This is a genomic window from Mucilaginibacter sp. OK268, from assembly GCF_900103125.1.
GTDB lineage: Bacteria > Bacteroidota > Bacteroidia > Sphingobacteriales > Sphingobacteriaceae > Mucilaginibacter.
The window spans coordinates 403,701-461,371 of the sequence record NZ_FNJV01000004.1; the positions used below are offsets into that span (position 1 = coordinate 403,701).

Consider the following 57,671-nt stretch of genomic DNA (forward strand, 5'->3'; position numbering starts at 1 on the left):
CTTACATCGGCCCATTTAACCGCTAAAGAGTGTGCCTTGCTGGGATTGAGCACCGCTGTTAATAATAATAATACCCCGCTTACCGTGTTCTTCACTAAATATGCGCAGGAACAAGGCGCTGATGCTGCTGAAATAGCCGAAGCTGTTGGTTGCGCCTCTTTACTGGCCTCGAACAACGTATTCTACAGATTCAGGCATTTTACCCAGAAGGAGAAATATACCCAGATCCCGGCCCGTATCCGTATGCAGCTGATGATGAAACCGGTAACAGGTAAGGAGTTTTTTGAATTAATGAGCCTGGCCATATCCGCGGTTAATGGTTGCGAGATGTGTGTGAATGCCCATGAGGATTCATTGATAAAATTAGCCACTACCGAGGAGCGTATTTTTGACGCTGTACGTATTGCATCGCTAATAACATCAACCGGGAAGCTAATTTTTTAAGTTTCCGGATAGAATTTTCACAAAAAAAAGACATGAGATTTACAAATTTCATGTCTTTTTCATAAATTATGCGTAATTGCTTAATTTAATTTGCGTTTGTTAATTAAAAACTTCTAAATTTATACCTAAGATTAAACGCCCCCTTGATCTGCAAAATCTTTTCATAAAGCAAAGTGTTGACAGGGGGTAGTACTTAAATTTTAATTGTTAATTTTTTTTGGGGAAAGCCGTTCCTGGTAATAGAGGAACGGCTTTTATCGTTTTTATTAATGCGCGTCTACCGGCATTTTAACAGCCTTTTTAAACGGCTGTAGGTACAGTAACGGTATCGAGAATAACATCACTAAGCCTGAGATCCAGTAGGCATCATCATAAGTTAGCAGCAATACCTGTTTGGTAACGGCGCCTTCTACCGCTCCATAAGCCATACGGGTAGCATCTATCAATGAATGTCCCTTAGCCATAAAACCATGCAGATATGTATTAAACCGGTCGGTAAACGCCGGGTTGGTAGCCGTAACGTTGGTTAAAAGGTTATTACGGTGTACACCCTGCCTGATATGGATAATAGTCGTAAGGGTAGCAATACCAAATGAACCGCCTAACTGGCGCATCATATTGTTTAAGCCGGTTCCCTGACCAACTTCCGGACCTTTCAGATCGGCAATGGCCAATGTGGTTAACGGTACGAATAATAAAGCCATACCTACACCGCGTATTACCAGCGGGATAAAAAAGTTTCCTGTACCCATGGCCAATGTAGAGTTACTGAGCATGGTGGTAAATACAAAGAACAGGAACATGCCCGCGGTTGCCATAAACTGGGCAGGGATACCTTTATTAAGCATCTTACCTATAAATGGCATCATGATAATGGTACATAAACCACCCGGAAACAGGATCTCGCCTGTTTGCTGTGCCGTAAAGCCAAGCAAATTCTGACAAAATACCGGGAATACGAATACCGATCCATATAATCCGAAACCGAGTATAAAGGAGGTAAACATCCCTACCGCGAAACTTCGGTGCCTTAATATGGAAAAGTTCACTATCGGGTAATCTATGCTCATTTCGCGCCATATAAAAAGGATCAATCCTAATACGGCTGAAATAGTAAGCACCGTTATATAAGGTGTGGCAAACCAATCTTCCGATTCGCCTTTTTCTAATATAGTTTGTAAACTACCTACTGCAACTGCAAGCAGGCCAATGCCCCACCAGTCAACAGGTTTCCCTTTCTCGTCCTTAGGCGTTTCGCGTACAAAGGTGTAGGCGAAGAATGCGGCCAGGGCACCCACCGGTATGTTTACATAAAATATCCAGCGCCATGAGGAGTGGTCGGTGATGTAACCACCAATAGTAGGCCCTACAGTAGGCCCTACCACCGCACCTAAACCAAATAATGCGGTAGCTGTACCAATTTGTTCGCGCGGCCAGGTCTCGATCAGGATAGCCTGTGAGGTTGATATTAAGCCCCCACCTGCTATACCCTGCAATATCCTGAACAATACCAGCTCATTTAAGTTGGTTGCGTTACCGCATAAAAACGAAGCAATGGTGAAAACGATAATTGATGTTATAAAGTAGTTTTTACGCCCGAAACGGCTTCCCAGCCAACCTGACATAGGAAGCACAATTACGTTTGCTACAGCGTAACCGGTAACTACCCAGGCAATATCCTCCAGTGTAGCGCCAAGGTTACCCTGTATATCGGGCAGCGATACGTTCACGATCGTGGTATCAATAAGCTCCAGTAACGAAGCTATGATAACCGTGATGGTGATGATCCATTTTTTAAAGCCTGTTTCAGCCATAGTGTATTAAATTCTAAATCCTAATATTAAACTCTAAGTGTTAAATTCTAAAACTTGTCTGAATCAGAATTAACAGAATAATAAATCCGAAATCGAGCATCCGAATTCCGAAATCAGAGTTATCCTTTAATTACAGACACCTTTACGCTCATTCCTGGACGTAATTTTTCAAGGGTCGCTTTATCAGCGTTTATTTTTATTTTAACAGGAACGCGTTGTACAACTTTTACAAAGTTACCGGTAGCGTTATCCGGGGGCAGTAAAGAGAACTTGGCACCTGTAGCTGGCGAAAAGTTATATACGGTACCTTCCAGTTTCAGATCAGGGAAAGCATCAACGTCGATATCAACTTTCTGACCGCTTGCCATGCCATTCAACTGTGTTTCTTTAAAGTTTGCAGTGATGTACAAGCTGTTATCATTAATGATCGAGAACAGTGTTTGGCCGGCCTGTACTAACTGACCCAATTGGATGCTTTTTTTAGATACCAGGCCACCAGCTGGTGCTTTAATGGTGGTATAAGTTAATTGCAGTTTTGCAAAATCAATGTCAACCTGCTTTTGAGTTACACCGGTGTTGGTTACCTTTAACTGGCTGCGTGTAGTGCCAATTTGTTCCTGAGCTGATTTGTATTGATCTTGTGAAGCGCGTAGGTTAGCTTTAGCTACATCCAGATCAGATTTAGCCTGATCAAATTGTTGCTGGGTTACAGAACCATCTTTTACCAGGTTGGCATAACGGTTGTAATCCTTTTGTACTTTATCTAAACGGGCAACATTTGATGCAACCTGTGCCCTTGCGCTTGATGAATTGGCCTCGGTAGCATAGATCTGTGATTGATTTACGTTAATGCCGGCGCTTGCACCTACCTGGGCAGCTTGTGCTTGCTCCACTTTAACTTTATAGTCGCGGTCATCTATCTTAACCAGTACCTGGTTAACGTTCACGTGGGTGTTCTCTTCAAAATAGATCGAATCAACATAGCCACCTACGCGGGCAACAACCGGGCTGATATCGCCATCGATCTGCGCGTCATCGGTATCAATGTGTTTACCGAAATATATATATTCTTTGATCCCGAAAATGATACCGCCAATAAGTAATACGCCTAATATGATAGGGATAACTTTATTCGGTTTCTTTTTAGGTGTTTGTTCCTGTGTTTCGTGTTCCTTTGCCATTGTATATAGTATTGATTGGTTTAGTATTATTGTTTGTTAATTTTTCCAGTTGATTTTAATAGGGTATAGTAAGCCAAACCTGCATCGGCTTTAGCCAGTTCCAGGTTGATCTGGGCCTGATAAAGTAATGTTTCGGCATCGGCACGATCTGTGGCAGATGATATATTGCTCTTATATTTCGATTCCAATATTTTATTATTTTCACCGGCCTGCTCAATGGCTGTTTGCAAAAGCTTGATCTTATCCAAAGCCATGGTGTAGTTTTGGTAATCCTGGTTCACTTCGTTTTTGATCCGGTCAACCGAGATGCTTTTGTTAATAACAGTTTGCTCGCGCTCTATCTTAGCTTCAGTAACCTTGTTTTTGTTAGTCCATAATGAGCTAAAGCTCCATGACAGGGTTAAGCCACCTGTTAACGGTGTAATATAGCTACCGCTTTTAGGGATAGGGTTGATATTGGCATCTACATAATATCCTGCAACTGATGCTGCCAATGTAGGTAATGTATTAGCCCTGATGCTTTTAATGTTCGTTTCAGATACTTTAGTACGCAGGTCAAACTGCTGTAGCTCTGGCCTGTTGGTCATGGCTGTATCTAAGTAGTTACCTAATGGTGCAATCTGCCTGTCGGCCTCGGTGATCTGGGCAATATTGAGTTGGGTACCTTCGGGTAATCCTAACAACACATTCAAACTGTAGTTAACAATACGGCGATTAGTTTCCAGATCGATGCCGTTAAGCTCAATGTTTGACCTTTGCAGCTGGAAACGCAGCACATCATTTTTAGTAACCAGTCCCTGGTCAAAAAACCTTTGTGCCTGTTTTATCTGTGCATCAACAGTGGTTAAGTTTTGAGCAACTACTTTTTTGCTTTGTAATACTTTGTACAAGCTATAGTATGCACTGATGATATCATAGGTGATCTGGTCTTTATCGTTCACCACATCTAAACGGGCAACCTGGGTTAACAGGTCTGTTGATTGGCGGGCGTACTTGAGCTTGTTACCTTCAAAAATAGTTTGATTCAAGGTAAGTATACCCAGGTAAGCGTCGGCTCTGTTGGGTAAGCTGAAACTTTCGGCACCTAAGGCCAGCCTGTTAGCCGGAATCTCTGCATGGGTATAACCATAGCTTATTTTACCGGTTGGCAACGATTGGTCTTTGGCCTGGTTGTATTCAGAAACAGCCTGGTCAATTTTTGATTGCGAAAGCTTTAAAGTCTTGCTGTTGTCCAGACCAAGTTTTATAGCCTCATCCAGGGTGATGGTTCTGTCCTGCGCATTTGCGGTTCCCACAAATAGCGAAGCTGTTATTACAAACGTAATAGCATACAGGCAGAAGGGGTGCACTGCATTAAACAGTGATAGGTGGTTGGGGTTTTTATTTAGAGTTGTCATTTTCATTAACTAAATACGCTTTTAAAAGGTTCTTTAAATATTTTTTGATACGAGGCTTAAATTGTTCTTCCAACACTTTTTCGTCCTGTATATCGTACCCCAGCATAGTTGATGACATGAGCGGGGTATTCAGAATGAAATTTTTGGTTCCGTAAAGGGTGGATACTACCATCTGCATGTCGGTATCTTTACGAAATTCTCCATTATCTATTCCTTCCTGCATTATTCTGAACAGTTCCGATACGCTTTTCATCAGTATGTTACGTATCTTTTCGGCTAGCTCAGTGCGGCGGTTCATGGTCAATTCCTGGTATAGCAATTTCTGAAAACAATTATTGTTCACTACCCGGTCGCCATAGATCTCAATATATGATTCTATTTTCCCCCAGGAGCTGATGCTTTCGTCGTTACCTAAAATTTGCAGTATATTTTGAAAATAGGTGATCTTACGTTCAATAACTGCAAGGAATAAACCTTCTTTTGAACCAAAATAATAATTGAGCATGGCCATGTTCACACTGGCTTCACCCGAGATCATCCGGGTAGAGGCGCCGTCAAAACCCATCTCTGAAAACACGCGCTCGGCGACGTCCAGGATGTGGTCTTTTTTATCTATCTTATCTTTGTCCATTTTCTTTTAACGGCACAAAATTAATCAAACGATTGATTAATGCATAGCGATTGGGGGCGAAAAGCTAATCAACTGATTAAGATTACTCATGAATGACAGATTTGTTTTACTAATCAGCCGAAATTTTAGGTTATTGCAGCAATTATGGTTTGCCTGTTATCCTTTTGAAATATAGCGCATTCCATATTTATGCAATGTTATATTATTGATATAAAGATAATAAATTTCCATCTTTCAAATATATTTGCCAGCATGAAGCGGATAAACCTCATTACCATCTTTTTATACCTTTCCACCATCGTATCAGCGCAAACTTCGCCACCGGCCGACCTGGGTGCTATACAGCAAAATTTTAAAAAGCTCAATACACTGGGCAGCGTGCTGTATATAGCCGCTCACCCCGATGACGAGAATACCCGTTTGCTGGCTTACCTGGCCCAGGAAAAGCATTATCGCACGGGGTATCTTTCCTGCACAAGAGGCGATGGAGGTCAAAATTTGATTGGAAATGAACAAAGTGAACTTTTGGGGCTGATACGCACACAGGAGCTGCTGGCTGCCCGCCGCATTGATGGTGCCGAACAGTTTTTTACCCGCGCCAATGATTTTGGCTTTTCAAAAGGTCCCGAAGAAACCCTGAAAATATGGGATAAAGAGAAAGTATTGGGTGATATGGTTTGGGTGATCCGCAAATTCAGGCCCGATGTGATGATCTGCCGTTTCCCTACTACCGGCGAAGGTGGCCATGGCCATCATACCTCATCAGCCATACTGGCGCAGGAGGCATTTACAGCCGCGGCCGATCCTAAACGCTATCCCGAACAATTAAAATATGTACAGCCATGGCAGGCCAAACGCCTGTTATGGAACACCTTTAGTTTTGGCAGTGTGAATACTACAGCGGCAGATCAATTCAAGATTAATGTAGGTGTTTACAACTCCATTTTAGGCAAGGGTTATGGCGAAATTGCTGCCGATAGCCGCAGTAACCATAAAACACAGGGTTTTGGTTCGGCCAAACAGCGTGGTGAGTTTTATGAATATTTTAAGACCATTTTGGGCGATGCTCCGCAAAACGACCTGATGGACGGCGTTAATACTACCTGGAAACGGGTAAAAGACGGCGAATCTATTGGCGCCGCCATTGGCATCATCAACAGGGATTTTAATGCCGAAGCTCCGGAAAGATCGGTACCGGCATTAGTGCAATTATTAAACCGTGTTGAAAAAGTATCGGATATGTACTGGCGCGTACAAAAAACCAAAGAGTTGAGCGAACTGATTGCCGCTTGCTCGGGCTTATGGTTTGAGGCTTATGCCACTGAGCCAACTTATGCCCTTGGTGATAAGATCCAGGTACGCGCCCAGGTGGTCGACAGGTATAGCAACAGGGTAAAGATCAACAGTATCGCTTTTCAAAACAATGTTTCCAACCTGAACAGCCAGGTGATCCCGGCCAATCAGCAGCAAACATTTGAGCAAAGCGGTATTGCCGATAAACTGACCCAACCTTACTGGCTGGAAACCCCGCATAGTATTGGAGCCTATAATTTACCTGATGAAACCCTGGCCGGTAACCCCGAGAACCCCGACCTGCCCAAGGTTGATTTTGAATTTATTATTGAAGGCAAGCCGGTACATTTTGAACGCAGACTGCTATATAAATATGTAGACCCAGTGAGGGGAGAGGTTTATCAACCGCTGGAAATTACACCGCCGGTTACCGCCAATATCGAAAACCAGGATTATATTTTTAATTCGCAGCAGGAACAGTTGGTTCAAATAAAATTAAAAAGCTTCACGGCGGCTACCGGCGACATTAGTTTAAAACCTATTGCTGGCTGGAAGATCGATCCTAAGAAAATTGAGTTTACCGGGAAAAATAAAAATGACGAGTGGACAGTGGCTTTTACCATTGCGCCAACAGATAATAAACCCCGCACCAATAATTTGCAGGCCGTGGTAACGGTGAACGGGAAAACCTTTTCCCTGGCATTGCGTCGCATCAGGTATGATCACGTACCGGCCATTACGCTGTTCCCACCCGCCGAAACGAGGCTGGTAAATCTCGACCTGAAAATAGCGGGTAAAAAATTAGCCTATATTACCGGAGCTGGCGATCTGATGCCCGAAGCGCTGCGCCAGGTAGGTTATGATGTACACTTGCTTTCGGAGAGCGAGATCATGAATGCTGATCTTTCTGTATACGATGCCATCATTACCGGGGTACGCGCCTATAACGTGAATGAACGGCTAGCCTATGAACAAAACCGCCTGATGGACTATGTTAAAAATGGCGGTAATTTATTAGTACAGTATAATAATAACGCGGGGTTGGTGGTAAAGCAGATAGGCCCATATCCTTTCCGCGTAGTGAACCAAAGGGTTACCGATGAAGACGCCGAAGTAACCATACTGGATAAGCAAAGCCCGGTGCTAAACTATCCCAATAAAATTACTCAGGACGATTTTAAAGGCTGGATACAAGAGCGGGGCCTATATTTTGTAAGTGACATCGACCCGCAATACAAGGCCGTTTTACAGATGAATGATAAGGGCGAGCAACCCAATAATGGATCATTAATAGTAGGCGATTATGGCAAAGGGCGTTTTGTATATACTTCACTGGCTTTTTTCAGGGAATTGCCTGCCGGTGTACCGGGAGCATATCGCTTGTTTATCAATTTATTAAGTAAACCAAAAGGACAATCGCTATAAAATAAAAGGGCCTGTCACCCTGAGCTTGTCGAAGGGTAAAATAAAGAATGTCATTTCGATAGAGCATGGGCCGGCATGAGCGTTGCGCGAAAGAGAAATCTTCTGCAACATGCCATGGTGCTTTGTCTGCAGCAGGAGATTTCTCCTCGTACCTCGTTCGAAATGACAACCCTGCTTAATTTTTTAGGAACCAAAAGTTTAAAATAGGATAAGCCTTTTATACTGAAATAATTTATTGGTAAAAATCAATTAATCATCTATTTTTGCAAACGTTATAATTAACAGTAATATGAAACAACACGAAGAAGAAGAAAAAAGCCTTGATTTTGTATTTTACCTTGTAGGCTTAGTTTCTGGGCTTTTTATAGGAGCAATAATTGATAAAGGATTTACCTGGATAGCCGTTGGTGGTGTTTTAGGCTTATTAACCGCCGGTTTCTTTATAGCTGTATTGGTTAAAGGCCGTGGTGAAAAGGCCTGATCCTGATCTGCCTTCATTTATAAAAAATTGGAACCAGTTTTACGGCATTGTAGTCGCATGGCTGGTTTTTTTAATTTTAGTATTTTGGCTCATTACAAAAGTTTTTGAATGAGTTTACCCGATTGGATAGTTTTAGGCTTAACACTTTTTGCCATAGTGCTTTATGGCGTGTGGAAAAGCGGCAGCAATAAAAATATCGATCAGTTTTTAATGGGCAACCGCTCGTTACCCTGGTATCATGTCGGGTTTTCGGTTATGGCTACCCAAGCCAGTGCCATTACTTTTCTTTCGGCTCCCGGACAGGCTTATTCCGATGGGATGCGCTTTGTACAATTTTACTTCGGGTTGCCACTGGCCATGATCGTGCTTTGCGTAACTTTTGTGCCGATATTTCATCGCCTTAAAGTTTATACAGCCTATGAGTTTCTGGAGCAACGCTTCGATCTAAAAACCCGTGCGCTTACATCGTTCCTTTTTTTGGTATTACGCAGCCTTTCGACTGGGGTCGCCATTTATGCGCCGGCCATTATTTTATCAACCATTTTAAATATCAATACGGTTTATACTACGCTGTTTATTGGCGGCCTGGTTATATTTTACACCGTTTATGGTGGCAGTAAAGCGGTATCATACACCCAGTTGCTGCAAATGAGTATCATATTTGCCGGTATGTTCCTGGCCGGTATACTGGTGGTTAATCTATTGCCAACAGGCGTAGGTTTTACGCGTGCCCTGAAAATGGCCGGTAAGCTTGGCCACATGAATGTGATAGACTGGAAATTTGACTGGGATAACCGGTACACCGTGTGGAGCGGCCTGATAGGAGGCTTCTTTTTGCAATTATCCTACTTTGGTACAGACCAAAGCCAGGTTGGCCGTTATTTAACAGGGAGCTCGGTGGGACAAAGCCGATTAGGCCTCATTATGAATGGGCTCATTAAAATCCCTATGCAATTCCTCATCCTGCTGATTGGCGTACTCGTTTTTGCCTTTTACCAGTTTAACAGACCGCCCATGTTCTTTAATAATTATGAGGTGGCCAGGGTAAAGCAAAGCAACTATGCAACTCAATATAATTATCTCGATCAACAATATACCAAGGCCTTTGAACAGCGAAAAGCAAAAGCTGACGATCTGATAAAAGCCCTTGACAGCAAAAATGAGGATCAAATAGATCATGCAAAGGATGCCTTAAAAGTGGCAGATGCCCAATCGCACGTCATCAGGCAGGATGCTATTACACTGATGAAAAAGAACAATGCCAGCGCTGATGATAACGATACTAATTACGTGTTTCTGACCTTTGTTAAGCAATACTTACCCCGGGGATTGGTAGGCCTTTTGATAGCCATTATATTTCTGGCTTCTATGGGTTCAACAGCAAGCGCCCTTAATTCACTGGCCTCAACCACCGTGATAGATATTTACAAACGCACCATCAATAAGGATGCATCAGATAAAAACTACCTGCTGGTATCTCGTATAGCAACCGTATTTTGGGGAGTAGTATGTGTAATTATGGCTTTGTATGCCGGTAAATTGGGCAATTTACTGGAGGCCGTAAACCAATTGGGGTCCTATATATACGGAACCGTATTAGGCGTTTTTATAGTTGCTTTTTATATGAAACGGATAACCGGAACCCCGGTGTTTATTGCCGCTATTATTAGTGAAGGGATCATATTATATTTAGGATTGAGTAAAACGGTTGCCTATTTATGGCTTAACCCTATCGGTTGCTTTTTAGTGATGATTGTGGCTTACGTGATCAATAAATTCATGTCACAAAAAAGCCCGGATCAAATAGAACCGGGCGTGTAGTGTTTTATTGCCTCACCTTTAATCTTTAGCATGATTAAGCGCTTCCAGGTTCAGCCGCAGATATTCATCATCATTACTTTCTTTTGAAAGCTCAATACCGGCTTCGGCAGCGGCTATTGCACCGGCTTTATCACCTTTTCTCAATAACAAGCGCGATTCCCATAGTTTAAACCAGGGAACTTTAGGCTCTTCTTTTTCGGCCTCAGCTACCCAGCCTAAAGCTTTGTCCACATCTTTGTTATTTTCATAATACCACTGGATAGCATTAAAATAATAAGGTTTGCGGTCGCCTTTCATCAATTCGTCAATATTTGCCATGATCTTGGCATCATCATCGGTCTCCATGTGGATAAGAGCCGCTGTATGGTCCCAAACCAGGTACAGATCTGTTGCCCGGGTAGTGGAGTTGGCAAATGCCATGGTAAAAGTTTCCCGTTTTTCGTTTACACGGATGGATTTTACATCAAAACGTAAAAGGTCGTCGGCTTGCTTATAGTTGTAAGCGCCCCATTGTTTAACGGTTTTGTTCAGGATGATGGTCCACTCATTTCTTTGAGGGATACTGAATAAGGAATAGGTACCAGGAGGTACAGCATGCCCTTCAATGATTACTTTTTCGGTAAAGGTAATAGTAGTAGCGGCATTGGCTCCGGTCCGCCAAACTTCACCATAAGGATTTATACCACCAAATATTTTACGGTCCTTAACATTGGGCCGGGAGTAAGTAATAGTAACCTTTCCCAGTCCAAAATCCTGGATAATGGTTTGTGTAGAACTGGCCTCAGGGATACGGGGTACTGCCTGAGCATCGCTTTTATAGCTTACACATGCCAATAGCATGGTCACTAAAAATAAGTAAGTCTTTCTCATGTTATGTTTTCGATACTAAGATACCAAATGTTTTTAATCGGTAAATATTGTATTGGAGTAATAAAATTTATGAAAGTTTAATTAAGAAATCGGGTCAAAGGCATAAGTAACAAGCTTTTTGCATTTGGCTTTCAGCCTTAAGCTTTTTATTACCTTTGCGGCTATGATTGATGTGTTACTAAATAAGGGTAAAGAGAAAGCTGTTTTGCAAAAACATCCCTGGGTATTTTCGGGCGCTGTTGAAAAAGTAAAGGGTAAACCAGCCAATGGCGATGTGGTTCGGCTGCTCAACGCAAAAGGCGATTTTATGGCCTATGGTTTTTATAACGATCAGTCGCGGGTTGCCCTGCGCCTTTTGGAGTGGGACGAAGCCGTTGAAATTAATGACGATTGGTTTCGCCGTAAACTGGCCACGGCCATTAAAAGCAGGGCTCATGTATTAGCAAACGGAACCAATACCTGTCGCCTGGTTTTTAGCGAGGCTGACTATTTACCGGGCTTAATTGTTGATAAATATGCGGGCCACCTGGCTGTTCAGGTGCTCACTTCGGGTATGGAGCGGTTGATGCCGGTAATTATTGATGAACTGCAAAAGTTGCTAAATCCCGAAAGTATATCCGACAAAAGTGATAACTCCTCACGGGCCCACGAAGGCCTGGCAGAAGCCGAAAATAAAGTGCTTTTTGGTAATCCTCCGCCAGAGATTGTAGAAGTGCTGGAGAATAATATCGTTTACGGCATCAATATCACCGAAGGCCAAAAATCAGGCTTTTATTGTGATCAGCGCGATAACCGCCATATAGTGGCCAATTATGCTACAGGAAAAAAAGTGTTGGATTGTTTTTGCTATACCGGTGGCTTTACGCTCAATAGCTTAAAAAATGGAGCTACAGCAGTAACCAGTGTGGATAGCTCTGCATTGGCGATTGAAACGTTGAAGGAGAACATCCTGTTAAACAAATTGGACGCTGATAAACATATGGCCATAAAATCTGACGTGAATGTGCAGCTGCGTAAGTTCAGGGATGATGGCGAAAAGTTTGATGTTATTGTGCTCGATCCACCAAAATACGCTCCATCGCGCTCTGCACTCACAAGAGCTTCCAGGGCTTACAAGGATCTGAACCGTTTGGGCATGCTGCTATTGAACGAAGGCGGCCTACTGGCTACCTATTCCTGCTCAGGCGCTATGGATATGGAAACCTTTAAACAGGTAATTGCCTGGGCCGCGCTTGATGCCGGTAAACAGGTGCAATTCATTTACCAATTCCACCAACCCGAAGACCATCCGGTAAGAGCCTCCTTCCCCGAAGGCGAATATTTGAAGGGCTTACTGTGCAGAGTGTTTTAGGGGGATTTTTGGAGCAAAGATTATTGGAGTAAGGATAAAAGATAAGGGGTCATGCCGAATTTATTTCGGCATCCCACATGCAAGTACATCCCGTATGGCTGCTCATCCTGTGAGATCCTGAAACAAGTTCAGGATGACGCGCGTTTTTTATTTTTATCTTGATTCCTGACTCTTATTTCTTGATTCCCGCCTTCTTCACAGCTTTTGTCTTCATTTTCAGGTTCAGCATCTCCACCAGTACCGAAAATGCCATGGCGAAATAGATATAACCTTTAGGGATATGCTGCTCAAAAGCCTCGGCTAAAAGCGAAACGCCTATCAGCAGCAGGAACGACAGCGCCAGCATTTTTACCGTAGGGTGTTTGTTCACAAAGCCGGCCACGCCATTTGAAGCCCACATCATAATACCTACAGCAATAACAACCGCCAGTATCATGATCTCTACATGGCTGGCCATACCTACGGCGGTAATCACAGAATCGAGCGAGAAAACAATATCCAGCAGCATAATCTGGATGATGGTACCCCAGAAGCTGTGTCGTTTTACTTTTTCAGCGTTTTCTTCTTCGCCTTCAATTTTATGGTGTATCTCGGCGGTGCTTTTATAGATCAGGAACAAACCGCCGATGATCAGGATCAGGTCGCGGCCAGATATGGCCAGTTTTTCTACCCAATCAGCATCGGTAACATTAAAAATATGTGCCAGGTTAAACAGGGGTGCCGTAAGTGTCATGACCCAGCTGATGGATAATAAAAGCAATACCCGGGTGATCAGGGCCATACCCAGGCCAATCCTGCGGCCTTTAGCCTGCTGATTTGCTGGGAGCTTATCAGATAAAATGGAGATGAATATCACATTGTCTATCCCCAGGACTATCTCTAATAACGTAAGGGTAACGAGCGATATCCAGGATTCGGCATTCGCAAATATTTCCATAGCAGGCTAAATTTGTTTGCCCCTAAAATAGCAAAACCCCTGCCGAAAATGGCAGGGGTTTGCAATCAATGTTAAAATATAAGGTGTTGTGCGAAGACATTAGAGTCAGGAACCAAGAATCAAGACTAAATAAGTGCGTCATCCTGAACTTGTTTCAGGATCCCACAAGATAAGCATCGTGCTTATCTGCCTATGGGATGCCGAAATAAATTCGGCATGACTAATAAAGGTCTTGATTCTTGACTCTCGTATCTTGATTCTCGTCTTAATCAAAGCTTACGCTGCCGTAGCTGGTGTTAATAGTTATGTTTCTATCGTTGGAGCCTTTACCTAAATGGCCTTTGTAATTTTTAGTGGGGCTATAGCCACGGTCGTTATCAGATGGGCTTTTACTGGTGATATTGATATCATGACCGCCATAGTTAAAGCTGCCGTAGCGTACGGTTACGTCAAAGTCGGCATTTTGCTCGTTACTGATACCCAGTTTTACGCTGGAGTAGGATGAGTTTACCGATAAATTCTTGATGTTTTTATCTACCTCATTAATATTCAGGTTACCGCTGAATTTTACGTTGATGTTGCCCGAAGTAGTGATGCGGCCAATTTTGGCCGAGCCGTAGCTGATGTCGGCATTTAGTTTATTGCACTCGCCCAGGCTCAGGCTGCCATAAGCTACATCCAGATCGCTACCGTTAAGTGAACCAATGGTGGCGCTGCCATATTTAACCGTGATCTGGTTACCCGGATTGCTCAGGTTTTTGGCTACCAGGCTGCCGTAAGAGTTATTGATGTTTAATTTTCCATCCAGATCAGGTAAGCTGGTTGCGCCATATTTATTACTTACGTTCAATGGATTTTTGGATGGCATATATACCGTATAATTCACCTCGATTTTGCGCACATTGTTGCGTTTGCCGCCAAATAACGACCATGAGCTGCCATTATCATCATTGTTGATGTTGGTTTTAAAATAAACCCCTGATCCATCTTTATTATCCCTGATGGTTACATTGTCCAGCAGTTTTTGAGCCAGGTCGTCATCATTGGCGCCAACTTTTATTTGTACATCAACCTTTACCTCACTTTTGCTCCAGGTATTCACGGTGATCCTACCAAAACGGTTATCCAGGTTGATCACATCGTTACCGTCTATTGAGTAGCTTTTGCTGTAATTTTTAACTTTTTCAACACCATCTTGTTTATCATTATCGGTGTTATAGCTAAAATTGGTGTCAAAATCTTTGAACCCTAAAGCTATCTGCGGCGCTATATTACTGAAATCATAGGCAAAGTTCATGGCGCTATCATTCAGCTTGAAGTTAAAGTTTTGGTCAAAGTGCTTAAACTGCTTGTCAAAACCCTTCAGCTTCAGATTCATTTGTTTAAGCTGCTGCAGTTTAATACGCCCCATCTGCTTTTGCAGGCCCTGCATTTTAAGGTGCAGATCTTTCATTTTTAGCTGAAAGTCCTTGCTGTCGGGTGGAGTTAATTTGTTTAAAGGTGCCATTGGAGGCATAGGCGGAAGCACCGGAACCGGAATCGGCGCAGGGGTTTGCTGTGCAAAACTGATCGTATTAATGGCTAACAGGGCCATTAAAGCAAACATCGACCGTTTAAATATTTTTGATTTCATCTTTTTGGTCTTTTTTCATTTGATTGAATTGTTCTATTACACTCAATTGCTGATTAAGCACCTCGGTTTGTACCTGCAAGTTCCGGATCATGGCACGTAAAACACGCTCCTGGTTAGGGCTGGTGGCTAAATCGGCATTAAGTCTTTTATAAGTAGAATCCATTTTGGCTATTTCGGCGCTAAACTCTTTATACAGTTGCGGATCGGCTTTGGAAACCGATTTCAGCTCTGTTAATTTAGTTTCAACAAGCGATGCGTAATGCAGCTGCTGTTTGGCATACTCAGGGTTTATGGCGGCCAGGTCCACGCCTTTTGCGGCTTTTTGGCTTTGGAGGTATATTCCGAAACCGATGCCCATGACAATGATTACCGATGCGGCGACCCGAAGTACGAAAGCAAGCGAAAAGGTTTTTGTTTCCAGCTTTTTTGGCAACTCCTCCGGCATGTTGAGGCTTTGCTCAATTTTGCTCCACAGATCGGTCGATGGCTCAATCTCGTCAAACTCTTCACGGTTATTTTTAATGAAATCTTCAAATCGCTTGCTCATAATTCTGTTCCTTTCCTTTTTAAAATTTCCATTAACTTTCTTTTAGCTCTCAAAAACTGTGTTCTTGAGGTGTTTTCTGATATATTCAATATTTGTCCTATTTCTTCGTGATCATAACCTTCCAGCAGGTAAAGCGATAGTACTACCCGGTAGCCATCGGGCAATTGTTTCATGCCTTCTTTTACCACAGCCACCTGGTATTGTACATCTTCATCATCTTCGGGCTCTTCGGCTGGTATATTTTCCAGATGGTCGCCCTCCAGTTCTATCAGCTCCAGCCTGCGCTTACGCAACAGGTTTATAGAGCGGTTTACCACTATTTGCTTTAGCCATAGGCCAAACGTGGTGTCCTGTCTGAAATCCTTTAGCTTGTTAAAAGCATCCAGAAAAGCTTCCTGCAAAACATCTTCAGCTTCGGCAATATTGCCCACGATCCTAAAGGCAACGTTCAACATCGCTTTAGAATACAACCGGTACAACTCGTAACTGGCCTTTTTGCTTCCCTGTTTGCATTCAACCACCAGGTTATAATGCTTATCTACATATATGGCTTCCAAATTTCTGATCAGGTTTCAGATTAAATGACGCATCATTTTTAGCAACGTTGCATCACGGTGAAAAATAATTTATATGAACAATAATTTTTTGTTTAGAGAAGCGTTTTGATGGGATTTTTGGATCAAGGAGAGAAGGAACAAAGATCAAGGACAGAGGATACAAGAAATCCTTGTTCCTTAATCCATAAATCCTTGTTCTAATAGAAAAGCATCAATAGCTTTCACCGCGTTTTCATACCGGTCGTTTCCTATGCCGGATATCACCACATAGCGGGCCTGCAGCGCGGCAAGTTCTTTGTGCCATATGGCCATAAAATGTTCGCGTAATTCGGGGAAATTACGCAGGGGATCGTCCTGCCAGGGCAAGTCGATATCTAACAGTAAATAAAAATCGTAGGGATGTTTGGGTAATTCGTCCAGTACCTCCTGCGGTGCCTGGCCAAACATGTGTTCGCTCCATATTTTTACCGTTAAAAAAGTGGTGTCGCATATCAGGATCTGATTGGCCTGGGGTAGTAAAGTGGCTTCCAGCGCCAGTTGCCCTTGAAACATATTGATCTCATCCTGCCAGGTACATGGCCCGGTAAGTGCGGCGCAATATTCCCGCGAATACTCGGGTACAGCGATGGTATGATAATACGCAGCCAGATAATCAGACATGGTTGACTTTCCCGTTGATTCAGGCCCTACTACCGCTATTTTGGGAATATGTTTCATGTGTTATCAAATGAAAATAGAGACGCATGTAATGCGTCTCTACAATGATTAAACGTAGAGACACATCACATGTGTCTCCTGCTGTCCTATTATCTTTCTAATTTCGGTACCCTTGTCGGCGTATCCTTGCCCGAAACGATGCTGCGTGAGCTGAGCGCTATGGCCCGGATAGTAGAGGTGATGTTGTTTACATCCAGCGAGCTAAACTCATCCTTTACGGTATGATACAGCTTATCAATATCTATCTGGTCGGTTGAGATAGTATGAGCTGGCACGCCTTTTTCTGCCAGCGACGCGTTATCGCTGCGGTAAAACAGGTCCTGATCTGGATAAGGATCCGGGTGAAACTCAAATTTGGTTCCCTTCAGGTTACTTTGCAGGATAGTGCCAAAGTTTGATCGGTCGAACCCGGTGATAAAGGCCGAGTTTTCACCAAATTTAGAAGCCTTACCTATCATCTCGATATTGAACATGGCCACCACTTTATCCGGATCAACCTGGGTAGCAAAATACTGCGAGCCGTATTCGCCAATTTCCTCGGCAGTGAAGGCCACAAAGATGAGCGTACGGGCATTGTTGTTTAGTTTTTTGTAATACTTGGCTAAGGATATCACCGCGGTAGTTCCGGATGCATCGTCATCAGCACCGTTGGCTATGCTGTCGCCCTCCATGGCTTTGAGGATACCCAGGTGGTCATAATGGCCCGAAAAAACCACAAATTCGTTTGGTTTGGTTTTACCTGGGATAATGCCGGCAACGTTAAACAAAGGCAGTTCTTCGCTTTTGTTCTCATAGCTGATATCAAACGAGGTGATGTTATCAAACTTGCCCAATACAAGTGCCATAGGTGATGCGGTTTTGCCCTTAAAGCTTACGCTACCCCGCGTGCTATAAGCATCATGGGCGCGCTTAAACAAGCTCTGAAATTTGGGATCAATGATCATCAGCGTTTTTTTGCCGCTTTTTTGCGCTTCCACGTATTCCTGTCTGAAATTTTTGTCGGCGGTTACGTTTACCACCTGTACATCCTTGTCGCTGGCCCAGGTAAAGGCTGCGCTGCCGATGGTGAAAACGCTATCGGGTACAATAGCTTTGCCATTTATGAACGCGGTTGTTTTTACGGGTGTTGAGCGTATCATGGTAAAATTCTGGCGGTAGCCGGTATTCCCGGCAAGGGGTTTTAGGCCTGCTTTTTTATATTCACCCTCAATAAATTGAGCTGCTTTTTCAATACCCGGTGTAAAAGTTGCCCGGCCCTGCATATCATCGGCACTCAGGGTTTTGATGATGCGTGTTACATCATCCTGATCAATAAGCTTGTTCACGTCTTGCCCAAAGCTGTAGGTTGATGCGACTAAAAGGGCGGTTATTATTGCGATTTTTTTCATGATTATTAGCTTTTTCCCTCATGTCATTTCGAACGAGGTACGAGGAGAAATCTTTTGCAAGCGATATACTAAACGTATAAGATTTCTCCCTCCGGTCGAAATGACAAGTGGGGTGTTAATTTGAGTCTGCAAATTTTATTTAACCTTTGATTGCAACCAATTATTACGAAAAGTTTCCTGTTCTTTCGAAAGCGTTTTGCCTGCTTTTTCGTAAGTAACTACTTCAAAATACGGACTTTCTTCCAATGCAATGGTAGTTTCATGGGCACCGGTGCGGTTTTTATAATTCACGGTTATTTTGTCGCCTGGTTTTTTGCCGGCCAGTACATCAGAAAACGATTTTGGATCGGTAATGGTTTGGCCATCGGCTTTCAGGATAATATCGCCTGCATCTAAGCCTGCTTTGTAAACCGGTGTACCTATAATGGTGCTCGACAGGATAGGCAATCCCTCGGCCCCGGCGGCACGCGGCTGACCTGAACGGCCACGGCCGGCGTTAGTAGACAATGAACCTGCCCATGCTTTACCTGGCTGCACTTTGCGCAATACCAGTCCGGCTTTGTTCAATAGTTCCTCATAATTGTTTTTATCGGTACCGTAAATGTAGCGTTTAAAGAAATCGGCGGCAAACTTAGGGTTGTTGGTCACCTTAGCCAGATCGGACTGCAGATCGGGTATGGTGTATGGTTTCATGACCTTGCCACGGCTTAACCAAACCTGGCGCATATAATCGTCAAGCGTAAGGTTAAATTCACCACGCAGGCGCATGTCCAGCGCCAGCGCTATGGCGCCGCCATAGGTATAATAGCTGGTAAAATCGTTGATATTGTTGTTCGGGTCGATAGACACACCGGCATCGGCAAATACCGAATAACGGCTCATTTGTGTAGCCGGATATTTAGCGGCGCCCGGTGTATTCAGGATCTGGTTAACCAGGCCTGCCAGTGTACGGGTATAATCATCAAGCGGGGTAAAACCGGCGCGGGTAAGCAGCAGATCGCCATAATACTGGGTAAAGCCTTCGGCAAACCAAAGCTCGCTGCTCATGTTGGCATGCTCAAAGTTAAAGGGCTCCAATGATTTTGGACGGATGCGTTTTACATTCCAGCTGTGGAAGTATTCATGCGAAAATATGCCCAGCAGGCCATCCTCATTACCGGCAACCTTATCAACCGGGTAAACAATACAGGTGGAGTTACGGTGCTCCATCCCATCGCCCGAGTTAGTTGGGTAAACATCAGTCACAAAAGTATATTCGCCATAATCATAGGTAGGCAGCTCGCCATAAACGGCTTTTTCCTCCAGCACCAGTTTTTGTACCATTTTGCCAAATTTATCCACCGCGGCCTGGTCGTCATCAGAGTGGATACTCACGTTTATTTTTTCTTTTTTGCCGTCGGTATTGGTCACGTCCCAGCTGGCTATTTTGTAATTGGCCAGCTCGGTGGGGCTATCCATCATATATTGCAGGCTAGGGGCACTGTATACATTGGCTCCTTCGGCTTTTAGTTGGGTGGATACTTTCCAGCCGTATTTTTCCAGGTCGTTAAATTCAAACTTTACAGGTCTTTTTTCCTGTCCCAATACCCAGGCAAAAGCCGCAGGCATATTCAGGTGGGCATGACTGGGATCAATACTGGCATAAGTACCGTCGGTCCAGTTGCCAAACAGGGTATAACTTATTTTGATATTATCCGGATGTTGGCCAACCTCATACAGGTCGCCCTCTATTTGTGTAAAAGGGATCTCGGTACCGTCGATACCGGTTACTTTAACATTATAGATGTTTTTACCAAACTCATGCGTAGCATAACGTCCTGCTGATGAGCGGCTCATCCGGAAACGTAAACTCATAGGGGCCTGGGGCAAGGTCATCACAACTTCTGCTTCATGGTGTGCAGCGTTGGGAAAGGATATGGAATAATAGATAGGCTTTTGTTTCTCCTGCGCTATGGCGGCAGTGCTTAACAAAGCGGCAATGGTAATTAGAAATGTTTTTTTCATGGAAACCTGGTTATACAGGGCTGAAATTACAAATTAATCGGAGAAAAGTGAGGCATCAATTTGTTAGTTGATAGGCCATTTACGAAGATAGGCTTGAATGATGGAATTACAGGTTGCAGATGACTTCACCCATCTGCGCTCCACGGGATCACCCTCTTCGCCTGCGGCGGAAAGAGGGTGGGAAAAACCTTTTCTCCACCCGTCATTGCGAGGTACGAAGCAATCTCTATGCTATACAGAGCAAATAGAAATGGTATAGCCGACCGTTCTACGTAGAGATTATTAATATTTTGATTATTTTTTATCGGTATTAATGAGCTCCCGCTGGTCGGTTATCTTCGTACCTCGCAATGACGGGTTTTTATTGTATGTAACTACCCCTTCCCCTCCTTCGGCGGAAAACGAACGACCCGGCGCAGCGATGGTCGGGTGAGTCGATTCGGCGTCAATTTGAACTATTATATGTATCTTTAAAGAAATTACTGAGCTCATGATCCTTTTTTCAAGAAGAAATTTACATTATACCGATTACAAATGGAGCGTATATAACCAAAACGATCCGCGGGTAAACGGTAAACCGGATACCACGCCGTTTACAAAGGATGAGGGCAATGAAGTAGTTTACCTGATCAACAAATTAATGATACTTTGGGATTACCGTTTTGCCAATACCGGTAATAAAATGGAAAAACTGATACATGATCAACTCCCCCCGACCATTACACTGCAGGAAGATGTACAGCAATGGCTTAAAGCTAATTTGAAGTTTTAACCATCTTACAAAAATTTTACCATCTTATTTAACGATTTAAACCTATCCCATATCCGGGAGTGGGGTACTTATGCCTGGTTAGTATTGGCTTCCGCGAAATTAGCGTAGCCTGAGGGTAGCTGAAGTATGCATACTACTGACTGGAAACCTGCGGCGCGCAGAAGACGACATTTTGATTTGAACCCTTAAGACTTAAAACTCCGGACTTAAATACGTATATTTGTATGTAACAAAACGGCCCGGTTCTCTGTAAAAAAGAGAACCGGGCCGTTTTGGTTAAGGATAAAAAGGGGCTAAAAATCGACCGTTTTATATGTTTTATTTGATAATCAATTATTTGATACTTTTTAAAGTTTTAAAAACTGCTCAAAATAGTGTTGAAATTTGTTAAAAAGTGTTAAAACGAGGTTTTTCAATGTTTTTTTAGCCTGTTTTAGCCAGTTTTTGGGTAGAAAAGTGTTAAAATTTAAGGTTTAAAAAGTTTTCGGAGGGGCATCATCCAAATTCTTTTACTCTTTTTTAAAGTCGTAAGCGCCGCGTTCCACAAAGTCGGCTACCTTAACTTTTACGCCGGTAACCCTGCCATTTTGTACATTGAACGGAAAAATAGCCTTCCCCATAACCGGGTCAGAAAAAGTGACAAAAAAGCGGTTTCCACCCAGTGGCTGCAATTTGGCAAACATGGTTGGGTGATGTTCAAAACGCATTTCCAGGTCGCTATTTTCGCCCTGGGTTACGGTCATGCTACCATAAAAGCTGTTGGTATATTTACCTAAGTAGGCATTTGGGGGTAACGCAGGTTTTAAAGCAAGCGCCACAGTATCACGTAGTTTCCGTTCGGTTTGTTGCTCGGCAGTGGTGTGTGCCTTATAATTTATCAGGTAAGCATCACTGTAATTATGATAGGGCCTGCCAAAAAAGGCATCCAGAATTTCCCAGCGCAGAGCCTCATAAAGCAGGTTTTGATCGGTATTGGTGAGTATCACAATACCCAGGTTATCCTGCGGTGAAAGGGTAACTGATGATAAATAGCCGTTTACGCCACCCTCGTGCATAATCAGGCGGTGGTTTAAATAGTCCTGTATAAACCAGCCCAGTCCGTATAGCTCAAAATTGTTTTCGCCATTCAGGTGGTATTCGCTGCCTACAATATCCTGTGGTTCGCGGGTGGCCATAATGGCCGCCTGAGGTATGATCTGGCGGTTACCTACCTTGCCGTTGTTCAGCAAAGCCGTTACCCATTTGCCCATGTCGCTGGCCGATGAGCTTATGGCGCCGGCAGGGGCAAGTCCGTCTATCTGGCAATAAGGTATGGGTGCAAGCCTGCCGTCGGTCAGGGTATGAGGTACGGTTCGGTTGAGTGATTTGGGCAGGTCCTTGGTCAGGGCCAGGGTGTTAGTCATGCCCAGTGGGGCAAAAATTGCCTCCTTAAGGTATACCTCCCAGGGTTTGGTCGTTACCCGCGGGATGATCTCGCCGGCAGTTAAAAAAGCGGCATTGGTATAACCCCATTTGGTGCGGAACGGGTAAGCGGCCTTAAGTTCGCCCAGTTTTTCGATCACCTGGGCACGGGTAAGGTTGGTGTTATAAAAAGTAAAATCGCCCTGAAAGGTTTGAAAACCAAGGCGGTGGCATAGCAGGTCGCGTACGGTAGCTTCCTGCCCGGCAAATTTATTCTCCAGTTTAAACTCGGGGATATATTTAGTTACTTTTTCATCAAGCGATAGTTTATTGTTGGCCTGCAACATGGCCAGGGCGGTTGCAGTAAAGGCTTTGGTATTGCTGCCTATCATAAACAAGGTGTTGATATCTACCGTATTGGGCAGCCCCAGTTCTTTAATGCCATAGCCTTTTACCAGTACTATTTTATTGTCTTTTACAATAAAAACGGCAATCCCGGGTACGCGCCAATTGGTTAAAGCCTTGCTGATGTACAGGTCCAAACTATCCCTGATAAACTTGGAACGGTCGGCCCGTTGGGCCTGGACACTTGCAAAAAGGGATGTACAGATAATAAAAGATAGCAATAGTTTTTTCATTACACTGGATAATTTACGTGCTTGATTTGTGCTAATTTAATGCAAAATTTACAGCGGCTTTACTTAATTATAAAATAACGCCGCAATCTTCATTAAAACACGCAGTATATGAAATTTTTTCGTTCGGGATCATTATTCCTTACCGCTGTATTGCTCATTTTGGGCGGGTTCACAGCAAAAGCACAACGGTTGCCAACCCATTGGACAAAGGATGGCTACCAGTATTACAAAATCAGCGGCGATGGTATCAGGATCCTGGACACCCGCGATACCAGCAAAAAAACCTTGTGGATAAGTAAAGATATGCTTACCCCGCAGGGACAGGCTCCGCTCAATGTAAAAAGATTTTCGGTATCGGCCGACGGACAAAAGTTGCTGATCAATACCAACACCAAAAAAGTGTGGCGTTATGATACCCGGGGTGATTACTGGGTATATGATACCAATACCAAAAAGCTGTGGCAGTTGGGTAAAAACCTGCCGGAATCGTCGCTGATGTTTGCCAAATTCTCCCCCGATGGCAATAAGGCAGCCTATGTGAGCGGGCATAATATTTACGTAGAAGATCTTGCTGATGCTTCGGTTAAGCAATTGACTACCGATGGCACTACCAGGCTGATCAATGGAACGTTCGATTGGGCTTATGAAGAAGAATTTGGTTGCCGCGATGGTTTCCGCTGGTCGCCCGATAGCAGGTCGATAGCCTATTGGCAGATAGATGCCACCAAAATAAAAAGCTACCTGATGCTGAATACTACAGACTCTATTTATCCCTACGTGGTGCCTGTTGAATATCCGGTTGCCGGGCAGGACCCAAGCTCATGCAAAGTGGGTGTTGTGGATATCAGCACCGGTAAAACCAACTGGATAAACGCGCCTGGTGATGCTGTACAGCATTATATACCGAGGATGGAATGGACATTGAACTCCAACGAAATTATCCTGGAGCAGTTGAACAGGGCACAAACCGAAAGCAGGGTGTTTATTGTCAATGTATCCAATGGTACTACGCACCTAATCCGTGAGGAAAAAAGCAATGCCTGGATTGATGGTAAAGAACGCTGGAACAACGGCGACCCGGCAGGCTGGGAATGGGTAAATAAAGGCAAAGAATTTTTATGGGTGAGCGAAAAAGATGGCTGGAAACACATTTACCGGGTAACCCGCGATGGTAAAGAAACCCTGGTGACCAAAGGCGATTATGATGTGATCAGCGTAAACCTGATTGACGAAACGTCTGGTTATATTTACTTTATGGCTTCGCCTGATAATGCTACCCAAAAGTATCTGTATCGTATAAAAATTGCCGGTGCTGCAAAGCCAGAACGTGTTTCGCCGGCTGATGAACCGGGTACGCATGGCTATGATATATCGCCGAACGGCAAGGTTGCCCTGCATAATTTCTCCAATAGCTACACTCCTCCGGTAAGTGAGGTGGTAAGCTTGCCCGGACATAAGTACATTGGCGGTAACCGGGTAACATTAGACAACGACGCCACAAATAAGACCGAGTTTTTTAAGGTTAAAACGGTTGACGGCATTGAAATGGATGGCTGGATGAAAAAGCCTACTAATTTTGATCCGCATAAAAAATACCCTGTGGTTTTTATGGTTTATGGCGAACCCGCATCGCAAACTGTTACCGATACCTGGGGAGCGGGCAGTAACAGGCTGTATGTAGGCAGTATGGCCAATGATGGCTATATCTACATGTCGGTTGAAGGTCGTGGCGCACCCGCACCAAAAGGTACAGCCTGGCGTAAGGCTATCTATAAAAATATAGGCATCGTGAACATCCGCGATCAGGCTATGGCGGCAAAAGAGATCTTAAAATGGCCATTTGTTGATTCAACCCGCATAGCTGTTCATGGCTGGAGCGGCGGTGGTTCATCAACCCTTAACCTGATGTTCCAGTATCCGGATATTTATAAAACTGGTATAGCTGTAGCCGCTGTTGGTGATCAGCTTACTTATGATAATATTTACCAGGAGCGTTATATGGGTGTACCTGTTGATGACGAAGGCCGTGCGGCATTTATCAAAGGATCGCCGATTACTTACGCCAAAAATTTGCGTGGCAACCTGCTATATATCCATGGCACAGGCGACGATAATGTGCATTATAAGAATGCCGAAGAGCTGATCAATGAGTTGGTAAAGTATAATCGTCAGTTTGAACTGATGTCATATCCTAACCGTACACACAGCATTTCCGAGGGCGAAGGTACAAGTCTGCATTTAAGAACCCTGTTCACTCATTATTTAAAAGAACATTGCCCGCCGGGTGGCAGATAATTAAACTACCGGTAAATTTTATATTGGCTCTCCGTGTGTGTATTGCACGGAGCGTTTTATGATGACTGTATCATTGTGGTTTAAAGGTGCGTAAAGACTGTTATACTTATCTAAAGCTTATTTATGAAAAGAGTAACTAACCTTAACGCGCCTTTTATCACTTTGATGTTTGTGCTGCTATCCACGCTCCCTGCCTGTAAAAAAGATGCTGTTAATAATGGCAATCTGGTAGGGAAATGGCAGGCAACCATTCCAAGTACAACGCAGAAATCTACCTATGAATTCAAAAGTGATCGTACCTACGAACACACGTTGTATGTTATCGATACTGTCACCAAAAAGGATCTGGGCATCATTGCCAGGGAAACGGGTAAATACAAAATCAGCAATGCTAAATTAGGGCTTTATGATATGTTGAGTTACCTGAATAAAGATAATAAACCAGGTACTATTGATGATCTTAAAGCCGTTGACGGTTTAAAAACGTATGATTACAATGTAGCTATTACCGATGGGAATAAGCTTACCTTAAATCATCAATGTGGTGCTAATGAGCTTTGTGAAGCTAATTATGTACCCTCTTTTTACTATGTTAGGCAATAGCCTGTTGTAGTATAAAAAGTGCCTGCCGGTATTTCAGCAGGCACTTTTATAGCAATAAGGTATAGGTTAATAAGCTTGACCATCATCTGCCGCCGAATTACCCTGGTAACTAAGTGGGGCTTCCTGCTTTAAAACCGATCTGCTGTCACCTTCAAAATCACTTTTGCGGCCAAGCATGGTGAAATTTTCAGCTACTACTTCGGTGGTGTATTTTTTAATGCCTTCTTTATCTTCAAATGAACGGGTACGTAGTTTACCTTCAATGTAAACCAGTTTGCCTTTTTGTAAAAATTTGGCTGCCATTTCGGCCAAACCACGCCACATTACAATGTTATGCCACTCGGTTTGTTCAACTTTACGGCCATCTTTATTAAAGGTTTCAGAAGTAGCTAAAGGGAAACTGGTTACTGATACTCCACCCTCTAAAATGCGCACCTCAGGATCTTTGCCCAAATGACCTACAAGTATTACTTTATTAATTCCAGACATGCCATAAAATAACGAAAAATTCTTTTATAAATTAAAAATATTTTTTATTAATATAACTATAGGTTTGGGAAGAGCCAGATTTGGCAGGTTTTCAACAGTGGTGAAAAACCAGTTGGATTCTAATTTAATGGGCTTAGATTGCGTTTTAATAAGCCGGATATACAAGCGCTGGTGGGTAAGTATATGTTTTTGTACGGGTAAATTATCCGCGGATAATTTGATGCTGTTGCCAAAAAAATCCTTTACCATCGGCTGATCCATCAATTCCTGGATTGGTAAAAGAGAGGCCGTTTCAACCATCGGAAAGTCGTATAAATTGGCCCAGATGTCCTTATCGCCCCTTTTATTCATCAATACGGAGTCACCATCAGTTACTAAAAAATAATTAAAAAAACGTTCGCGCACTTTTACCGTCTTTAATTTAACCGGGAGTGAAGCGGTAGCATTGTTCAAAAAAGCAACACAATTCAGGTGTACCGGGCAAATACCGCAAGCCGGATTTTTTGGCTTACACAGCATCGCGCCAAACTCCATTATAGCCTGATTATGTAAACCGGGAGTTTTCTTATTAATTAAATTATTGGCAAGCTCCTGGAATGTTTTTTTACCCCCGGTTGAATTGATCGGTTCATCAATACCAAAATAGCGGGCAAGTACCCGGTAAACATTGCCATCAACAACGGCTTTGGCTTCGTTTGCCGAAAATGAGGAAATAGCCGCGGCAGTATATTCGCCTATACCTTTTAATTTAATCAGATCATCATAACGCTGAGGGAATTTACCGTTGTACTGTTCCTGTACCAGCCTGGCTGTTTTAAGCATGTTACGGCCGCGTGAATAATAGCCCAGGCCCTGCCATAGTTTTAATACCTCATCCTCATGGGCTGCAGCAAAACTGCTTACGTTTGGATATTTTTCTACAAAACGATAAAAGTAAGGGAGGCCCTGTTCAACCCGGGTTTGTTGCAGGATGATCTCCGACAGCCAGATCACATAGGCGTCGGTGGTATTGCGCCAGGGGAGGTCGCGTTTATTTTGAAGATACCATTGCACCAGTTCGTCAGTAAAATTCATGGCTGTAAAAGTAAGCAGGTCAAAGCTAAAAGGCGAATGGCTAAACTGTTTTAAATATCGATCATCAAAAGCCTGCCGGATGTTAAAACGGGTTAACGAAATCAGCGTTATTGTTAATCACATAACGCTGTATTTAGCCTTTTGATCATTGCTCCTTTACCTTTCATTTTTAACGATTTAGCTTACAATTTGTAACAGAATTGTACGTTTTACCTACTTACGAAAAAAAAACTGTTAAATATTTCGCTCTTAAAATATAAAGCGATACTTTTGCAACCCCAAAACAGTTAAGTATTTATATATTAAATAAAAGTAAATCAGATATGACTAAGGCAGAAATTATAACTGAAATCTCATCTAAGACAGGTATAGAGAAAGTAGACGTGCAGGAAACAGTTGAGGCATTTTTTAAAGTAGTGAAAAGCTCAATGGTTGGCGGCGAGAACGTTTATGTAAGAGGCTTCGGAAGTTTTGTTGTAAAGAAAAGAGCGAAAAAAACAGCCCGCAATATTTCAAAAAATACTGCCATCATTATTCCAGAGCATTTTGTACCAAGCTTTAAACCAGCTAAAACTTTTGTTGAAAAAGTTAAAACAGGTAACAAAAACAGCAAATAATTTATAAGCATGAATAAGAAACAAATAGCCATTAGTGCAGCCGTAGTTGTGATTATGGGCTATTTGTACTATTTACCTGTTAAAGGTTTAATAAAAGCCAAAGAGACTAAACCAGATAAAACAAACGTGATGACAGGGAACCGCAAAGCGGCCACTGCTGTAACGGTTGATATGGTATCTACGACTGCTAAAACCGCAATTGGGGCGGCATTAACAGCAAAGATAAATGACCTTGAAGGGCAATTAAAAAACGCATCAGGCGCCGACGAACAAAAATTGCAGAAGCAATTGGCCAGTCAGTGGGATGATGTTAACCAGCCAGCTCCGGCAGCATTTTATTACCAGGCCTTGGCCCGTAAGGAAAACAAGCTGGAAGATTGGTTAAATGCAGGGAATCGTTTTAACGATGCTTACAAACTTACACAGGACACTTTAACACAACCAGCATTTGTAACCAATGCGGTTGAAGCTTTTCAAAGTGCCCTTAAATTAAAACCAGAAAGCCTTGTGGGTAAAACAGGATTAGGTGTTGCTTATGTAAATGGCGGCGCCAGCCCAATGCAAGGTATAGCTTTATTGCTTGAAGTAGTAAAAAAGGATCCGAACAACTGGAACGCAAACCTGAATTTAGGAATGTTTGCCATGAAATCGGGCCAGTACGAAAAAGCGGTAGGCAGGTTTAAAACATTAATTGCCCAGAAACAGGAGTTAGAGCCAACTTTTTATCTGGCCGAAAGCTACAAACAACTGGGCATGAAAAAGGAAGCTATTGATGCTTACCAAAAATGTAAAGAAATGATGCCCGATCCTGTATTCGGGCAACGGATTGATGAATACATCAAAGAGTTAAAGAATTAATCACACATTAAAAATTATTATTATGCCGAGCGGTAAAAAACGTAAAAGACACAAAATGGCTACCCACAAACGCAAAAAGCGTTTAAGAAAAAACAGACATAAAAAGAAATAAGCTGCTTTTTTTAAAGCAGCTTACCTGCTTTTTTAGGAAGCAGGTAACTTTAGTAGTGTTTTTTACCCACTTATTAACATGCGGTTTTTACCGTTTTAAGAAATGGAGTAGCAGTTGATAAAAGAATTAATTATCGATTCATCCCCAAACGGGGCTACCATTGCATTATTACAGGACAAACAACTCGTAGAACTTCATAAAGAGCAGGTCAGCAACAATTATACTGTTGGTGATATTTACCTGGGGCGCATCAAAAAGATCATGCCCAGTTTAAATGCAGCCTTTGTAGACGTTGGCTACGAGAAGGATGCCTTTTTGCATTATCTTGATCTTGGTCCGCAGGTACAAAGCCTGCTTAAACTGACCAAACAAGTACGTAGCGGGGGATACCAATCGAAGCTTTTGGACAGCTTTAAGCTGGAAAGTGATATCAATAAGGGAGGAAAGATCTCGGAGATATTATCAAAAAACCAACTTATACCGGTACAAATAGCTAAGGAACCTATATCAACCAAAGGACCACGTTTAAGTTCTGATCTTTCAATAGCCGGCCGGTATGTGGTATTGGTACCATTTTCGGAGGCTATCTCTATTTCCAAAAAAATAAAGAGCAATACAGAGCGAAATCGTTTACGGAAGGTTGTTGAAAGCATTAAGCCAAAGCATTTTGGCGTTATTATCCGTACAGTATCTGAAGGCAAAGGGGTTGATGAATTACAGAAAGACCTGCTTGATCTGATATCTAAATGGGAATCATTTATAACTAAGCTGCCGTCTGTTGAACCTTCTAAAAAGGTTTTAGGCGAAATTGGGCGTACATCAACTATCCTCAGGGATATATTGAACCCCGATTTTCAGCATATTTATGTGAATGATAATGGCATGTTCGAAGAAATTCGGTCATACATCCATGAAATATCGCCTGATATGGAAAGTATAGTCCGCATGCATAAGCATAAGGAGCCTATATTTGAGCATTTTGGTGTTGATAAACAGATCAAGGGCGCTTTTGGTAAAACAGTTAACCTTGCCGGTGGCGCTTACCTGGTAATTGAACATACAGAGGCATTGCACGTTATTGACGTTAACAGCGGTAACCGCACAGCCAGTAAAGAGAACCAGGAAGAGAATGCCTACCAGGTAAATAAAGAAGCGGCTAAGGAAATTGCACGCCAGTTACGTTTGCGTGATATGGGCGGTATTGTGGTGATCGATTTTATTGATATGCACAAGCCGCAGAACCGCAAGGAGCTGTTTGATTATTTGCGTACCGAAATGCAGTACGACAGGGCCAAGCATACCATTTTACCACCGAGTAAATTTGGTTTGGTGCAAATTACCCGCCAGCGCGTAAGGCCCGAAATGAATATTGTTACCAGCGAAGTGTGCCCAACCTGTAATGGTACTGGTACCATTAGGCCAACCATTTTGCTGATGGATGATATTGAGAATAACTTCAATTATATATTGGATGAGCAAAACGAAAAGGGTATTACCCTATGTGTACATCCATATATTGAAGCCTACATTAAAAAAGGCATTTACAACCGCCAAATGAAGTGGTTTGTTAAATACGGCCAGTGGATCAAGGTTAAAAGCAATCCTGCTTACCAGATCACAGAGTTCCGTTTCTTCTCGTCAAAAGACGAAGAAATAAAACTGTAAAGAGATTGATTTGCAGCTATGCAGATTTCAGGTATGCAGCTATTTTAAATAATAGCTGCATATTTTGTTTATAGGGGTTTGTGGAACTCGTTTATCCTAATTATTAATGGACCCTGAATAGCAAACCATAACCCACATAATCAGCTTCGGTGTTGTGAACATATCCTTTAGCCTGCAGTGCCAGGTAAGGAGTTATAAAGTATTTAAAACCGGCGGTCCAGTATGTTTTTGTTGGGTAGTAACTGTTGTAATGTAAATAATACCCATAGCCGGTCATTAAGGCCAGTTTACCCAGCCATAGATCGGGCCCGACGGCAATACCAACCCTCCAGCGATCATACGAGGTTCCGTAAGATTGAAAGGTATTCAGGAAGCTTTGTACTGTATTGGTTTTATTATAAACAGTGTTATAGTAAACCGCATCAGTGCCTAATTTAATGCTCAATACCGGACTAAATTTGTAATTATAGCCCATGTAAAACCCTGTTTTATAAAGTCCCTTGTTATCACTTATGGCCCCCCGGCTGCCAACATTAGCGCCAATTTCAAAAAAGTGCTTATTCTCGGGTTGTTGTTCGCGGTCATTTACGGGGCCGCTCTGATTAATTTTTTGTACAAGGCCCAGTGTGTAGGCAAACGCATTTATACCATTATTAGGCAGTTTGGTGGCGCCGTTAGAGTAATGAAAAACCTCAACCCCGGCCTGTATACCAGTTGTATGGGTTATGGGGGTAAATATCTTGAGGCCAGCCTGAGTAGCTAAATTGATATGGCTTCCTATAATAACGTTTTGACTGTTGGTTAAATGAGTTTCAGTAGCATACAAAAAACCAAAAGCTGGAGTAAATAATAATTCAGTACGATTTATTTTTAGTAAACCGATCTCTAACCGGCCCAGTACAGCATAGGTATCGCCAATAATGCCCTTGGTTGCCTGGTCATGGTTTAGTATTACACGGCTCATGTTGCGATAAGAAAATACCGCGTCAATACTCTTGATATTTAATATCCGGATGTAATCACTTTTATTATTTGCCATATCAAGGTGATAAGCCAGTTCTCCGCCAAATAAAGGACCGGTCAGATAGTTTTTCTCTGGCGAAAAAATTTTAATACCTGAGGTGCCGCTTATCTCAATACTATTTCCTGTATCCTGCGCTTTTGCTGAAAAATTGAATAGCATGAACCCAATAACAATGGATAAAAATTTATTCATAAAGGTCAATTACAATAGTTAAAGGTACAATTACCGATTATGTTTTAAACTTCGTGTACTTTTGTTAAGTGTTAAACACAGGCATGATACGGCTAAAGATAGTTTTATGTTTCCTGATAATTTGCTTTAGGTGTAATTAATTAAACTTTTGCAAAAATTGCATTTAAGGGATAATATGCAGTGTAATAAATGCTAATTTAATTAGTAATTATATCCTGAATTAGTATATAAATCTGCATATTTGTGCATCTGTAATATGCAGATTTAAGATATGGCTAAAACCAAGATCGCATACTTTTGTCAAAGCTGTGGCTTTGAATCGGCTAAGTGGCTGGGCAAATGCCCTTCATGTCAGCAATGGAATACTTTTGTTGAGGAGATCATTGACAAGGGTAATACGCCATCTGTACCTACCTGGAAAGTTACTTCTAATACTCAGCAACGTGCCAATAAGCCGGTGCAGGTGGCCGATATTACTTTCAGCGAAGAACACCGTATGCAAACTCCCGATAAGGAGTTTAACCGGGTTTTAGGTGGGGGTATAGTAGCAGGCTCGCTGGTACTTATAGGTGGTGAGCCAGGCATTGGTAAATCAACTCTGATGTTGCAACTGGCGCTCAATATGCCAAATCTGAAAGTGCTTTATGTATCGGGCGAAGAAAGTGAACGGCAGATAAAAATGCGGGCAGAAAGGTTAGCCCCAGAAGTTCTCAGTCAGCAGTCTTCGGTTGGCAGTCAAAAACTTAATATAGGGGCTCAATCCGAAATTAATAAGGGGTGTTTTATCCTAACGGAAACATCCACCCAAAACATCTTTAAACAGATAGAGGCCCTGGAGCCCGATCTGGTAGTGATCGACTCTATACAGACGCTTCATTCCTCACACATCGAATCGACCCCCGGCAGTGTATCACAGGTACGCGAGTGTACCGCCGAGATGCTGCGCTTTGCCAAGGAGACATCAACTCCCGTATTTCTGATAGGCCATATCACGAAAGATGGCATGATTGCAGGGCCAAAAATACTGGAACACATGGTTGATACCGTTTTGCAGTTTGAAGGCGACAGGCATCATGTTTACCGCATATTACGTACGGTAAAAAATCGTTTCGGCTCAGCCTCCGAGTTGGGTATTTATGAAATGCTGGGCGAGGGTTTAAGGGAAGTATCCAACCCCTCAGAAATACTATTGTCACAGCGAGATGAGCCATTAAGTGGCATCACCATATCAGCCACATTGGAGGGCCTGCGCCCTATGTTGATAGAAACACAGGCCTTAGTGAGTACATCGGCTTATGGTACACCACAACGTACAGCTACGGGTTTTGATACCAAACGGATGAGCATGCTATTGGCTGTATTGGAAAAGCGCTGTGGTTTTAGACTAGGCGCCAAAGATGTGTTTTTAAATATCACCGGCGGTATCAGGGTAGAGGATCCGGCTATTGACCTGGGTTTGGCAGCGGCCATTATATCGTCACATGAGGATATGCCTATACCCTTTAAAACTTGCTTTGCTGGTGAGCTCGGGTTATCAGGCGAGATAAGAGCAGTAAACCGGGTAGAGCAACGTATTGCCGAAGCTCAAAAGCTGGGCTTTAACCAGATTTTCATATCTAAATATAACCTTCCATCAGGTGGGCAGGATAAAAAGCGGATGGATCTGTCACGTTACGATATTGAAATAAAGATTGTGAGTAGTATTGAAGAGGTATTTGGCCAGCTTTTTGGATAGTTTTGGACTTTGAGACTAAAGGACTTTTGGACTATTGGACAAGGGGACTGAAAGACAAAAAATCCATTATCCTTACATACTAATTAAGGACGAAAGAACAAGGATGATATAAAATCCTTTGTCCTTTCGTCCTTTATCTTTCGTCCAAAAAGTCCAATAGTTTTAAATTCCCGACGGTGGAACCAACTTACGTATACGGTTATTGTTGCTGTCAGATATCCAGATATTGCCACTGGCATCGGCCACAAGCCCCTGTGGGGCATTAAATAGAGCGCTCGTACCTTGCCCATCGGCAAAACCCGCTGTTGCTGTTTTTCCGGCTAATGAGAGCAAAACCTTATTGGTTGTTAACTCCAATACACGGCCATTTTGATCGCTTATAAATAAATTTCCTTTAGCATCAAAAGTAAGAGCCCCAGGATTACTGATCAGCGCAGATAATTTAAGGCCGCCAACCACAGTGGTTACTACCCCGGCAGCTGTGATCTTGCGGATGGCATAATTTTGCAGATCTGCTACATAAATGTTGCCCTGGGCATCCAGTGCAATACCATTTGGCTGGTTGAATTGCGCGGTTGTTGCTGTCGCATTGTCAGCATAACCTGCTGTTGTTTTACCTGCAATGGTAGTTACCACTCCTGCTGCCGTAACTTTACGGATAAGATTATTGCCCTGGTCGGCTACGTATAAATTACCCTGGCCATCTAATGCCAAACCACGCGGGCTGTTGAAAGTAGCTTTGTTTCCTGTACCATCCACATAGCCGGCATCACCGCTTCCAGCAAGTGTACTTACAATGCCATCTGCCGATATTTTACGGATCATATTGTTACCAAAGTCGGCTACGTAAATATTCCCGGCAGCATCCGCCACCAGGCTTTGCGGCGCATAAAACTTAGCACTGGCAATTGGGCCGTCAATGTAACCGATGCTTCCGGTACCGGATAGGGTTGTTACCACCCCTGCTGTAGTAACTTTCCGAATGGCGCTGTTAAAGGAATCAGCCACGTAAATATTACCGGCAGCGTCAATGGTTAATCCCTGCGGACTGTCAAACACAGCACTTGATCCGGTTCCGTCCGCAAATCCGGTGGTTGCACTACCGGCAACCGTGCTTACTGTACCCCCTACAGCAGACAAATCTGCGCTGGTAGTAAACTGTATGGTATTGCCATAGGAGGTTCCGGATGCGCTAATGGCATATGCCCTTAAATAATACGTTGTTTTGGGCGTTAAACCGGTTACCTTACTGGCATAGCTCTCTACGGTAACTGTGTCCGAGGTTTTAGAGTCGGCAGTAGTTGGGTTTTGATTACTTGCACTCCAGCATACGCCAATGCTTGTTAGGGTTTCGGTTAAGGGGGTTGTAATTAATCCACCGCTATACGCGCCTGTTCCGGCAGCGGTAGTGGTTACATCCATTGTTACCATAGTTGGTGGGGTGCCGGTTGTACTTGTGCTTTTATTACATCCGGTAACTGTTAAAAAAATAGCTAACAAATATGTAGCAAAAAAAATTGATTTAGTTGAGGTTTTGTCCATGTGTGTTAATAGATTAAGTAATAAGTATGTTTATTAAAAACACTTTATTAACTCTATACACTGTTGCATATTATTTAGCTACATGGGTTTTAACATATCTTAACAAATGGCAACCGGAATCCTTTTTTGCAGTCTAAAAACAGCCTTTACAGCCTCCAAATGGGTGTTTTGTGCCTGGCGTAGCATGAAGAAGGGCAATATTGCCGGGCCTGATAACATTTTGCCTATATAATTGTTACAATTCAGTAAACAATAACCATGAGATCCCCCATATTTCTAATCGCTTTTTTACTTTCAACTGCCGCTTTTGCACAGCAGCACACCCCCCTACCTCATGGTATGGTTTATGGCGAAAAACCAAATACGCAGGCCATGATGAATGCAGCAAAACTGGAGGGTTTTATGGGAAAAAAGACCAGGATCAGTACCACTATTGAAGGCCGGGTGATCAGGGTGATCCACAAAAAAGGAGGTTGGTTTGAATTAGATGCAGGCGAGGGCAAAGTGATAACCGCGCATTTTAAAGACTACAATATAAACATTCCGGGCAATTTGACCGGGCGCATGGTGATCATTGAAGGCGTGGCTCAAAAGCAATTTATAGCCGACGATCTTCAGCACCTGGCTGGCGATACCGTTACCGGCAAAAAACAACACCAGGTGAAAACGAATACGAAAAGGAAACTAACCTTTGAGGTAAAAGGATTAATGGTAGATAAGTAGGCCCCTAATCCCCTGATGGGGGAACTAACTAAAGCTGTCATTCGAACGAGGTACGAGGAGAGATCTTCTTCGATTGCGCGTAAGATTTCTCCTCACTCCTCCACTATGCCCGTTGCTGTTCGTTGAAATGACATTGAGACTTTAGCCAAAATCATGGTTTACACTGTAAACCGTTTTTTTATGGAAAAATAAAATTAATTAATTGATTGTCAGCTAATTAAATAAATGTAAACCATAAAAAGTGTAAACCATGCAAACTCACTTTTTTAACAAAATTGGGTGCCTAAAAGGAGGTGTTTGAATAGCATCTTAAAATAAAAGGGTACCCATACATAATGGATCCCCTTTTATTTTAAGAGATTATTTTTAGTGGAGCTTAAAACTTAGCGTCGCGGGTTAATACCGATGGTTCCAGGTATAGGTCGGCTGTAAATAGCTCTTTTATTTTTTGCGATATCTCATTACGGTTAACGGTTGAGGCATCACGGCGGCATTTGATGTAATGTTCGCGTGCTACTTTCTCGGCCAGGTCGCCCAGGGTTTTTACTTTAAGCTCCTTGCCAAACTTGCCTGCCAGCATTAAGCCGGTTATGGCCACCAGCGCTCCAATAAAAGCCATTATAGGCTGATAAAAGAAGCCAACCGCAGATGCCAGCAATACAAAAGCAAAAGTGCCTACAATGCCCTGTTTAGGCTGCAAAAGATTGATCTTGAAACCCATTTCGCGTTCAATCTCAGCGATCACCTGTAAGCGGGTATCTCTCGGGAAGATATCAGCCAGTTTGGTTTGGGGTTTTATTAACTCCTTGGGCGGCGAAATGGTGGAGTTAATGGCATTGCGTATTTTATAAAATGCCTGTTGGGTGGTACAGCTGTCGTTATTGGTTTGTTTTACCTTCTCTACAACAATATCACAAAGCTTGCCGAAGGTTTTTACATCTTTACAGGATGTGTCGTCTAAACGGATATTAAAGGATCTTTCAATTTTTACAAGAACATCACCTATCTCCTCAGGATCAACATTATTCAGGTTGAATGCCTGCGTATTATTCGAAGTAACTCTCAATCTATACTAACTTAGTTCAACAATAATTTACCTGCAGCCAGGGCCGCAGGTAAATGTTATCCGGTAATTAAACTGCGTGTGCAATCTAATGTTTTAAATTATTTTATTTGCTCAGGTACATTGATTTTTCTTTGTACAAATGCCTGAAATAAGGATCCTGCAGGTTAGGGATAAAACGGATAGCCTCGCCGGTTGATTTCATTTCGGGGCCCAACTCCTTGTTCACTTCAGGGAATTTATCGAAGGAGAACACAGGTTCTTTGATGGCATAACCCCAAAGTTTGCGTTCGATAGTAAAGTCTTTCAGCTTGTTAACTCCCAGCATTACTTTGGCCGCTATGTTGATGTAAGGGACGTCGTACGCTTTGGCAATGAATGGTACGGTACGTGAAGCGCGGGGATTAGCCTCGATCACATACACCTGGTCGTTCTTAACCGCGAACTGTATGTTCAGTAAGCCACGTACATTTAAGGCCTTGGCTATTTTTATGGTATACTCTTCCATCAGGCCGATCACGTTGTCTGACAGGTCAAATGGTGGCAATACCGAGAATGAATCGCCGGAGTGGATACCAGCAGGCTCAATATGCTCCATCATACCTATAATATGTACATCATCACCATCACTGATCGAATCAGTTTCAGCTTCAGCGGCACGATCAAGGAAGTGATCGATCAGCACGCGGTTTCCAGGAAGGTTTTTCAATAAGCTAACTACAGCTTTTTCCAGGTCTTCATCGTTGATCACAATGCTCATACCCTGACCGCCTAATACGTAGCTTGGGCGTACCAATACCGGGTAACCAACATGGTGGGCTACTTCAAGCGCTTCTTCAGCGCTTTCTGCAACACCATATTTAGGGTAAGGGATTTCGAGTTCTTTCAACAGGTCTGAGAAACGGCCACGATCTTCGGCGATGTCCATATCATTAAACGATGTACCGATGATCTTAATACCATGCTCGTGCATTTTCTCGGCCATTTTTAAAGCCGTTTGTCCGCCAAGCTGAACAATTACACCATAAGGTTTCTCCAGCTCGATGATCTCACGTACATGCTCCCAGTATACCGGCTCAAAATAAAGCTTATCGGCCATGTTAAAGTCGGTCGAAACAGTTTCAGGGTTACAGTTCACCATGATAGCTTCAAAGCCCGATTCTTTGGCGGCAAGCAAGCCGTGCACGCAGCTGTAATCAAATTCGATACCCTGGCCGATTCGGTTAGGGCCCGATCCTAATACAATTATTTTCTTTTTATCAGACGATACCGATTCGTTCTCGCCTTCGTAAGTGGAGTAGTAGTAAGGTGTTTTGGCAGGGAACTCAGCAGCACAGGTATCAACCATTTTGTAAACGCGGTTAATACCCAATGCTTTGCGGCGCTGGTAAACATCCTCTTCGGTCACATTGCCCAGTATATACGCTATTTGAGTATCTGAGAAACCTTTTTGTTTCAGGGTATACAGGAATTCCTCTGGGATGTTGCTTAACGAGTAACGGCGCAGCTCGTTTTCCAGGTTCACCACATCCATGATCTGGTTCAGGAACCAGCGATCAATTTTGGTGACTTTCCTAACTGATTCAATTGGAACGCCCAGGCTTAAAGCGTCATATACATGGAAAAGCCTGTCCCAGCTTGGATGCTCCAGGCTGTGCATGATCTCTTCCAGGTTGCGGCTCTGACGGCCGTCGGCACCTAAACCCGCACGACCGATCTCTAAACTCTGACAGGCTTTCTGCAATGCTTCAATAAAGCTGCGGCCAATGCCCATCACTTCGCCTACTGATTTCATTTGCAGGCCTAACTCGCGGTTGGCACCTTTAAATTTATCAAAGTTCCAGCGAGGTATTTTAACGATCACATAATCCAGCGTAGGCTCAAAGTAAGCCGATGTGGTTTTGGTGATCTGGTTTTCAATTTCATCAAGGTTGTAACCTATGGCCAGTTTGGCGGCAATTTTAGCGATCGGGTAACCGGTTGCTTTTGATGCCAGCGCCGATGAGCGTGACACGCGTGGGTTAATTTCAATAGCGATGATGGATTCATCGGCAGGGTTAACCGAAAACTGTACGTTACAGCCGCCTGCAAAATTACCAATGGCGCGCATCATGCGGATGGCTTGGTTGCGCATATCCTGGTAGCAACGATCGCTCAGGGTCATGGCCGGGGCCACGGTGATTGAGTCGCCGGTATGGATACCCATTGGGTCAAAATTCTCGATAGAGCAAATGATGATCACGTTATCATTGTTATCACGCAACAGCTCCAGCTCGTATTCTTTCCAGCCTATAACAGCCTGCTCCACCAAAACCTCATGTGATGGTGATGCTTGCAGGCCGCGGCTTAAAGCTGCGTCAAAATCTTCTTTTTTGTGTACGAAACCGGCGCCTTTACCCCCAAGCGTATAGCTTGGACGGATAACCAGCGGAAAGCCGATCTCCTGTGCCGCTTCTTTACCTTCTAAAAACGAGTTGGCAATTTTTGAAGTAGCAACACCTACACCAATATCAACCATCAATTGGCGGAAAGCTTCTCGGTTCTCGGTTTTTTCTATCGCGGCCAGGTCAACACCAACAATTTTAACACCATATTTTTCCCAAATTCCGAGCTCTGCAACACTAATACAAAGGTTAAGCGCGGTTTGGCCGCCCATAGTAGGCAGTACTGCATCAATTTGCTGTTCCTGTAGTATTTTCTCAATACTTTCAGGTTCAAGCGGCAGCAGGTACACATGGTCGGCAATAACCTTATCTGTCATGATGGTGGCAGGGTTACTGTTGATGATGGATACGGTAATACCTTCTTCTTTCAGGGAAAGGGCTGCTTGTGAGCCGGCGTAATCAAATTCGCAGGCCTGGCCGATAATAATAGGGCCGGAGCCAATAATGAGAACGGATTTGATGGAATTATCTTTGGGCATAGGGCTTTTTTTAAATAAAAGTTCTAAGTCAAAAGTTAAAGGCGTTTTAAGAGCCAGTAAACGATTTTTCCTATGCACTGAAGGCGAGAAATCCCGACCTCAGTGTCGGGGTGCAAAGATAGAGATTTGTTAAACTTTTTTGACTATTTTTTTATAAAATTTCAGAAAGCTCTTCTGGTTCAATTTTGCATTGCTTTTCATGCACTAAAATGTGTTTTTAAATGCAAAAAATGTATTTTTAAATATTGTTGCGATAAACCAGTTCAAAACCTGCATATATTGTGTTTTTATAGGATTTTAAGGTAAATTATACCGAACTTTAAGTCGAGCCTCGTATAAGAGAATCCCTGGACTTTTATCCGTAGCTTACCGGTCAACCAGCTGAATTAAAATGATGAAGAAACTTACATTTATTTTGCTTGCTTCAATTTTATTTTTGGGGAGCTGCGCCATGATGCAACGTGTTGTAAAAGGAACGTTCCCATATACAGCCAATATGGTGATTCCGGCATCAGCAAGTATAGGTGAGCCTCATACGGCTATAAGTACCGCTAACAGCTTTGACCAGGACTTTACCAAAGATGGCAATAATGCGGGCAAAATAAGCGAGGTGCGCATCTCATCAGCGAAGTTGGAATCCAAAGACCCCGCTAACTATAACATTGGCAATATTGCTTCATTACGGGTATATATGGCCAAAGCCGATGGGAGCGATGAGGTAATGGTGGCTATACGAAAGGATATTGCTGCTACCGCGGGTAACAGTATTGTGCTGGATATTGATAATTCACATTTTCTTGATGAGTTGGTGAGACAACCCAGTGTACGTATCCGGATGGTTTACAAATTACGTAAAGCCAGTGATGTGGATGTAAGCCTGAAGCTATCACTTGGCATAGGTGCTGATCCCCGCAATTAATTACCTAAGGAAAAATTTATGGGCACGCTGTACACCAAGCGTACAGGCATACCAAACTGAGTGGCTGGGATCCATTTTGGAGATAATCGGAGTACGCGTATAGCCTCATCGTCAAGAAGCGGGATTACTGATTTATTTATTTTGATATCAGAAAGATCTCCGTTTTTCTCGACCACAAACGATAGTATTACTCTGCCTTGTATCCCTTTTTGACGGGCCAGATCTGGATATTTAATGTTTCTTGACAAATATCGCCCAAAGGCCTCAATGCCTCCTTTGAATTGCGGAAGTACCCTTCTTGAGCCGGTATAGGTAGTGGTTTTACCATCTTCTGACGTTGCGGTACCTGTTAGCAGCTTGCCGTTATCATAATTTTCTGTAAAGGTGGTATGCGTATTTTTAAAATCGCCTTTCCATAGTCCATCCCTTTTGCCCTCTTTAATATTGCCTTCTTCTTCAATATAGACAAATTTATCATCATAACTTTTTAGGTATCCGTTCCCATTCTTCACAATGGCATTTCCTAGTGAGTCGTTACAGGATTCTATCAGTTCATCATCCCGATACTCGCTCTCACGGGTTTCTTTATCGGGATACTTTAATGAAAGGTAGGGTTTGCCATTTGGATAGTATAATGTTTCATTTCCGGTTTTTGAGTTGTTTTTGTAATAACTCAATCGTTGTTTTATGCCGGTGGGATAGTAGGCAATGCATGGCCCTTCGTATTTAGGCGGATCAATGCTTCTTGATTTGCCTAAAAGCTTTTTGGTGCCATTGAGATAAAATTCAAAGACATTATATAACGTTGAGGCGGAGTCAGGCTCTCTAACTATCCTGATATAATCGGCGCTGTCACGAACGTCTACATATTTGCCATTATTTTTCAGGAAGTAAACATTTTGCCTTTGCGCAAAACATATGTTTGTGACCAACAGGAGGAGAGAAGTGAATAAAAGTTTCATCGAAACAGTGAGGGTTTAGTGCTCAAAGCTACAGCAATAATTATAATTATTTGCTATAAAAGTGATCTGCTCACTATGTGTTTTAAATTTAAATGAAAGATGATCGGGAGAACCTGCCCGTAAGTAAGCCCCCCGATTGGTTAGTATTTATAAACCTTGTAGCCTTTAGTTTTGCCTTTGTTATCGGTTATATTGATGACATAATAACCGGGTGATAAGCCGTTCAGATCCAACTCATAATGCGTGTTGTTGATGTTTGAGAACTTTTTAACCGTATGTCCGGTCCCAAATTCAGTAAGCTGTAGGCCCGATATTTCAATAGAGTTATCTAAATGCAATACAGAGGTTGCCGGGTTGGGGTAAAAGGTGAGTTTTGATGTTGATTGAGCTTTAGCGGGGATGATCTGGGTGTTTTTTACATCTGCCAGAGTACCTGCGCCAACAGTTATGCGATAGATGGCTGCATCAGCGGCGCCAACAGTAACGCTCATGGAGTTATTACTGATGTTTGATGTAGTACCAGTATATAATTCTTTCATAGCATAGGTGCCGTTAGATAAGCCTATACGGCTGAAATTTACGGTGTATGATTTGCTGCTCGTGCCATAGTTGAACACTGCCAAATACAAGTAATTGCCTATTTTACGGGCAAATTGTTCACTTGTGCCGGTGCCTGTATTGCCGTCAACCGGTCTGAACGCTATTCCATTACGGGCAATATCCAATACGTCCTGGTTTTGGAAAAGGGTTTGTGCCCTGCCTGTCCACTGTCCGGTTGTTGAATAGTTATCGCCGGTAATTACTGTGCCGGTAATAACCCCCGAGGTAACCCGTATATGATTGGTACCCAATGTTTCATTAGCCAAAACCTCGTGATCGGCATCAATATAATTGTACATATAGGTTTGCCACCAGCCATAATTGGTGCTATTTAGGGTGTATTTGGCATCATTTACAGATGAATAGGCATCACAGGCTATCCTGCGCATATGCGCGTAACGTGCTGTTGCCAGGTTGGGCGAAATGGCCGCGTACACCAGCATTTGCCCGGCAAGCTGATCGGTAAGATATTCCATTCCCTGTTTGTAAGCCTGCATGCCAGTGTGAACATTACCGTCATAATAGCTGTCAGCCTCGATAGCTGCATGCCCCAGGAAATCGATCTTGATCATCTGGAAGCCCGCAGTTTTAAAACGACCGATCATATAAGCTATCCGTTGTTTGGTGCCTGGATGGGTGGGATCTAAGGCTCGGCAACCGTCGAGGTCATGGTAGGTGCCATTTTCTTTCGCCCAGATATCGGTATAGTTATAGGTGCTACCTTCTACCGTACGACTGCTTTTGCCCCAGTCAACAAATGGCGCCCAGTAAACCCCTGGTGTTAACCCTTTGCTTTTGGCGTAGTCGGCAAACTGTTTCAGTTCACTGTCGTTCAGGTTATCCCAATACGAATCAAGATCAATGTAGGCCGTATTGCCATTACGAAAACCAGTTAGGTTATTGGCGAAAAAATCAACCACACCCTTGGCGTTGGTCAGGTTCAGGTTGCTTTGTATCGCTCCCCAGCTGTTCCAGCCGAATGGGGTAGGCAAAGTCCAGTTAAAAATATATGGTGGTTCGGCTATCCGGTTTGATTTTCCGTACTCCTCCATGCCATCGCGCCAGTCGCTAAAAAAGCCGACCATCATTTTGGGCGATTTACAGGTAGTTGCCCCTACACCAACCCAGCCATGCCCTCTAACATCGCGAGTGATATTAACATTAGTAAAACCTCCAAAAAGATTTAATTGCGATAAGGTGTTACTACCCGAGCCTGCTACCAATACCCCGGTTTTCCAATTACTGTGTTCAATGGAACCTAATACCAATCCGTTGCGACTGTTATTGTCATACAAAGCACTCACCTCTGAACTGGTAACATTTACCGAGCTGCCTATTGATTGAGCATCATATGAAATAAAGGTATCGTTATCAAAAGGTGATTTTAATACGCGGTTGTCTCCACTTACAGGTAAAACGACATTGTTGGATGCCAGAGGGGTCATACCGTAACAATTGGCACCGGTTCCATTTAATATAACTTCTGTATAAAAATAACTCCGGTTGCTATATACATAAAATACCTGCTGCATAGGGATGAGTCCACTGCCCGACAGCGAGATGATATGCTTGGTTCCCGCACCTAAACCATCAGAAACGGGCGTGGAACTATATGTTCGGGTAGTATAATTAAGACTTGAATACAAATTGTTTGATTGTGCTGTAGCATAAGCGTCGGTAATAACTTTAGTGCCATTAAAATAAACATTGTATTTGCCTGTGGTAAGGTCGTATTCAATGCGGCTGTTTGGTGCAAAAGTTATATTTTTTGTAGTAGCAGGTATTGCCGATAAGCTTAGTTTATCGGCATTGGGAGCATACCATCCCGGATTGTTTAATGTAATGGTATTATTGCCGGCGTTTAACGCTACGGTTAGGGTGGCTGTTGCCACGGTAGTCCATCCACCCGATGGAACACAGGATAGCTCAGTTGCGGTTGCATTGTTTACCGATACAAAGAATGAACGCGGATCTTGGGTTGCATAATAAACGGTGAGTATATAATTACCCGCAGTACTTACATTCACAGTATTGGTTACTGATCCTGTACCCAGGTTACCCACCATTGAAGTACCGGAACAGGATGGGCATGATTGTATACTGGCTCCGCCTGCTAATGTTCCGGCTTCGGCTTCGTAAAATATGGGGGCAACACCTATCCGGTCTACATTAGGGGCCCATTGCAAGGCATTGTTATTTAATTTTATGATATTGGCGCCAGCCTGCAAATTAATAACCAGGGTAGTGGTTGCCACAGTACCCCAGCTACCTGAATTACAAGCTAGTATTACCGCAGCATCATTGTTTACGGTTACGTATAAATTACGAGGATCGGCGGTCAGGTAATTCAGGGATAAGGTATATTGACCAGCTGTAGTAACATTAACAGGGATAGTGACCGTTCCGTTTGATGGGCCACCGAGATTGCCTACCTGTTGCCCACCTGAACTACTGTTGTTCGCCTGCACAGCCGCGCCATTCGATACAGCGCCAGATTCTGCTTCGGTCCAGGTAATTTGAGCAAATGTTAACTGAGACGTAAAGAGTAATAGGATAACAAATAGTGTGGTGAACAGCTTTCGCCGGTTTTGCCGCAAAGCAGATGGAATAAAACATGCCTGTTTCATAGTATAAGATTTAAGTTTAATTGGTTCAAACTGGTATGGCTAGAAGCTATTACCCCGCGTTGTGGTAATTAAATTCGTGCCTTTGTGCATCGCAGGCAAAGGATTGTCCTGAATGCCTTATAAAGGTATTAATTAAAATTTATTAATGTCATATTTACATTAATAAATTTTAATTAATAGGTAATTTTACTGAATATGCTTGTCAGGGGAATAAAAAGCAAAGGAAATATGCAATAATATACCTGTCCGCTTTTTAGCAGAAGTTAAAAAAGAAAAGTATTGGGGAGAATTAGGGTTACTTGATCAGCTTATTATCAGAATCTGGGAATATCAATATAGGCTCATAAGCACGGGCCTCTTCAGCGTCCATGTAAGCATATGACATAATGATCACAATGTCGCCAACCTGAGCCAGGCGGGCAGTAGCTCCATTAAGGCAAACGGTACCGCTACCACGTTCGCCTTTTATTACATAAGTTTCAAAGCGCGCGCCATTATTATTATTTACAATCTGTACCTTTTCGTTAGGTATAATATTAGCCGCCTCGATCAAATCTTCGTCAATTGTAATACTGCCCACGTAATTCAATTCGGCTTGTGTTACCTTAACCCGGTGAAGTTTGGACTTTAATACTTCAATAATCATGGCGCAAAGTTAGGAATAATTTAGTCCATAGATCATAGTGGATGGTCCATAGATTGTAAAATGATTTATATCAATATTTTAGCTGATAACAGACGCATTGGCACAAAGGCACTCCCGCTGTTAGCCAATCAACATATTATCTATCAATCTTGTTTTACCGGCACGGGCAGCAACAAGTGCAACAATATTTTGAGTGTCTGAGACCGCAGTATGCAAAGTTTTTCCGTCAACTATCTCGAAATATTCCAGCTCGATCCCGGGTTCATTGCTGATCATTGATTCTGCCTGTTGTTTTAGAGCTGGAATATTACCTGCATCAAAATTGGTTTTAACCCAATTCAAAGTTTTCGAGAGTATAAGAGCATGCTCGCGGTCATAGGGAGTTAAATGAATATTTCTTGAGCTCATGGCTAGTCCATCAGTTTCTCGTTGGGTAGGACACATGATTAATTGGACAGGCATATGCAGCAGATCAACCATTTTGCTGATGATCAGGAACTGCTGATAATCTTTCTGGCCAAAAAAAGCGAGATCGGGCTTAACAATATTAAACAATTTAGAAACCACCTGAGTAACGCCCTGGTAATGCCCTGGTCTGAACTTGCCTTCCAATAAATGCTCCAGATCGCCTATGTCTAAATGCCATTTCTCATTATCATCATATATTTCACTAACCTCCGGATTAAACAAAACATCACAGCGAGATTGTTCAAGCAGCGCTATATCGGCAGCTATAGGCCGGGGGTATTTTTCAAGGTCTTTAGTATCGTTAAACTGTGTAGGATTTACAAAAATGCTGCAAACTACTTCTGAGCTATTTTGCTGAGCTTGTTTAATTAATGATATATGGCCCTGGTGCAGAGCGCCCAGGGTGGGAACAAAACCCACTATTTTGCCCTGTTTAGCGGTAAAATACTGAGCTATTTCATTTTTGGTGGTAAATATCTTCAACGTAAAAGTTATTACAAATTTTGGTAAAGGTGTACATTTCTCTAAAAAATACCAAAAGTTACTTGCGTAATTCGTTGACAGTTCATATAATAATGCTTATATTTGCAGACTCAAATTTTTTGACTTCTTTACATATTTAATACTGATTAAGTGATGGGTAAATCTAAGCTTTTGTTTATAACTCATGAAATGTCTCCCTTTCTCGAACTCACAAAAATTGCTGAAATAACACGCCAACTTCCGCAGGCTATGCAGGAGAAAGGTTACGAAATTCGTATCCTTATGCCGCGTTTTGGCAATATCAATGAGCGTAGGAACAGACTTCATGAAGTGATCCGTTTATCGGGAATGAACATCATTATCAACGATAATGATAACCCGCTGATCATTAAAGTAGCATCTATCCCGGCCGCGCGTATGCAGGTGTATTTTTTAGATAATGAGGAATATTTTCAGCGTAAACATGTGTTTGGTGATAAAGACGGTAAATTTTATGCTGATAACGATGAAAGAATGATCTTCTTTTGTAAAGGCGCATTGGAAACTGTAAAAAAATTAGGCTGGGCTCCGGATATTATTCATTGCCATGGCTGGTTAAGTTCACTGGTTCCGGCTTACTTAAAAACTACTTATAAGGACGACCCGACATTTAAAAACTCTAAGATCATTTATTCTATTTACGAAAATGACTTTAAAGAGAAATTGGATGCTGATTTCGCACAAAAAGCGGTAATGAGTAACATGACCGAACAACATGTTGAAGCTTATAAAGAGGGCTCTAATTCTGCGTTATACGCTGGGGCCATTCAGTACTCTGACGGAATTGTTTTGGGCAGTGAGAATATAGATGCAGATGTGTTAAATAATGTTAAAAACAGCAATAAATCGGTTTTAGAATTTGATTCTACCGCAGATTTCGAAAATTATTACAATTTTTACGACGAAATTACCAACGATGAATTGGTGCATGTTGCTTAATCTTTAATATTATATATGAAATTTTTAAGATTAGACTTATTGACCCTGTTAATAAGTCTTTTTATTTTTACTAGTTGTAAACGACAGGATGGAATTGGTTTGGGTATTGATCCAACCAACCAGATTAATGGTAGCCTGGTTGTTGATACCAACATTGTTATCCGTACAGAAGTCGATTCTTCGGCAGTAACATCGGCACTTGCAAAAACACCACTTGGTAACTTTACTGATCCTTCATTTGGAACCGTTATCTCAAATGTGGCTCTTGGTATTTCATTGCCAAACGACGCAGCTTATACTGTACCTGCAGGTACATTGACTATTGACTCAGCCGTACTTGTGCTAAGATATGCTAATGGGTTTTATGGCGACTCTGTTGCTACGCGCTATACTGCGAATGTTTATCAATTAGCAGAAAAAGCTGCTGTTCAAACTTATTACAATACTAAGCGCTGGCAGGTGAATCTGGGAGCGGTGCTGGGAACCAGAACATTTACAGCACGTACACATGATAGTGTGACTATAGCCAATATCAGAACAGGTAAGGTTGACACGATACAAAAAGTTGGCCCACAGGTGCGTATACCATTTAGTAAGGCGTTTATATACAATAATCTATTCAATGCAAACGGTTCGCAATTAGCCTCTACACTACTCTTTCAAAATGCAGTAAAAGGCTTATATGTTACGGTGAATAAAGGACAAGCTACTGACGCAGGTGGTATTTTACAACTGGCACTTGACTCTTCACGGTTAGATGTGTTTTATAAAACAGTTAATGGTTCAACAATAGATACTGCTTCAGTTACATTGCCTATTGTATCGCATAGTGCCGAGATAAAATATACCTATACTACAACTATTCAGGCATTATTAACAGATAAAGTAAATTCACAAAACACAGTTTATCTGCAAGGATTGGCAGGATTAAGGGCTAAAGTGAGTTTTCCGGGCCTTGACAAATTTAACCCGGATTCCATTGTGCTGAATCGGGCTGAGTTGGTCATTACGCCTCAGCCTAACTCCGGAATACCTTACGCGCCGTTGCCAAAGTTAACTATGTATCAGTTAGATATAGCTCACCAGCGGACATATATCCAGGATGCTTCACCAAGTGATGCGCGTAATCAAATATCAGCGTTTGGAGGCAGGTACGATAAAACCAAGAAAGAGTATCATTTTCTCGTTACAGCCTACGTTCAGGATTTGATACGTAAAAAAACAGTTGATTACGGAACTTTTATTGCCCCGATTGATACAACCGAAGTTACCACAGCAAGTGGCAGTAGTGTTGGAACAACAAGTATTACTCCGAGCGTGCAAACAGCAGCCCGTACCGTTGCAGTTGGGAGCGACAAAAGCTCACCTTATAAGATCAAGCTAAATATTATTTACACCCGGATACGTAAATAAATAAAAGCATATATTAATAAAAAGAATCCCCGTTAAGGGGATTTTTTGTTTAAGCCAATTCCACTTTTTAAAATTTGTTTTTAAGTAGGGAAAAACTCTTCCTATTTGTGAAAAAATCAAAATAATAAGCTGTGATTTATGTTATATAGCTAATTATTTTTGCTCCATTTACATTTTATTAAATTTATTATGTGCGGAATTGTTGGTTATATAGGCTACCGGGATGCTTATCCCATTATTATAAAAGGGCTTCATCGTTTAGAGTATCGGGGCTATGATAGTGCCGGCATTGCTTTGCTTGATGAGGAACTGAAAGTTTACAAAAAGGCAGGCAAGGTTGATGATCTTGAAAAGTTTGTTAAAGATATTGACCTGAAGGGATCAATTGGCATGGGACATACCCGCTGGGCGACACATGGTGAACCAAGCGACCGTAACTCACACCCTCATTCATCAGGAAACCGTAAGTTAACCATTATTCATAATGGCATAATTGAAAACTACGGTGTTATAAAAGAAACTTTGCTGGCCAAAGGGCATACCTTTAAAAGTGATACGGATACCGAGGTGCTGATTCATCTCATCGAGGATATACAGCTACAGGGAGGACTTGAACTGCGCGATGCTGTGCGGGTTGCTTTGAATAAGGTAATAGGTGCTTACGCTATTGTGATCATGGATGCCGATGAGCCCGATCTGTTAATAGCAGCCCGTAAAGGGAGCCCAATGGTGATAGGTGTGGGCAAAGGCGAATATTTTATAGCTTCGGACGCTACACCAATTGTAGAATATACTAAAAATGTGATCTACTTAAATGATAATGAGATAGCTTACATCAACCGGGAAAACCTGCTGATCAAAAATATAGATAATTCGGTTCAAACCCCATACATACAGGAGCTTGATCTGAAGCTGGAGATGCTTGAAAAAGGCGGGTATGATCACTTCATGCTTAAAGAGATATATGAGCAGCCGCGTTCCATTCGTGATTGTCTGCGTGGGCGTATATATCCGCAACAGGGTAAAGTGCAATTGGGAGGCATCAAAGAGTATGCTGAGAAGCTAAAAAATGTAGATCGCATCATTATTATAGCCTGTGGTACTTCCTGGCATGCCGGCCTGGTAGGTGAATACCTGATCGAGGAGTATGCCCGTGTTCCGGTTGAAGTGGAATATGCATCGGAGTTTAGATATCGTAACCCCATCATTACCGAAAAAGACCTGGTGATAGCCATATCACAATCGGGCGAAACCGCCGATACTATGGCCGCTATTGAATTAGCGAAGGAAAAAGGTGCTACCATATTTGGTGTTTGTAATGTCGTGGGAGCATCTATACCGCGTGTTACCCATGCAGGGGTTTACACCCATGCCGGTCCGGAAATTGGTGTAGCTTCTACAAAAGCTTTTACCGCCCAGGTAAGTGTATTAACGCTAATGGCATTTTACATAGCGCAACAAAGAGGCACTATAACACAAAGCAAGCTTGTAGAATACCTGACAGAGTTGAATGAGGTTCCGCAACTGGTAGAAAAAGCATTAAAATCAAATGAGCGGGTGAAAGAAATTGCCGCGAAATTCAAAGATTCAACGAATTGCCTGTTTCTGGGTAGGGGAAGTTCTTTCCCTGTTGCATTAGAAGGCGCTTTAAAGCTTAAGGAAATATCCTATATACATGCCGAAGGTTATCCGGCTGCCGAAATGAAACATGGTCCTATTGCTTTAATTGATGATGATATGCCTGTAGTATTTATTGCTACCCAGCATTCATCTTACGAAAAAGTAATCAGTAATATCCAGGAGGTAAAAGCCCGCAAAGGCCACGTCATCGCTATTGTTACCGAAGGGGATACCGAGGTGAGAAATATGGCTGATTATGTGATCGAGATACCGCAAACCAACGAAGCGTTTGTACCGCTGGTAGCTACTATACCGCTGCAGTTATTGGCTTATCATATTGCCGTGATGCGGGGCTGTAATGTCGATCAGCCGCGTAACCTGGCCAAATCTGTTACGGTGGAGTAGTGGAGTTTGCAGTTAGTAGTGGGCAGTTTGCAGCTTTTTAACAGCAAACAATTTCTTCAGAATCTGATATTCTATTAGGTTTTAATACGGATTCATAAAAAAAGCGATGGTTTTTAACTCCATCGCTTTTTTTATATAAGTCTGCAAACTGCCAACCGAAGACTGCTAACTATACAGAAGCCGGCATTTGCTTCATGGTTTCAGCAAGATCAAGCTCAAGGCCTTTGGCAATGGCCATACCTAAATTGATATCCGCTCTGAACCAGTGACACAACTGACGATTAACGATCTGATCTTTCTTAGGTCCATCAATACCGCTCATAGAGTTTACGATATTGGTGATCAAATCATGTTTTCCTTGTGCATCCATTAAGCGATATAAATTACCTGGTTGGGTATAATGATCGTTTTCACCTTCTCCGTTACGATCATACCAGTCGCCTACAGAGTTACCAAAATCCCAGGCCGGTTCTTTGTAAGTTTGATCTGCTTCAATATCATCAAAGCTGTTTGGGAAATAGTTAGGACCCGAACCTCCGTTACCATCTACACGCATTTGACCATCCCGCTGGTAATTGTTTATCATGAACGGGCATTTATTAACCGGGATCTGTTCATAATTACCGCCCAGGCGATAGCGATGTGCGTCCGGATAAGAAAGGATACGGCCTTGTAACATTTTATCAGGTGAGTAGCCAACACCATCAATTACGTGTGCCGGGGCAAAAGCAGCCTGCTCTACATGGGCAAAATAATTGTCGGGGTTTTCGTTTAGCTCCATAACACCTACATCTATCAATGGATAATCTGCATGAGGCCATACTTTGGTTAAATCAAATGGGTTGATATGATATGTTGCGGCATCAGCTTCGGGCATTACCTGTATTTTCATGTCCCATTTCGGGAAATTGCCATTATCAATAGCTGTTAGCAAGTCGTGTTGCGCAAAGTCGGGATTTTTGCCGCGCATTTGGCCTGCTTCTGCATCGGTAAAGTTTTTAATGCCTTGTTGCGTTTTAAAGTGGAATTTCACCCAAAATCTTTCATTTTTAGCATTGATGAACGAGAAGGTATGGCTGCCAAATCCATCCATATGACGATAGCCATAAGGAGTACCCCTGTCGCTCATCAGGATGGTCACCTGGTGCAGACTTTCTGGGTTTAACGACCAAAAATCCCATACCATGGTAGCACTTTTACAATTGGTATATGGATCGCGTTTTTGGGTATGGATAAAATCTCCGAATTTCTTAGGGTCTTTTATGAAAAATACAGGTGTATTGTTACCTACCAGATCCCAGTTGCCATCTTCAGTGTAAAATTTGATGGCAAAACCGCGCGGATCGCGCTCGGTATCGGCCGAACCTTTTTCTCCGCCAACGGTCGAAAATCGTAAAAATAATTTAGTTTGTTTACCTATCTGGTTAAACACTTTGGCACGGGTGTATTTTGAAATATCATGCGTTATGGTTAGCGTTCCATAAGCGCCAGACCCTTTGGCATGTACCACGCGTTCGGGGATACGTTCACGATTAAAATGAGCCATTTTTTCATGAAGAATATAGTCCTGCAACAAGATAGGTCCTCTTGGTCCGGCTGTTTGCGAATTTTCATTTTCAGCATATGGTCTGCCAGAGGCAGTGGTCAGTTTCTTTTTATTAGTTTCCATAGTCATCGGGGTTTCGTATTTCAAACTTCATCATAATATTTCAATAGAGAAAATCAATAATTGTTATATTTGAATAGAATTTATCTATATGACTATTACTCAATTGGAATATATTGTAGCTGTTGACACCTATCGGAGTTTCGTGATCGCAGCCGAAAAATGCTTTGTTACCCAACCTACATTAAGTATGCAGGTGCAAAAGCTGGAAGATACCCTGGGCGTGAAACTATTCGATCGTAGTAAACAGCCGGTAACCCCTACGGAAATTGGCATTGAGATTATTACGCAAGCCCGTATCATGCTGTCGGAAAGCGAAAAAATAAAAGAAATTATTACCGACAGACAAAAAGAACTATCCGGCGAATTGAGGGTTGGTATTATACCCACCGTATCACCTTATATATTACCCAAGATCATACGGGGTTTTATTGAAAAATATCCGCAGGTTAAATTGATCGTTTGGGAGCAAACTACCGAAGATATAATACAGCAGTTAAAGCTGGGCAAGATCGATTGTGGTATCATGTCGACCCCGCTCCATGAAAGCTCATTAACCGAGATCCCTGTATTTTACGAGAACTTTGTGGCTTATGTATCTAAAAACAGCAAACTGTCCAAAAAGAAGAATATCAATCCAGAAGATATTGATATGGAGGAGATCTGGGTGCTTAACGAAGGGCATTGCATGCGCGAACAGGTTTTAAATATTTGCCAGCGGCGTAAATCGACCAAAGGCTTCCTTCATTTTGAATATAATACCGGCAGTGTTGAAACCCTGAAGCGCATGGTTGACCAAAACAATGGCGCTACCATTTTGCCTGAGCTGGCTTTAGCCGAACTAACTGATAAACAACTGGACAAGGTGCGCTATTTTAAATCACCCGAACCTGCACGCGAAGTAAGCATAGTGATACAGCGTAATTTTTTAAAGCGAAGAATGATTGAAGCTTTAAAAAATGAAATACTTGAGTTTGTACCCAAACGAATGAAGAGTAAAAGGAAGAAAGAGGTAATGGATATCTAAGTTTTAGCCATATAAATTGGTTTAGCTAATTTCCTGGGGCTGTATTTTATTATTTATAATTATTCTAAATAATTTGGATTGTTAGGGGCTGTGTCTTATTTTTGGCGGATTGTTTATAATTAGTCTAAATAAAATGACGCAACCCCAACTTAATTTTCACAAACTATTCTCTCTCTTAATTTTAGCAATTATACTGCTCTTCAATTCAGCTGCAATTGCTCAGCAATCAAAAGGAACCATCAAAGGCCACATTGTTATTCAGAATGATGGCCCGGCCGAAAACGTTTCGGTTACTCTAAAAGGCACCAAGTACGGTACCATCACCAATGAAGATGGTGATTTTACTTTAAGGGCGCCCCAAGGTAAATACACCTTGGTTATATCGCAGGTTGGCAGCAAAAGCCAGGAAACCCCCGTTGACCTGGCAGCGGGCCAAACGCTAACCTTACCACAATTTACTGTTAGCAAAGCCTCCAACAACTTGCAGGAAGTAAGTATCAGTGGCAGTAAGGTAAATAAGTTTAAAACCAAAAAGAGTGTTGACGTTGCTAAAATGCCTTTGAGCAACCTTGAAAACGCGCAGGTTTACACTACCATAACCAGCCAGTTATTACAGGAACAGCAAATTTTTTCGGTTGACGATGCTTTACGTAACGCCCCGGGCATACAAAAAATGTGGGAGCCAACCGGTCGTGGTGGCGATGGTGGCAGTTATTATAACTCACGTGGTTTTATTGTACAAGCCAAGTTGCGAAATGGCATAGCAGGTAATATAACCTCCGGCATTGATGCGGTTAACCTGGACAGAATAGAAGTGATCAAAGGTCCGTCGGCAACTTTATTCGGAAGCACTTTAACCTCTTACGGCGGCCTGATAAACCGGGTAACCAAAACTCCTTACGACTCATTTGGTGGTGAGGTTTCCTTTGCCGGTGGTAATTATGACTTCCACCGTGTGGCGCTTGATATAAACTCTCCGTTGGACGTGCAGAAAAAAGTATTGTTCCGCTTAAATACAGCCTTCAATAATGATGGTAGTTTTCAAAACAATGGCTTTAACCGTGCATGGGCTATTGCGCCAAGCTTACTTTATAAGGTTAATGACAGGTTAACGATATCGGCAGACGCAGAGTTATCTTATGGTAAAAACATCGGCAAGTCTATCTTCTTTATGCCTTATGGGCAATCAGTTGCTGCTTTGGGATACACCAGGGCCGATCAGTTAAAATTGGATTATAAACAATCCTACTATGGCGATGATCTGACACAAACGTCAAGAAGTACCAACTTTTTCGGACAGGTAAAATATAAAATATCCGATCAGTGGACAACAAGTACCAACTTTAGTTCAACCAATAGCTTCTCAAACGGCTTTGGTCCTTACTATTACTTACTTCCCGGCGATTCAGTTTCGCGCAATGATCAGTCAACCCGTAACAGTACGGATAATATGATCGAGATACAGCAAAACTTCAACGGCGATTTTAAAATAGGCAAGTTCAGGAACCGGGTAGTTGCCGGGTTGGATTTCTTCCGGGAAAATTCCAATCAGTTCTTTTTCGGCAGCACCCTTGATACCGTATCGGTAAAAGGTAACCATGACTACTCCAATTTTAACCAGGCAGCTATGAATGCTTTGTATGCTACTGGTAAATATGGGTTTACTTACCCCTCAATCTATAAAACAAATACTTATAGCGCTTATGTTTCTGATGTGTTTAATATTACCGATCAATTAATTGCCTCAGCCGCATTACGTGTAGATCGTTTTGATAATAAGGGTAATTACGACCCAACAACCAATACTACGTCAGGAGGGTATAAACAAACCGCGTTTTCACCAAAGTTCGGTTTGATCTATCAGCCGGTTAAGGATCATATAGCTTTATTTGCCAACTATCAGAACGGTTTTACCAATAAAACCGGAATAACAGAAGATAATAAACCATTAAAACCTGAACAAGCCAACCAAATTGAAGGTGGTGTTAAAATTGATCTGTTTGATGGTAAACTGAGCAGTACTTTAAGTTACTACGATATTAAGGTAAAAGATGTTGTACGTGCCTCAGCTATAAATCCAAGTCTTTCTGTACAGGATGGTACCCAGTTTAGCCGTGGCTTTGAGGCCGAGATAATAGCAAACCCTATAACAGGCTTAAATATTATTGCAGGATTTTCATACAATGATTCAAAACTGGAGAAAACCGCTGATGCCACTGTAGAAGGCTTGCGCCCAACTACAGCCGGGTCACCTTATAATGCTAACTTTTGGGCCAGCTACCGCATTTCAAAAGGCTTGGTAAAAGGTCTTGGCTTTGGTTTTGGCGGCAATTATGCAAGCGATAACAAAATTATAAACAGTAAAACGCTTGGTGTATTTTCATTACCTGCTTATACTGTGTTAAACGCTTCTACCTTTTATGATGTAAGTCAATACAGGGTAGGGTTTAAAATGGATAACCTCACCAACGAAAAATACTGGATAGGTTATACCACCGTTAATCCGCAAAAATTAAGGAGTTACGCACTAACATTTGCCTATAAATTTTAATATGACCTTTAAAAAGATCATCCTGTTTTGTCATCGCTGGCTCGGATTTATATCCGGGCTGGTGGTGTTTATAGTGAGTGTTACCGGCTGTCTTTTCTGTTTTCAGGACGAGATACAGGATGCTTTTTACAGTTACCGCAAAGTTGAGGTACAGCATAAACCCTATCTGGATCCATCAGTATTAAAAGCCGAAGCATTAAAAGATCATAAAGGGGCTACCGCCACCTATATGTACTATTATGGAGTTGATCGCCCTGCGGGTGTGCTGGTTAATATGCCAAAGAACGAGATGTTATATGTTTACCTAAACCCTTATACCGGTAAGGTAACCCACATAGAAAATCCTGCGAAGAACTTTTTTATAGTAGTGGAGTTTATACACCTTTACCTGTTGCTGCCTCCCAAAATAGGTAGCCTGGTGGTGGGTATATCTGTTATTATATTTATGGTGATCATGATCACCGGGTTAATACTATGGTGGCCCAAACGTAAAAGCGACCGTAAGCGCAGCTTCAATATCAAATGGAATGGGCGCTGGCGTAGGGTAAACTATGATCTGCATAATGTACTCGGTTTTTATGCTACGTCTATAGCGCTTATATTATCGATAACGGGATTATCCATGGTGTTCGAGTCGGTAAGGGAGGGGATTTATACAACCGCTAACCTGGGCCGCTCCTACCCTTCCGAAAAAGAAGTACTCAAGTCCGACTCGCTTTTAAAGAACAAGGTAAAGGGTAAACCGGTCATTGATCAGGTGTTTACAATAGCACAGGCACGAGCCCCCAGAGCCGAGATGTTGTCCATTAGTGAGGATGCTTCGGCAGCCGGAACCATTGGTATAAATGCCTACGCTCAAACGCTGCATTATTACAAAAGCGATGAGTTTATTTTTGAAAAATATACAGGCAAACTCTTAAAACAAACCCCGCACGATAAGAAAAGCCCGGGCATGAAAATGAACGATATGAATTATGATCTGCACGTAGGGCAAATAGGCGGTTTAACCACTAAGATCATCGCGTTTTTAACCAGTTTGATCTGCGCTTCGTTGCCTATAACCGGTTTTATTATCTGGTTGGGTAAACG

44 protein-coding genes (2 of these 44 cut by a window edge) are annotated in these 57,671 nt (G+C 42.5%); 20 read left to right on the plus strand and 24 right to left on the minus strand.

What is annotated here, in order from left to right; all coding sequences use genetic code 11:
- Positions 1 to 444, plus strand: the 3' portion of a protein-coding gene (locus BLR84_RS16350) for a carboxymuconolactone decarboxylase family protein (RefSeq protein WP_090470239.1). The gene continues 141 nt to the left of window position 1, outside the view; only the last 444 of its 585 coding nucleotides appear in the window; its start codon lies beyond the left edge, outside the window; it ends in the stop codon at positions 442 to 444.
- Between the two features lie 266 nt (positions 445 to 710).
- On the opposite strand, the gene BLR84_RS16355 is transcribed toward BLR84_RS16350, so the two are convergent.
- The 4 genes from BLR84_RS16355 to BLR84_RS16370 all read right to left on the minus strand — a co-directional run bounded on the left by BLR84_RS16355 (position 711) and on the right by BLR84_RS16370 (position 5,467).
- Positions 711 to 2,258 carry a DHA2 family efflux MFS transporter permease subunit gene (locus tag BLR84_RS16355; RefSeq protein ID WP_090470242.1) on the minus strand — a complete coding sequence of 516 codons (1,548 nt, stop codon included), beginning with the start codon at positions 2,256 to 2,258 and terminating at the stop codon, positions 711 to 713.
- A 119-nt stretch (positions 2,259 to 2,377) separates the two neighbouring features.
- The gene (locus tag BLR84_RS16360; protein ID WP_090470245.1) at positions 2,378 to 3,439 is read right to left on the minus strand and encodes an HlyD family secretion protein; all 1,062 of its coding nucleotides are present in this window, start codon (positions 3,437 to 3,439) and stop codon (positions 2,378 to 2,380) included.
- Between the two features lie 26 nt (positions 3,440 to 3,465).
- Positions 3,466 to 4,836: a TolC family protein gene (locus BLR84_RS16365; RefSeq protein ID WP_090470248.1), complete on the minus strand. Its 1,371-nt coding sequence runs from the start codon at positions 4,834 to 4,836 to the stop codon at positions 3,466 to 3,468.
- A complete protein-coding gene (locus BLR84_RS16370; RefSeq protein WP_090470251.1) occupies positions 4,820 to 5,467 on the minus strand; it encodes a TetR/AcrR family transcriptional regulator in 648 nt (215 codons plus the stop codon). Before BLR84_RS16370 ends, BLR84_RS16365 begins: the two co-directional genes overlap by 17 nt.
- A gap of 252 nt (positions 5,468 to 5,719) precedes the next feature.
- Between BLR84_RS16370 and BLR84_RS16375 the strand changes: the two genes are divergently transcribed.
- The 3 genes from BLR84_RS16375 (at position 5,720) to BLR84_RS16385 (ending at position 10,487) form a co-directional block, all read left to right on the plus strand.
- The gene (locus tag BLR84_RS16375) at positions 5,720 to 8,185 is read left to right on the plus strand and encodes a PIG-L family deacetylase (RefSeq protein ID WP_090470385.1); all 2,466 of its coding nucleotides are present in this window, start codon (positions 5,720 to 5,722) and stop codon (positions 8,183 to 8,185) included.
- Between the two features lie 289 nt (positions 8,186 to 8,474).
- Positions 8,475 to 8,666 carry a hypothetical protein gene (locus BLR84_RS16380; protein ID WP_090470254.1) on the plus strand — a complete coding sequence of 64 codons (192 nt, stop codon included), beginning with the start codon at positions 8,475 to 8,477 and terminating at the stop codon, positions 8,664 to 8,666.
- Positions 8,667 to 8,774: 108 nt separating this feature from the next.
- The gene (locus BLR84_RS16385) at positions 8,775 to 10,487 is read left to right on the plus strand and encodes a sodium:solute symporter family protein (RefSeq protein WP_090470257.1); all 1,713 of its coding nucleotides are present in this window, start codon (positions 8,775 to 8,777) and stop codon (positions 10,485 to 10,487) included.
- 18 nt (positions 10,488 to 10,505) lie between these two features.
- Here the strand turns inward: BLR84_RS16385 and BLR84_RS16390 are convergent, their stop codons facing one another.
- Entirely contained in the window at positions 10,506 to 11,357 is an 852-nt protein-coding gene (locus BLR84_RS16390; RefSeq protein WP_090470260.1) for a DUF2911 domain-containing protein, read from the minus strand.
- Between the two features lie 163 nt (positions 11,358 to 11,520).
- Here BLR84_RS16390 and BLR84_RS16395 point away from each other — a divergent pair, with 163 nt between their 5' ends.
- Complete coding sequence (locus BLR84_RS16395) at positions 11,521 to 12,708, plus strand: class I SAM-dependent rRNA methyltransferase (protein ID WP_090470386.1); 1,188 nt, start codon at positions 11,521 to 11,523, stop codon at positions 12,706 to 12,708.
- A gap of 172 nt (positions 12,709 to 12,880) precedes the next feature.
- Here BLR84_RS16395 and BLR84_RS16400 read toward each other — a convergent pair whose 3' ends face one another.
- The 7 genes from BLR84_RS16400 to BLR84_RS16430 form a co-directional block, all read right to left on the minus strand.
- Positions 12,881 to 13,645 carry a TerC family protein gene (locus BLR84_RS16400; RefSeq protein ID WP_090470264.1) on the minus strand — a complete coding sequence of 255 codons (765 nt, stop codon included), beginning with the start codon at positions 13,643 to 13,645 and terminating at the stop codon, positions 12,881 to 12,883.
- Positions 13,646 to 13,910: 265 nt separating this feature from the next.
- Entirely contained in the window at positions 13,911 to 15,278 is a 1,368-nt protein-coding gene (locus BLR84_RS16405; RefSeq protein ID WP_090470266.1) for a DUF4097 family beta strand repeat-containing protein, read from the minus strand.
- Positions 15,259 to 15,825 (minus strand): hypothetical protein, encoded by a 567-nt coding sequence (locus BLR84_RS16410; protein WP_090470269.1) that lies wholly within the window; start codon positions 15,823 to 15,825, stop codon positions 15,259 to 15,261. Before BLR84_RS16410 ends, BLR84_RS16405 begins: the two co-directional genes overlap by 20 nt.
- Complete coding sequence (locus BLR84_RS16415) at positions 15,822 to 16,382, minus strand: RNA polymerase sigma factor (protein ID WP_090470272.1); 561 nt, start codon at positions 16,380 to 16,382, stop codon at positions 15,822 to 15,824. The genes BLR84_RS16410 and BLR84_RS16415 overlap by 4 nt, the downstream gene beginning before the upstream one ends.
- Positions 16,383 to 16,559: 177 nt before the next feature.
- Positions 16,560 to 17,099 carry an AAA family ATPase gene (locus tag BLR84_RS16420; RefSeq protein ID WP_090470275.1) on the minus strand — a complete coding sequence of 180 codons (540 nt, stop codon included), beginning with the start codon at positions 17,097 to 17,099 and terminating at the stop codon, positions 16,560 to 16,562.
- An 89-nt stretch (positions 17,100 to 17,188) separates the two neighbouring features.
- Positions 17,189 to 18,487: a M20/M25/M40 family metallo-hydrolase gene (locus BLR84_RS16425; RefSeq protein ID WP_090470277.1), complete on the minus strand. Its 1,299-nt coding sequence runs from the start codon at positions 18,485 to 18,487 to the stop codon at positions 17,189 to 17,191.
- Positions 18,488 to 18,622: 135 nt separating this feature from the next.
- Entirely contained in the window at positions 18,623 to 20,491 is a 1,869-nt protein-coding gene (locus BLR84_RS16430; protein WP_090470279.1) for a M61 family metallopeptidase, read from the minus strand.
- Between the two features lie 490 nt (positions 20,492 to 20,981).
- Here BLR84_RS16430 and BLR84_RS16440 point away from each other — a divergent pair, with 490 nt between their 5' ends.
- Positions 20,982 to 21,263 carry a hypothetical protein gene (locus BLR84_RS16440; RefSeq protein WP_090470283.1) on the plus strand — a complete coding sequence of 94 codons (282 nt, stop codon included), beginning with the start codon at positions 20,982 to 20,984 and terminating at the stop codon, positions 21,261 to 21,263.
- Positions 21,264 to 21,772: 509 nt separating this feature from the next.
- Here the strand turns inward: BLR84_RS16440 and BLR84_RS16445 are convergent.
- Positions 21,773 to 23,302, minus strand: coding sequence for a serine hydrolase (locus BLR84_RS16445; RefSeq protein WP_090470285.1), 1,530 nt, complete (start codon positions 23,300 to 23,302; stop codon positions 21,773 to 21,775).
- Positions 23,303 to 23,410: 108 nt separating this feature from the next.
- Here BLR84_RS16445 and BLR84_RS16450 point away from each other — a divergent pair, with 108 nt between their 5' ends.
- Positions 23,411 to 25,597 carry a S9 family peptidase gene (locus BLR84_RS16450; RefSeq protein ID WP_090470287.1) on the plus strand — a complete coding sequence of 729 codons (2,187 nt, stop codon included), beginning with the start codon at positions 23,411 to 23,413 and terminating at the stop codon, positions 25,595 to 25,597.
- A 123-nt stretch (positions 25,598 to 25,720) separates the two neighbouring features.
- Entirely contained in the window at positions 25,721 to 26,200 is a 480-nt protein-coding gene (locus BLR84_RS16455; RefSeq protein WP_090470289.1) for a lipocalin-like domain-containing protein, read from the plus strand.
- Positions 26,201 to 26,266: 66 nt separating this feature from the next.
- On the opposite strand, the gene BLR84_RS16460 is transcribed toward BLR84_RS16455, so the two are convergent.
- Together BLR84_RS16460 and mutY are read right to left on the minus strand one after the other, a co-directional pair.
- Positions 26,267 to 26,689, minus strand: a complete 423-nt coding sequence (locus BLR84_RS16460) for a single-stranded DNA-binding protein (RefSeq protein ID WP_255366964.1) — start codon at positions 26,687 to 26,689, stop codon at positions 26,267 to 26,269.
- A 24-nt stretch (positions 26,690 to 26,713) separates the two neighbouring features.
- Positions 26,714 to 27,763, minus strand: coding sequence for an A/G-specific adenine glycosylase (gene mutY, locus BLR84_RS16465; protein ID WP_090470291.1), 1,050 nt, complete (start codon positions 27,761 to 27,763; stop codon positions 26,714 to 26,716).
- Positions 27,764 to 28,086: 323 nt separating this feature from the next.
- On the opposite strand from mutY, the gene BLR84_RS16470 reads away from it, so the two are divergent.
- From BLR84_RS16470 to BLR84_RS16480, 3 genes are all read left to right on the plus strand, one after another.
- A complete protein-coding gene (locus BLR84_RS16470) occupies positions 28,087 to 28,380 on the plus strand; it encodes an HU family DNA-binding protein (RefSeq protein WP_090470293.1) in 294 nt (97 codons plus the stop codon).
- A gap of 9 nt (positions 28,381 to 28,389) precedes the next feature.
- Entirely contained in the window at positions 28,390 to 29,238 is an 849-nt protein-coding gene (locus BLR84_RS16475; RefSeq protein ID WP_090470295.1) for a tetratricopeptide repeat protein, read from the plus strand.
- A 226-nt stretch (positions 29,239 to 29,464) separates the two neighbouring features.
- Positions 29,465 to 31,015: an Rne/Rng family ribonuclease gene (locus tag BLR84_RS16480; protein WP_090470297.1), complete on the plus strand. Its 1,551-nt coding sequence runs from the start codon at positions 29,465 to 29,467 to the stop codon at positions 31,013 to 31,015.
- A 103-nt stretch (positions 31,016 to 31,118) separates the two neighbouring features.
- Here BLR84_RS16480 and BLR84_RS16485 read toward each other — a convergent pair whose 3' ends face one another.
- Positions 31,119 to 32,231 (minus strand): acyloxyacyl hydrolase, encoded by a 1,113-nt coding sequence (locus BLR84_RS16485; RefSeq protein ID WP_090470300.1) that lies wholly within the window; start codon positions 32,229 to 32,231, stop codon positions 31,119 to 31,121.
- A gap of 271 nt (positions 32,232 to 32,502) precedes the next feature.
- Between BLR84_RS16485 and radA the strand changes: the two genes are divergently transcribed.
- On the plus strand, positions 32,503 to 33,966 hold the full coding sequence (radA, locus tag BLR84_RS16490) for a DNA repair protein RadA (protein ID WP_090470302.1): 1,464 nt from the start codon (positions 32,503 to 32,505) through the stop codon (positions 33,964 to 33,966).
- 162 nt (positions 33,967 to 34,128) lie between these two features.
- Here the strand turns inward: radA and BLR84_RS16495 are convergent, their stop codons facing one another.
- Complete coding sequence (locus BLR84_RS16495; protein ID WP_090470304.1) at positions 34,129 to 35,508, minus strand: NHL repeat-containing protein; 1,380 nt, start codon at positions 35,506 to 35,508, stop codon at positions 34,129 to 34,131.
- A gap of 258 nt (positions 35,509 to 35,766) precedes the next feature.
- Between BLR84_RS16495 and BLR84_RS16500 the strand changes: the two genes are divergently transcribed.
- Positions 35,767 to 36,231, plus strand: a complete 465-nt coding sequence (locus tag BLR84_RS16500; protein WP_090470306.1) for a DUF4920 domain-containing protein — start codon at positions 35,767 to 35,769, stop codon at positions 36,229 to 36,231.
- A 376-nt stretch (positions 36,232 to 36,607) separates the two neighbouring features.
- Here BLR84_RS16500 and BLR84_RS16505 read toward each other — a convergent pair whose 3' ends face one another.
- Complete coding sequence (locus BLR84_RS16505; protein WP_090470309.1) at positions 36,608 to 37,297, minus strand: hypothetical protein; 690 nt, start codon at positions 37,295 to 37,297, stop codon at positions 36,608 to 36,610.
- Positions 37,298 to 37,400: 103 nt separating this feature from the next.
- Positions 37,401 to 40,217, minus strand: a complete 2,817-nt coding sequence (gene carB / locus BLR84_RS16510) for a carbamoyl-phosphate synthase large subunit (RefSeq protein ID WP_090470387.1) — start codon at positions 40,215 to 40,217, stop codon at positions 37,401 to 37,403.
- 391 nt (positions 40,218 to 40,608) lie between these two features.
- On the opposite strand from carB, the gene BLR84_RS16515 reads away from it, so the two are divergent.
- Positions 40,609 to 41,136 (plus strand): hypothetical protein, encoded by a 528-nt coding sequence (locus tag BLR84_RS16515; RefSeq protein ID WP_176852087.1) that lies wholly within the window; start codon positions 40,609 to 40,611, stop codon positions 41,134 to 41,136.
- Here the strand turns inward: BLR84_RS16515 and BLR84_RS16520 are convergent.
- From BLR84_RS16520 to panC, 4 genes are all read right to left on the minus strand, one after another.
- Entirely contained in the window at positions 41,133 to 42,098 is a 966-nt protein-coding gene (locus BLR84_RS16520; protein ID WP_090470313.1) for an energy transducer TonB, read from the minus strand. The genes BLR84_RS16515 and BLR84_RS16520 overlap by 4 nt on opposite strands.
- Positions 42,099 to 42,238: 140 nt before the next feature.
- Positions 42,239 to 45,325 (minus strand): CBM35 domain-containing protein, encoded by a 3,087-nt coding sequence (locus BLR84_RS16525; RefSeq protein ID WP_090470315.1) that lies wholly within the window; start codon positions 45,323 to 45,325, stop codon positions 42,239 to 42,241.
- Between the two features lie 295 nt (positions 45,326 to 45,620).
- Positions 45,621 to 45,971 (minus strand): aspartate 1-decarboxylase, encoded by a 351-nt coding sequence (gene panD / locus BLR84_RS16530; protein ID WP_090470317.1) that lies wholly within the window; start codon positions 45,969 to 45,971, stop codon positions 45,621 to 45,623.
- 120 nt (positions 45,972 to 46,091) lie between these two features.
- A complete protein-coding gene (gene panC, locus BLR84_RS16535; protein WP_090470319.1) occupies positions 46,092 to 46,922 on the minus strand; it encodes a pantoate--beta-alanine ligase in 831 nt (276 codons plus the stop codon).
- A gap of 153 nt (positions 46,923 to 47,075) precedes the next feature.
- Here panC and BLR84_RS16540 point away from each other — a divergent pair, with 153 nt between their 5' ends.
- From BLR84_RS16540 to glmS, 3 genes are all read left to right on the plus strand, one after another.
- The gene (locus BLR84_RS16540; protein ID WP_090470321.1) at positions 47,076 to 47,900 is read left to right on the plus strand and encodes a glycogen/starch synthase; all 825 of its coding nucleotides are present in this window, start codon (positions 47,076 to 47,078) and stop codon (positions 47,898 to 47,900) included.
- Between the two features lie 15 nt (positions 47,901 to 47,915).
- On the plus strand, positions 47,916 to 49,313 hold the full coding sequence (locus BLR84_RS16545) for a DUF4270 family protein (RefSeq protein WP_090470323.1): 1,398 nt from the start codon (positions 47,916 to 47,918) through the stop codon (positions 49,311 to 49,313).
- A gap of 189 nt (positions 49,314 to 49,502) precedes the next feature.
- Positions 49,503 to 51,338, plus strand: coding sequence for a glutamine--fructose-6-phosphate transaminase (isomerizing) (gene glmS, locus BLR84_RS16550; RefSeq protein WP_090470325.1), 1,836 nt, complete (start codon positions 49,503 to 49,505; stop codon positions 51,336 to 51,338).
- A gap of 169 nt (positions 51,339 to 51,507) precedes the next feature.
- Here glmS and BLR84_RS16555 read toward each other — a convergent pair whose 3' ends face one another.
- Positions 51,508 to 53,007: a catalase gene (locus tag BLR84_RS16555; RefSeq protein WP_090470327.1), complete on the minus strand. Its 1,500-nt coding sequence runs from the start codon at positions 53,005 to 53,007 to the stop codon at positions 51,508 to 51,510.
- 88 nt (positions 53,008 to 53,095) lie between these two features.
- Between BLR84_RS16555 and BLR84_RS16560 the strand changes: the two genes are divergently transcribed.
- The 3 genes from BLR84_RS16560 to BLR84_RS16570 form a co-directional block, all read left to right on the plus strand.
- Positions 53,096 to 54,031 (plus strand): hydrogen peroxide-inducible genes activator, encoded by a 936-nt coding sequence (locus BLR84_RS16560; RefSeq protein ID WP_090470330.1) that lies wholly within the window; start codon positions 53,096 to 53,098, stop codon positions 54,029 to 54,031.
- A gap of 133 nt (positions 54,032 to 54,164) precedes the next feature.
- Positions 54,165 to 56,582: a TonB-dependent receptor gene (locus BLR84_RS16565; RefSeq protein ID WP_090470332.1), complete on the plus strand. Its 2,418-nt coding sequence runs from the start codon at positions 54,165 to 54,167 to the stop codon at positions 56,580 to 56,582.
- 1 nt (position 56,583) lies between these two features.
- Positions 56,584 to 57,671, plus strand: partial view of a PepSY-associated TM helix domain-containing protein gene (locus BLR84_RS16570; protein WP_090470334.1) — the 5' portion only. 70 nt of this gene lie beyond the right edge of the window; only the first 1,088 of its 1,158 coding nucleotides appear in the window; its start codon is at positions 56,584 to 56,586; its stop codon lies off the right edge, out of view.

Coding starts and splice junctions, on each gene's coding strand:
- BLR84_RS16425 (WP_090470277.1), bottom strand. CDS start 18,487: ATGAAAAAAATCGCAATAATAACCGCCCTTTTAGTCGCATCAACCTAC.
- carB (WP_090470387.1), bottom strand. CDS start 40,217: ATGCCCAAAGATAATTCCATCAAATCCGTTCTCATTATTGGCTCCGGC.
- BLR84_RS16555 (WP_090470327.1), bottom strand. CDS start 53,007: ATGGAAACTAATAAAAAGAAACTGACCACTGCCTCTGGCAGACCATAT.
- BLR84_RS16560 (WP_090470330.1), top strand. CDS start 53,096: ATGACTATTACTCAATTGGAATATATTGTAGCTGTTGACACCTATCGG.
- BLR84_RS16445 (WP_090470285.1), bottom strand. CDS start 23,302: ATGAAAAAACTATTGCTATCTTTTATTATCTGTACATCCCTTTTTGCA.
- BLR84_RS16380 (WP_090470254.1), top strand. CDS start 8,475: ATGAAACAACACGAAGAAGAAGAAAAAAGCCTTGATTTTGTATTTTAC.
- BLR84_RS16355 (WP_090470242.1), bottom strand. CDS start 2,258: ATGGCTGAAACAGGCTTTAAAAAATGGATCATCACCATCACGGTTATC.
- BLR84_RS16520 (WP_090470313.1), bottom strand. CDS start 42,098: ATGAAACTTTTATTCACTTCTCTCCTCCTGTTGGTCACAAACATATGT.
- BLR84_RS16545 (WP_090470323.1), top strand. CDS start 47,916: ATGAAATTTTTAAGATTAGACTTATTGACCCTGTTAATAAGTCTTTTT.
- BLR84_RS16455 (WP_090470289.1), top strand. CDS start 25,721: ATGAAAAGAGTAACTAACCTTAACGCGCCTTTTATCACTTTGATGTTT.
- BLR84_RS16525 (WP_090470315.1), bottom strand. CDS start 45,325: ATGAAACAGGCATGTTTTATTCCATCTGCTTTGCGGCAAAACCGGCGA.
- BLR84_RS16450 (WP_090470287.1), top strand. CDS start 23,411: ATGAAATTTTTTCGTTCGGGATCATTATTCCTTACCGCTGTATTGCTC.
- BLR84_RS16395 (WP_090470386.1), top strand. CDS start 11,521: ATGATTGATGTGTTACTAAATAAGGGTAAAGAGAAAGCTGTTTTGCAA.
- BLR84_RS16500 (WP_090470306.1), top strand. CDS start 35,767: ATGAGATCCCCCATATTTCTAATCGCTTTTTTACTTTCAACTGCCGCT.
- BLR84_RS16410 (WP_090470269.1), bottom strand. CDS start 15,825: ATGAGCAAGCGATTTGAAGATTTCATTAAAAATAACCGTGAAGAGTTT.
- BLR84_RS16370 (WP_090470251.1), bottom strand. CDS start 5,467: ATGGACAAAGATAAGATAGATAAAAAAGACCACATCCTGGACGTCGCC.
- BLR84_RS16475 (WP_090470295.1), top strand. CDS start 28,390: ATGAATAAGAAACAAATAGCCATTAGTGCAGCCGTAGTTGTGATTATG.
- BLR84_RS16565 (WP_090470332.1), top strand. CDS start 54,165: ATGACGCAACCCCAACTTAATTTTCACAAACTATTCTCTCTCTTAATT.
- BLR84_RS16420 (WP_090470275.1), bottom strand. CDS start 17,099: ATGAAACATATTCCCAAAATAGCGGTAGTAGGGCCTGAATCAACGGGA.
- BLR84_RS16430 (WP_090470279.1), bottom strand. CDS start 20,491: ATGAAAAAAACATTTCTAATTACCATTGCCGCTTTGTTAAGCACTGCC.
- BLR84_RS16390 (WP_090470260.1), bottom strand. CDS start 11,357: ATGAGAAAGACTTACTTATTTTTAGTGACCATGCTATTGGCATGTGTA.
- BLR84_RS16375 (WP_090470385.1), top strand. CDS start 5,720: ATGAAGCGGATAAACCTCATTACCATCTTTTTATACCTTTCCACCATC.
- radA (WP_090470302.1), top strand. CDS start 32,503: ATGGCTAAAACCAAGATCGCATACTTTTGTCAAAGCTGTGGCTTTGAA.
- glmS (WP_090470325.1), top strand. CDS start 49,503: ATGTGCGGAATTGTTGGTTATATAGGCTACCGGGATGCTTATCCCATT.
- BLR84_RS16405 (WP_090470266.1), bottom strand. CDS start 15,278: ATGAAATCAAAAATATTTAAACGGTCGATGTTTGCTTTAATGGCCCTG.
- BLR84_RS16540 (WP_090470321.1), top strand. CDS start 47,076: ATGGGTAAATCTAAGCTTTTGTTTATAACTCATGAAATGTCTCCCTTT.
- BLR84_RS16360 (WP_090470245.1), bottom strand. CDS start 3,439: ATGGCAAAGGAACACGAAACACAGGAACAAACACCTAAAAAGAAACCG.
- panD (WP_090470317.1), bottom strand. CDS start 45,971: ATGATTATTGAAGTATTAAAGTCCAAACTTCACCGGGTTAAGGTAACA.
- BLR84_RS16385 (WP_090470257.1), top strand. CDS start 8,775: ATGAGTTTACCCGATTGGATAGTTTTAGGCTTAACACTTTTTGCCATA.
- BLR84_RS16485 (WP_090470300.1), bottom strand. CDS start 32,231: ATGAATAAATTTTTATCCATTGTTATTGGGTTCATGCTATTCAATTTT.
- mutY (WP_090470291.1), bottom strand. CDS start 27,763: ATGAATTTTACTGACGAACTGGTGCAATGGTATCTTCAAAATAAACGC.
- BLR84_RS16365 (WP_090470248.1), bottom strand. CDS start 4,836: ATGACAACTCTAAATAAAAACCCCAACCACCTATCACTGTTTAATGCA.
- BLR84_RS16460 (WP_255366964.1), bottom strand. CDS start 26,689: ATGTCTGGAATTAATAAAGTAATACTTGTAGGTCATTTGGGCAAAGAT.
- BLR84_RS16440 (WP_090470283.1), top strand. CDS start 20,982: ATGATCCTTTTTTCAAGAAGAAATTTACATTATACCGATTACAAATGG.
- BLR84_RS16495 (WP_090470304.1), bottom strand. CDS start 35,508: ATGGACAAAACCTCAACTAAATCAATTTTTTTTGCTACATATTTGTTA.
- BLR84_RS16400 (WP_090470264.1), bottom strand. CDS start 13,645: ATGGAAATATTTGCGAATGCCGAATCCTGGATATCGCTCGTTACCCTT.
- BLR84_RS16515 (WP_176852087.1), top strand. CDS start 40,609: ATGATGAAGAAACTTACATTTATTTTGCTTGCTTCAATTTTATTTTTG.
- BLR84_RS16470 (WP_090470293.1), top strand. CDS start 28,087: ATGACTAAGGCAGAAATTATAACTGAAATCTCATCTAAGACAGGTATA.